Source organism: Pyxidicoccus xibeiensis (assembly GCF_024198175.1).
Lineage (GTDB): Bacteria > Myxococcota > Myxococcia > Myxococcales > Myxococcaceae > Myxococcus > Myxococcus xibeiensis.
The window spans coordinates 1-56,089 of record NZ_JAJVKV010000005.1 but is presented as its reverse complement, the minus strand read 5'-3'; the positions used below and the strand labels follow the sequence as shown (position 1 = coordinate 56,089).

The following is a 56,089-nucleotide window of genomic DNA, read 5'->3' as shown; positions in this document are numbered from 1 at the left end:
CGCCGCACGCCGAACACCCACGCGCAGACGCCGAGGAACACCACGATGAACAGGAACAGCGCGAAGAGGGGCAGCTCGGTGAGCGACATCCCCTGATAGAATTGCTTGTACATCAGCGGCTCCCTCCATGGCTGTCATTGGCGGACACGGTGGCCGGCCCGCCCGGCTCCGCGGGCACGTCCTGCGGGCCGCGCCCCAGGCGCTGCAGGTAGGCGATGAGGGCCACCAGCTCCGAGTCCCACGCCACGGTGACACCCTGCGTGGCCAGGTCCGCGGTGATGCCCTCCGCCTGGGTCTTCTGGCGGGCCTCTGCGCCGTCCACGTCCGCGTTGCTGTACGGCACGCCCAGCTTCTGCATCAGCGCCAGCTTCTTGGGCGCCTCCTTCGTCTTGAGGCGCCGCTCCGCCAGCCACGGGTACGCGGGCATGTTGGAGCCGGGGCTGGTGGCCCGCGGGTCCATCATGTGCGTGTAGTGCCAGAGGTTGGGGTACTTGCCGCCCAGCCGGTGCAGGTCCGGGCCGGTGCGCTTGCTGCCCCACTGGAACGGGTGGTCATAGAGGAACTCCTCCGCGCGGGACACGTCGCCATAGCGCTGCGTCTCCGCCAAGAAGGGGCGAATCATCTGCGAGTGGCAGGTGTAGCAGCCCTCGCGCACGTAGAGGTCTCTGCCCTGCAGCTCCAGCGGCGAGTACGGCAGCTGCGCCTGGCCATGCGCGGGCACGGCCTGCTTGATGAGGATGGTGGGCAGCAGCTCGGCGACCCCACCGATGAGGATGGCCACCAGCGTCAGCACGGTGAAGGCCAGGGGCCGCCCCTCGATGAGGCCGAACCAGGACGGCTTGCCGGCCTCGCGCTCGCGCCGGGTGACAATCCAGGCGAACTCGCCCAGGGCGATGATGCCGCCCATCAGCACCAGCGCGCGCACCGGCTTCGCCCAGCCGAGGAAGAGTGTCGCGGTGATGATGGCCAGGGCGAACACCAGGGGCCGGCCGGTGACGACCTGCACCCAGCCGGGCACCGGAGCGCCCGCCCCGGGCGCGGGGGCGGCGTCCTCCACCACCACGGTGACCTCGCCGTTGACGGGCTGGCCGGCGCGGGCCGTCTTCCACAGGTTCCACGCCATCATGATGAAGCCCACCAGGTACATGGAGCCGCCCGCGAAGCGGACGAAGTACATGGGCCGGATGGCGAGCAGCGTCTCCACGAAGTTCGGGTAGAGCAGCGTGCCGTCCGGGTTGAGGGCGCGCCACATGAGGCCCTGGGTGACGCCCGAAATCCACATGGAGACGGCGTAGAGGAGGATGCCCACCGTCCCCAGCCAGAAGTGCGCGTCGGCGGCCTTCGTCGAGTACAGCTTCGTGCCGTACAGCCTGGGCACCAGCCAGTAGAACATGCCGGCGGCCATGAAGCCGTTCCACCCCAGCGCGCCGCTGTGCACGTGGCCGACAATCCAGTCGGTGTAGTGCCCCAGCGCGCTCACCACCTTGATGGACAGCAGCGGCCCTTCGAACGTCGCCATGCCGTAGAAGGTGACGCCCGCGATGAGGAACTTGAGGACGGGGTCCTCGCGCAGCTTGTGCCAGGCGCCCTTGAGGGTGAGCAGGCCGTTGAGCATGCCGCCCCAGGAGGGGGCCCACAGCATGACGCTGAAAATCATGCCCAGCGACTGCGCCCAGTCGGGCAGCGCGGTGTAGAGCAGGTGGTGCGGGCCGGCCCAGATGTAGATGAAGACCAGGGCCCAGAAGTGGATGATGGACAGCCGGTAGGAATAGACGGGCCGCTCGGCTGCCTTGGGCAGGAAGTAATACATGATGCCCAGGATGGGCGTGGTGAGGAAGAAGGCGACGGCGTTGTGGCCGTACCACCACTGCACCAGGGCATCCTGCACGCCCGCGTAGACGGAGTAGCTCTTCAGCCCGTCGAGCGGCAGCGCCAGGCTGTTGACGATGTGCAGCACCGCCACGGTGACGATGGTGGCGATGTAGAACCAGATGGCGACGTAGAGGTTCTTCTCGTTGCGCTTCTTCAGCGTCCAGAAGAAGTTGATGGCGAAGACCACCCAGATGACGGTGATGGCCACGTCGATGGGCCACTCCAGCTCCGCGTACTCCTTGGACGTGGTGATGCCCAGGGGGAGCGTGATGGCGGCGGCGACGATGATGAGCTGCCAGCCCCAGAAGTGGATTTTGGAGAGCACGTCGGACGCCATGCGGGTCTTCAGCAGGCGCTGCGTGGAGTAGTAGATGCCGGCGAACATCATGTTGCCGACGAAGGCGAAGATGACCGCGTTGGTGTGCAGCGGGCGCAGGCGGGAGTACGTGGTGTAGGGCAGGTTCAGGTTGGCCTGCCACCACGCGAGCTGGCTGGCCACCAGCGCGCCCACGGCCATACCCACGATGCCGAACAGGACCGACGCCAGGATGAAGCGGCGGACGGTGGTGTCGTCGTAGATGATTCGTTGCTGTTGCACGGAATCACTCCTTGGAGGGCGGAGGCTCGGAGGGCGCCGGGCGGGCGCTGTCGTCCTCGAGCGGGAAGAGGGAGAGGCGGTCGGCGTGCTCGTGGTCCCTGTGGCGCACGCTGTAGGCGAACAGCAGGACGGAGCTGGCGACGAGCATCAGGCTGACGAAGACCTGGAGGACGAGGACATTCATGCGGGCACCTCGCGCAGCGGCGTGGTGGCCACGGCCGGGCGCTCGCGCGCGGCGGACAGGCTCCACAGGGTGAAGAGGACGGTGGCCAGGCTGGTGGCGGGCATGGCCACGGCGGCGCGCAGCGGCGTCATCCACCCGGCGAGGCACACGGTGACGGCCACGACGTTGTAGGCCACGGCCAGCACGAGCAGCCGGCGCACGATGACCTGCAGCCGCGGCGCCAGGCGCAGGGCCTCGCGGATGGGGAAGAGTCCCTCCCCCAGGAGGAAGAAGTCGCTCTTGCCGGGCAGCACCGGCCGGTCGATGGCGGGCGTGCCGGCGCACAGGGCGCGCTCGAAGGCGAGGCTGTCATTGACGCCATCGCCCAGGTAGAGCGTGTCCGCCGCGTCCAGCGCCGTCACGGTGGACGCCTTGTCCTCGGGGCGCTGGCCGCCCAGCGCGTGGGCGGTGGGAATGCCCAGCGAGTCGGCCAGGGCGTGGACGCGCGCCGGGGCATCCCCGGAGATGAGCCACACGCCGAGCCCCTCCGCCTGGAGCGCCTGGACCTCCCGGCGGGCGTCGGGCCGCACCGACTCGCGCAGCGCGAACGAGGCCACGAGCCCGCCGTCGCGAGACAACACCGGCCCCACCTTGTCGGCCGCGCTCCCATCCGCCAGGGCCCAGTCCGAGCGCCCCAGCCGCCAGCGGACCCCCTCGCGCATCAGCTCGACGCCCTGCCCCGGCAGCTCCGTCACGCGGGCCTCCGGAGAGAAACGCGCCCCCACGCGAGCGAGCGCGGAGGTGAGGCACCGGCTCGCGGGGTGGTTGCTGCGCGAGGCCAGGTCGAACGCCACGTCCCGCGCCTCCGGCGCCAGCAGCTCCAAGGAGGCGCGGTCCACCAGCTCCAGCCGGCCGAGCGTCAGCGTCCCGGTCTTGTCGAACAGGACCTTCCGCACGCGAGGCAGCCGGTCCAGCAGGTCGGTGCTGCGCACGAAGAACCCGGCGCCGCGCAGGCGCGCCTGCACCAGCTCGTACGCCAGCGGCGTGGCGATGCCGATGGCGCACGGGCAGGTGACGACCAGCAGCGCCACGGCGACCTCCAGCGCCTTGTCGGGACCGGCCGGCCACCAGAGCGCGAGGCCCAGCGCGGACACGAAGAGCACGGTGGCCACCCACCGGCGGGACACCTGCTCCCAGAAGCGCGAGTGCGAAGCCGTCCCGCCCGAGCTGGGAGGCGCCCGGCGCAGCAGGGCCACCAGGGGCGAGTCGGTGAAGGCCTGGGCCGCCCGGACCCGCACGGCCTCACGGCCCGCATTGAAGGCGCCGGCGGGAAGCTCACCGCCCCGGGCCACGGCGCGCTCACCGGGCTCGCCGGTAATCCAGTCGGTGGAGATGCGCGCGTCCGCGTCGAGCAGCACCGCGTCCACGGGGACGAGGTCGCCCGGAGCGATGACGAGCACCTCCCCCTCCCCCACCTCCGGCGCGCGAACGGTGACGAGGCGCTCCCCCTCCTCGCGGCGGACGAAGAGCCCCTCCGCGCCATCGTCCTCGAGGAGGAAGCGGCGGTTGCGCTCCAGCACGCGCTGCTGGAGCCAGCGGCCCACGAGCATCAGGGTGACGAAGGTGTTGAGGGTATCGAAGTAGGCCAGGTCGCCACGGCCGCCGCGGGCCTGCACGAGCGACGTGCCGAACACGAGGAGGATGCCCAGGGCGATGGGCAGGTCCAGGTGGGGCACGCCGCGCCGCAGGCCCTGGAGGGCGGAGCGGAAGAAGGGCCAGCCGCCCACGAGGACGACGGCGGTGGACAGGGCCACGCTGAGCCCGGTGAAGAGGCGAAAGACGTCGCCATCGGCGGGGGTGAGCCCCACATAGAAGCTGACGGAGAACAGCATCACGTTCATCGTCAGCGCGGCGCAGATGCCCAGGCGGATGGGCAGGTCCAGGCTGGCGGCCTCGGGGTGCTTGCGGCTGGGGCCGAAGAGGTAGCCGAAGTCCTCCACGGCGCCGAGGAAGCGGCGCACGTCGAAGGCGCCGCGCCGCCACTGCACGCGCACCTTGCCCAGGGCCGGGTCCACGGTGAGGCCGGCGCCGCCCGGCTGGCGGCGGAACAGCTCGTTCATCAGCCAGACGCAGGCGGCGCAGTGGATGCCCTGCACGTCCAGCTCCAGCGCGCACACGGGCCCGGCGGCGGCCTCGGCGCGAGTCACCAGGGGCTCCAGCCACGCGAAGCCCCGGTCCTTGCGAGGCTCGGGGGCGGGGGCGTCCCTGCCCTGGGTGAGCTGGTAGTAGCGGGTGAGCCCCTGCTCCCGCAGCAGGCCGTGCACGGCTTCGCACCCCGCGCAGCAGAAGCCGGGTGACGCGGCGCCCACGGGGATGGGGCTGCCGCAGTGGAGGCACGCGTCGGAGACGGACGGCCTGTGCGAGGTGGCGGGCATGCGAGGTGTCGCCTTGCGAACGGCATGCCTGTTGCGAAGCAGCGAGGGCATGACGCCCGAAACGAGTGTGCTTGCCGCCCTGCTGCCCTCCTCCGCCGTGGTGGCGGGCGCACTGGGTGCGCTGACGGTGGGGCTGACGGGAAGCGTGCACTGCCTCCTCATGTGCGGGCCGCTGGCGTGCGCGGGGCTGCCAGCGGTTCCCGGCCCGGAGCGGCGCCGGGCGGTGCTCGCCTATCAGGGAGCGCGGGTGGCGTCCTACGCGCTGCTGGGAGGGGCCCTGGGCGCGCTGGGAGGGGGCGTGGCGAGCGTCCTGGCGGTGTCGACGCGTCCCTACCTGCCGTGGCTGATGGCGCTGGCGCTGGTGGCCTCGGCGCTGGAGGTGGGCAAGCGCCTGCGGCCGCTGCCGGGCCTTTCCAAGGTGGCGGGGGTGGTGGCGCGCTGGGGCGCAAAGTTTTCGTGGACGGGCCGGGCGGGCGCAATGGGTGCGGTGACGCCGCTCCTGCCGTGTGGGTTGCTCTACGGCGTCTTCGGTGCCGCGCTGGCGAGCGGCTCGTTCGGCGGTGGGGCGCTGGTGCTGGGAGCCTTCGCGCTGGGAGGGCTGCCCGCGCTGCTGGGCGCACAGCTGCAGGCGGGGCTCTGGAAGCACCGGCCCCGGGTGGCCACCTTCGTGCTCCAGCGCGCGGTGCCGCTGGTGGCGGCGGCGGTGCTCATCTACCGCGCGGTGGGCGCGGGAGGCAACGCGCCGAGCTGCCACTGAGGCCTCGGGCCCAGCCGCCATACCTCTTAGAATGCCCCCGTGCGAGCTCCGGAGGGCACCTCGTGGCACTTCGTCTGACCATGGCGGTCCTGCTGCTGGCGCTGTTCACGGCGTGTGGCGCCTCGCGAAGGGTGCGCCTCGAAACAGGCCAGGGTGCTCCGATAGAGCACAACCCGTCAGGCGCGAACACGCCCATCACCGTGGATGCGGACGCCTTCGAAGAGGCCCTGACGCGCCTGGTGCTGGAGGCGCCCCTGACGCTCCGTGCAGCCCAGCAGGGCTGGCTGGTGCGGGCCTCCCATCCCGGCGGCGACGCGGACACCCGCTGGCAGCGCCTCATGACTCAGGGCTACGGCGGCGTGTGCCAGGCGGGGCAGCGGCGAAGAGACTGCCTGTCGCTGCTCGATGACGTGATGCGCCTGGGCGAGTGGGACAAGCTGGGGCTGGCCCTGGGCCTGTCGCTTGAGCCCATGAAGCAGAGCATCTCCAGGGCCGTGCAGGACACCCTCGCGCCCCAGCTCTTCTATGCGGTGATTTCGACGGGCCTGGTGACGTGGGCCGTGCTGGCGGCCAACCCCGAGCCGGTCTTCACGAAGTCCGCGGCCATCGTCTCGGCGCTGCTGCTGGTCTACCTGGGCGTAGACACCTTCCTGGAAGTAGTGGAAGCCAGCAGGGAGTTGAAGCGGGCCACCGATGTCGCCACCACGCCCGTGGAGCTTCAGCAGGCCGGCGAGCGCTTCGCGCACCGGGTGGGCCCGCAGGTCGCACGCGTCCTCGTGCTCGCCGTCACGGTGGTGATGAGCCACGGCATGGCCGGCGGTGCCGCGTGGCTGGCCTCCCGGCTGGCGATGTTGCCCAGCTTCACGGAGGCCGCGGCGGTGGGAGCCTCCCAGGTAGGCATCCACCTGGCGAACGTGGGCCAGGTGCACGCGGTGGCCATCCTCGGACGCACCGTCGTCATCTCCCTGCCCACCACGGCCATCGCCATGGTGGCCGGGGGCGCGGGAGCAGGCCAGGTGACGCCCGCTCCGAGCGGCCAGTTACACCACGTCATTTCCAAGCGGATCGCGACGAGGCTCAAACTGCATGCGACACTCCGAGGCCACTACACCGAAAGGGATCCACGCTTTGTCACGCGAGCCGCCAACAAGGCTGCCCACAATGGCTACCAGAGGTGGCACCGCGATGTAGATGAGGAAGTCGTCGACTGGCTTGGCACTCATGGCAACGCAACGCCCAAGCAGTTCGAGGCCTTCCTGCGAGAGATCTACAACCGGCCCGCGATGCGCGCGAGGTTCCCCAATGGCTTCTGAGACTCCATTGAACCCCATGCCTTTCTATGTCTTGAGAAAGCTGCGCGAAGGCGAGCACGACACCGAGTTCAACGGAGCAATCACGAATGTCGGCCCTGCGCTGTGCTGTCCTCAGTGTGGAGACACCATCGGAGCTCTCAGCTGGGAGCCTCCTCACGAGGGGGACCTGGAGCTCTACGGTAGGGACTTTGGGGATTTCTTGAATGAGCCCTGTGGCTTGCTGGTCACCGAGCGCTTCGCCGAGGACTTCAAGGCAGAGGGGCTGACCGGCCTCAGTGGCTTCCGCCCTGTCGAGGTGAAACGGGTACGCCGCAAGCGCCGTGGCCCCAAGCATGGCCCCCCCCCCACGTATCTCCTCGTCACCGCGGCCTACGGCAACCCCGCGCTGGACATGGAGCGCAGCCGAATCCTGAGCAAGACGCCCGTGGCGTGTTCCTGGTGTCGCTACGTCGGACCAGACGCCATCGATGGCCTCGCGCTGGAGGAAGGCACCTGGAAGGGCGAAGACATCTTCCGGGCCAGGGGAATGTGGGGAGAGCTCATCGTCTCCGAGCGCTTCAAGCGCTTCGCCGAGCGACATGCCATGAGCCACATGGCCCTGGTCCCCATCGAAAAGTACGTCTGGGACCCGCTGGGCCTCCTCCATCCTGAGCAGCCGCCCCCCTCGAGCAGCAACCAATAGACTCTCCCCCATGGAAGCTCCGGAGCGCAGCGCATGACACTTCGTTTGACGGTGGCGGTCCTGCTGCTGGCGCTGGCAGCGGCGTGTGGCGCCTCGCGGACGGTGCGCCTGGAAACCGGCCAGGGTGCGCCGCTGGAATACATCCCACCCGCGAGCAGGCCGGTGCGTGTGGATGCGGACGCCTTCGAAGAGGCCCTGACGCGCCTGGTGCTGGAGGCGCCCCTGACGCTCCGTGCAGCCCAGCAGGGCTGGCTGGTGCGGGCCTCCCATCCCGGCGGCGACGCGGACACCCGCTGGCAGCGCCTCATGACTCAGGGCTACGGCGGCGTGTGCCAGGCGGGGCAGCGGCGAAGAGACTGCCTGTCGCTGCTCGATGACGTGATGCGCCTGGGCGAGTGGGACAAGCTGGGGCTGGCCCTGGGCCTGTCGCTCGACCCCATGAAGCAGAGCATCTCCAGGGCCGTGCAGGACACCCTCGCGCCCCAGCTCTTCTATGCGGTGATTTCGACGGGCCTGGTGACGTGGGCCGTGCTGGCGGCCAACCCCGAGCCGGTCTTCACGAAGTCCGCGGCCATCGTCTCGGCGCTGCTGCTGGTCTACCTGGGCGTAGACACCTTCCTGGAAGTAGTGGAAGCCAGCAGGGAGCTGAAGCGGGCCACCGATGTCGCCACCACGCCCGTGGAGCTTCAGCAGGCCGGCGAGCGCTTCGCGCACCGGGTGGGCCCGCAGGTCGCACGCGTCCTCGTGCTCGCCGTCACGGTGGTGATGAGTCACGGCATGGCCGGCGGTGCCGCGTGGCTGGCCTCCCGGCTGGCGATGTTGCCCAGCTTCACGGAGGCCGCGGCGGTGGGAGCCTCCCAGGTGGGCATCCACCTGGCGAACGTGGGCCAGGTGCACGCGGTGGCCATCCTCGGACGCACCGTCGTCATCTCCCTGCCCACCACGGCCATCGCCATGGTGGCCGGGGGCGCGGGAGCAGGCCAGGTGACGCCCGCTCCGAGCGGGCAGTTACATCACGTCATTTCCAAGCGGATCGCGAAAAGGCTTGAAGAACATGGCACGCTCCGAGGCCACTACACCGAGAGGGATCCCCGCTTCGTCACGCGAGCCGCCAACAAGGCTGCCCACAACGGCTACCAGAAGTGGCACCGCGATGTAGATGAGGAAGTCGTCGACTGGCTTGGCACTCATGGCAACGCGACGCCCAAGCAGTTCGAGGCCTTCCTGCGAGAGCTCTACAGCCGCCCTGCGATGCGCGCGAGATTCCCCAATGGCTTCTGACATTTCTCCGTCCCCCACGCGCTTCTTCGTCCTGCGCAAGCTGCGCGAAGGCCAGCACGACACCGAGTTCAGCAGGACCAGCTCGAACCTCGGCCCCGCTCTGCGCTGCCCCCACTGTGGGGACAACATCGGGCTGCTGACCTGGCGACTGCCCTACCAGGGCGAACTGGAACTCTACGGTAAGGACTTTGGAGACCTCGTGGAGGGGCCTTGCGGTGGCGTGCTGCTGACCGAGCATTGCGCCGAGAGCTTCAAGGCAGAGGGGCTGACGGGGCTCAGCGACTTTGAGCCCGTCGAGGTGACTCGCGTACGCCGCAAGCGCCGTGGCCCCAAGCCCGGGCCCCCGCCCACCTATCTCTTCTCCACCCCGGCCTACGGCAACCCCGCGCTGGACATGGAGCGCAGCCGCATCCTGAGCAAGACGCCCGTGAAGTGCACCTGGTGTCGCTACGTCGGACCAGACGCCATCGATGGCCTCGCGCTGGAGGAAGGCACCTGGAAGGGCGAGGACATCTTCCGGGCCAGGGGAATGTGGGGAGAGCTCATCGTCTCCGAACGCTTCAAGCGCTTCGCCGAGCGACATGCCATGAGCCACATGGCCCTGGTCCCCATCGAAAAGTATGTCTGGGACCCGCTGGGCCTCCTCCATCCCGAGCAGCCGCCCCACTCGAGCACCGACTAGCCTCCCGCCACTGCCAGTCCGCTTGTAGCCCCCAGGAGCATCGGCGAGGCTCCCGGGCGCTCCACGCCCTCCTCCCCCGAGGCCCCATGTCCGCACTGCGTCCCACGAGCGTCCTCGCCGCGCTGCTGCTGCTCTCCCCCGGCTGCACCTCCTCGCGGCCCACCGCCCAGGCGGAGTCGCCCGCCACGCAGGCCACCGCCGCCCCGGCGCTGGCCCCGGCCCAGGTGGCGCTGCGCGCCTTCGTGGACGCGCACTTCGAGGAGCACTTCCGGCGCTCGCCCATGGCCGCCACCTCCGCGGGCGTGCACACGTATGACGCGGAGCTGCGCGGCTTCCGTCCCGAAGAGCGCGCCTCGCACCTGGCCTACCTGAAGGAGCGGCTGGAGGCGCTGCCGAAGGCAGTGGACCGCGCCACGCTGCCGCCGTTGGACAAGGCGGACTACGACATCCTGGAGAACCACTTCCGCGCCCGCATCCTGGACTACGAGACGGTGCGCGCGTGGGAGCGCAACCCGAACGTCTACCTGGGCGTCGCCTCCAACGCGGTGTTCCAGCTCATCAACCGCGACTTCGCGCCGCTGGAGCAGCGCATGGCCTCGGCGGTGAAGCGCATGGCGACGGTGCCGGAGGTCTTCACCGTGGCCCAGGCGACGCTGAAGAACCCGCCGAAGCTGTGGACGGAGATTGCCCTCCAGCAGGCGCAGGGGACGCGAGCGCTCTACGCCCAGACGCTGCCGGCGGCCTTCGGGCCGGTGAAGGACGCGGCGCTGCAGGAGGCCTTCAAGCAGGATCAGGCGAAGTGCCTCGCGGCCATCGACGGGTACCTCCGCTTCCTCAAGGACGACCTGCTGCCCCGCTCGAAGGGGGACTTCGCCATCGGCGAGGAGACGTACCGGAAGAAGCTCCAGTACGAGGAGGCGGTGACGGAGGACATCGACTCGCTGCTGGCCTGGGGCAAATCCGAGCTGAAGCGCACGCAGGACCAGTTCCGCGAGGTGGCGGGGCGAATCACCCCGGGCAAGGCGCCCATGGACGTGTACCGGGAGCTGGGCAAGGAGCACCCCGCCCCGGCGGAGCTCGTCCCCACCACGCTGGCGACGCTGGAGGAGATCCGCCAGTTCCTCATCGAGCGGCGCATCATCACCGTGCCCAGCGAGGTCCGCGCGCGGGTGGCGGAGACGCCGTCGTTCAACCGGGCGCTGTCCTTCGCGAGCATGAGCACACCGGGCCCGTTCGAGCAGAAGGCAACGGAGGCGTACTACTACGTGACGCCGCCGGACCCGGCGTGGAACGCCGAGCAGACGACGCAGCACATGAGCTTCTACAACCGGTATGCGCTGCCCATCGTCTCCATCCACGAGGCGTACCCGGGCCACTACGTGCAGTTCCTGTGGACGAACCGGGTGGAGTCGAAGGTGCGCAAGCTGCTGGGCTCGGGCTCGTTCGCCGAGGGCTGGGGCCTGTACACGGAGCAGATGATGCTGGACGAGGGCTACGGCGGCGGCACGGGGCCCCAGGCGGACCGGCTGCGGCTGAACCAGCTGGCGCTCTACCTCCAGCGGCTGGCGCGCTACGTGGCGGGCCTGTCCCTGCACACGCGGGGCATGACGTACGAGCAGGCCGTGCGCCTCTTCGAGGAGGAGGCGTACATGACGCGCATCAACGCGGAGCGCGAGGCGCGCCGGGGCACGTCGGACCCGACGTACCTCGTCTACGCGCTGGGCAAGAAGATGCTGATGGAGCTGCGTGAGGACGCGAAGGCGCAGTGGGGCAAGGACTTCAGCCTCCAGCGCTTCCACGACCAGGTGGTCTCCTACGGCTACCCGCCCGTGCCCATCGTCCGCCGGCTGATGCTCGGCGAGGCCCCGGCGCCCCACCCGGTGCGCTGAAGCAGCCAGCCCCTTGACTGGAATCAGATTCTAGAATCTGGTTCTAGTCATGAAGAAGGAGAGTCGAGGGGCCGTGGGAGAGCGGAGCCGGCGGGCCATCCTGGACGCCGCGCTGGACTGCTTCACGCGGCTGGGCTGGGCGGCGACGACCATCGAGGACATCCGCGAGGTCAGCGGCGCCAGCGTGGGCAGCGTGTACCACCACTTCGGCGCGAAGGAGGGCATCGCCGTGGCCCTCTACCTGGACTGCCTGCGCCAGCATCAGGACACGCTGAAGCTCCAGCTCGAGAAGGCCACCGACGCGGAGTCCTTCGTGCGCGCCGTGGTCATCCACACCATCACCTGGTCGCGGGCGAACCCGGACGCCGCGCGCTACCTCATCCGGATGCGCCGCGAGGACGCGGTGGCCGCCGCCGAGCCGGAGCTGCAGGAGGCGACGGGAGGCTTCCTGCTCGAAGGCATCAACCGGCTGAAGGCGTACGCCCGGGACGGCCAGCTGCTGAAGCTGCCCTCGTCCGCGTACCTGCCGCTGCTGCAGGGCCCGGCGCAGGAGCTGCTGCGCCACTGGGCGGGAGGCAGGATGGAGCTGAAGCCCGGCATCGAGAAGGTGCTGGCCGACGCGGCCTGGCGGTGCCTGCGTCCGGAGCCCACCGGCAGGAGGGAGCCATGATGCTGGAGACGCCCCTGGACGCCGGAGCGGTGCGGGCCGAGGACGTCCTCATCCCCGCGCGGGACGGCGTGAAGCTGGCGGCGACGCTGTACGAGGGCCCTCGGAGCAACGGGGTGGCCGTGCCACTCAACCCGGCGACGGCGGTGCCACGCCGGTACTACGACGCCTTCGCGCGCTTCCTGGCGGGCCGGGGCTTCACGGTGGTGACGTACGACTACCGGGGCATGGGGGAGTCGAAGCTGGAGCCCTCCGCGCTGCGGCGTGCGCGCTTCCAGGACTGGGGCGAGCTGGACGCGCCGGGCGTGCAGGACTGGCTGGTGGCGCACCGGCCCGCGCACCGGCTGGCGCTGGTGGGACACTCGGCGGGAGGGCAGATGCTGGGGCTCGCGGAGTCCGTGTCGCGCCTGCGCGCGGTGCTGCTGATTGCCCCGCCGCACGGCTGGTGGCGCAACTGGCGGGGCGCGGATGCCGCGAAGCTGGCGCTGCTCTGGTACGGGCTGATGCCGGTGACGACGCGGGTGCTGGGCTACTTCCCGTGCCGGCTCGCGGGCATGGGGAACCTGAACCTGCCCGGAGGCATTGCCCGTCAGTGGGCGCGGTGGGCGCGAAGCCGCCACTACGTGTCCGACGAGCACGGCGCCCCGCTGCGCCCCTACAACGACCGCCTGCGGGCGCCGCTGCGCGTCTACAGCTTCTCGGACGACTTCATCGCGCCGGAGCCCTCGGTGCGGGCGCTGCTCGACTACTACCCGCGGGCGAAGCGCGAGTACCTGTACCGCACGCCCGCGCAGCTGGGCGTGGAGCGCGTGGGCCACTTCGGCTGGTTCCGCCCCACCCTGCCCCAGGCTCTCTGGGCCGCAGAGGCGGACTGGCTGGAGCAGAACGCGCTGGCGGACGACGGAGCGGAGTAGCTCAGCGCTCCGCCAGGGCCCAGGCGATGGCGTCGTCCATGCGGTCCTGGCCGAAGAACAGCTCGCCCCGGGTGACGCAGTTGGGAGCGCCGAAGATGCCCAGCGCGGCGGCCTGCTCGGTGTTCGCCCGGAGCCGGGCCTTCACGTCGGCGCTGACGGCCTGGGCCAGCACGGGCTCCGGGTCGACGCCGAGGCCCTTCAGCACGTCCGCCAACACCGCTGCCTCGGCGATGTCGCGGTCCTCGGCGAAGTTGGCTCGGAACACGCCACGGATGAAGTCCCCGAGCCAGGGCTGTCCCTCACCCGCGCACGCCACGCGAAGCGGGAGCACGCTGGCCCGGGGAAACACCGCGGGCCGCCGCCATGGAAGGCCATGCTTCGCGCACAGCCGCTCCAGGTCGCGCCACATGTACTTCCCGCGCACGGGGTTCACGTTGAAGGGCGAGTCCTTGATGCCGAGCTGCGCGGTGAACAGGGGCCCCAGCAGGAACGGCTTCCACACGAGCGGGACGCCCGCGGCCCGGCATGCCTCCTCGACGCGCATCGCGCCCACGTACGAGTAGGTGCTCCCGAACTCGAACCAGAACTCCAGCGTCCTGTCTTGCTCCACGGTCTTCACCCCGGCGATGTGCGCTTCGACTCGAATCCTGGCCGGAAGGCACAGGAGCAGCCTGGAGACAACGCCGCCAGCGGGAAGCGGAAGGCCCGCTGGCGACCCACGTCCACGAAGCCACCGGGACGCGGCCTCCGTTCGCTACACGGTGGCGCCCGTGCCACCACTGCCAACGCCGCCATCGCCACCGTGAAGCGCGAGGATGACGGTACCGCCACAGCCGCGAGGACCGCCACGAAGCCGGGTCTTGATCCGCATGTGTGTTCTCCCTCTCTGGCGCGTGGCCCCTGCCACGCACGGTCTCGATAATACACATGCCTTGTCAGGGACATGGGGCTGCAACTGCAACTGATGACCGCCTCACGATGCGCGGTTGTGTCAGGTGCGGGCTTCCCGGGCTCAGGGCTGGTTCCGCGAGAATGGCTCCATCTGGGCCGCCAGCGCCCGCTGGAACGCCGGCCGCGCCTCGCAGCGTTCCTTGTAGGCCTTCAGCGCAGGCAGGGAGTCCAGCAGGTTCGTGTGGCGGAGGATGCGGAGCACCGACGTCATCATCAGGTCGCCGGCGCTGAAGCGGCCCTCCAGGTACTCGCGGTCGCCCAGCGAGGTGGCGAGCTCCGACAGCCGGAGCCTGACCATCTTCTCCACGTCCGGCCGGTGGAGCTTTGCCCACTCCTCGCCAGCGGCGAAGAGGTCCATCTCCGCGAGCTGCATGACGTGAATCTCGATGGAGTTGAGCGCCGCGAACACCCAGGTCATGGCGCGCGCCCTGCCAGCCGCATCGGCCGGGAGGAGCGCCTCGCCGCGGGTCGCGATGTGCAGCACGATGGCCCCCGACTCGAAGAGGACCAGCCCATCCTCCTCGAACACCGGCACCTGCCCGAACGGCTGGAGGGCGCGGTAGTCGGCGGACGCCTGGACCTCGGAGTCGATGAGCCTCGCCCGGTACGGCAGGCCCGCCTCCTCGAGTGCCCACCGTACGCGGAGGTCTCTCACCACGCCCTGCGCGAACGGGGGCACCCACTTGAATGCGCTGACGGTAATCATGTCCCGGTATCTCCTGGTCGGTGAGCGGTGTGTGGGCGGACTGTCGGCGCGGTGCAAAATATGCTCAAGAACATAGATTGAGCCCGCGCGAGGATGGTCCGCACGGAGGACAGCCATGCCGTACACCCCAGAACACAAGGCGCGCACGCGCGCGAGAATCGTCGAGAGCGCCAGGGTCATGTTCAACCGCCACGGCTTCGACCAGGTCTCCATCGACGACGTGATGAAGTGCGCGGGCTTGACGCGCGGCGGCTTCTACAACCACTTCGCCAGCAAGGACGAGCTGTACGCCGAGGCGGTGCGGAGCTTCACGACCTGCAACCCGTTCGTGAAGCTCCAGGAGGGCCGCACAGGGCCAGCCCCCTCGGCCCGCCAGCTCGCACGCGAGCTCATCGACCTGTACCTCTCGGATGAAATCCTGCGGGACGTCGACAAGCACTGCCCGCTCATCGCGCTCCCCTCGGACGTGGCACGCGCCGGCCTGGAGCCCCGCGCCGCGTACACCACCGTGGTGGAGAACCTGGCCCATGTCTTCCGGGCGGCCTTCCCGCCGGGCGACAGGGACGCCGAGCGCAAGGCGCACCTCATCGTCAGCCTCTGCGTCGGCGGCATGGTGCTCGCGCGGACGACGGATGACCCGCGCCTGCGGAAGCAGCTCCGCGCCACCGCCCGCGCGGAGTCACTCGCCGTCCTCGAACGCTGAGCGGCACGGACCCGCACCGACAGCGAAACCACTGTCCGCTGCCGGGCCTCGACCGGCACACGAACTGCGTGAACCACTGCGGCGACACCGCCGGGTAGCCCCCCTGGAGCCGGGCGCCATGTCCGACGAAGGCCGTGGCGACCTGACCCGGCAGTTCGAGCAGCTCAGGGTTGGCGCCGGCACCGCTCGCGCCCGTGGGCCGAGACACACATCTCCGGAGGCGCCCGCGAGCCGCGCTGGACGAACCGGCATCCCGGGTTCGCCTCCTCACCGCCGAAGTTCCAGGTGCAGCGCAGCAGGCCGCGCAACGTCGAGCCGTCCGAGCCCCGTGCGAACGCATCGAGCGTGCGCGGGCCACCGGCTTCCAGCGGCGCCTGCCACTCGCCCAGCTCGAGCGTCCAGGCATCGTCCCGCACCGCCTCCATGGGCAGCTTCAGCACGGCGTTCCGGTAGACGAGCTCCGGCCCCTGCCCCTCGGTGAGGACCTCGAAGAAGCTCCCGCCCTCACGGCTGCCGAAGCTCATGCGGCCCGCCATCCGCAGGATGCCCCGGCGGTCAATGACCTGGAGCCCGTCTCCACCGAGCTGCAGCGCGCCGGCGAACAGCAGGACGTCGGCCTCCAGGGCGCCCCCCGCGAAGTAGCGCCCCACGCCGGGCGGCGAGGGCTCGGCATACGGGTGCTCCACCCGGCGCAGCTCCAGGCGCGTGGGCTCGTGACAGGTGACGTCGAAGCGGTCCTCATAGCGGATGGCGCCGCCTGGCACCCGCACGCGGACCCGCACCTCATGGGGCACGTCCGGCTCCGCGGCGCAGAGCACGTTCAGCCTGTAGCGACTCGTCAGGCGGCCTTCCGGGTAGTCCTGCCGGGTGACCTCGAGGTCCATCCCCTGGGGAGCGTCCACCTCCAGCTCCGTCCCCGCGAAGTCCCACCGCTCGACGCGCTCCGCGCCTTCTGGGGCGGCGTCTTCCGGCCAGGTCCGCACGTCGTCGATGAGGAACAGCGTCCGCAGGCCCATGGCCACCGGCGCGAGCGGAGCCCGGACGTAGAGCTGGTGCTGCTTGCCCGTCCCCCGTGGCTCGTCGTCGTAGCGCCCGCCACACGCGGCCAGCAGACACAGCAACGCCACCCCGCGGACGCACCGCGCCCTCAATGCCTGCTCAATCATGAGCCATCATCCTCCAGGCGCCCGTGATGCCCGGCCCATGCAACGGGCAGCAGGGTTCTACACGGACCTCGCGGTGGATGAGCGGAGAAGAATGGCGAGACAGAAAGCAGCCGCCAGCCGGCAGTTCGTGCCCGCTGGCGGCCTTGCGGCGAGGACGCCGCTACTCGCGACTAGTTCGCCTGCTGGACCACATCAATCCCGCCGCCGCCGTAGATGGGGCCGGGGTAGGGAACGAGGACACCGCCACAGCCGCGAGGACCGCCACGAACCTTGGTCTTGATCTGCATGTGTTACTCCCCTTTTGAACAGCGTGAGAAATTCACGCTGGGGATTGATAACACGCACTCGCGGTGAATGCTACCCGAATACCAGTACAACTCAAGTTACAAGCGTTCCAGCACTGCGGCCACGGCCTGCCCGCCACTGGTGCACAGGGCGACGAGGGCGATGTTCCCCCCGCGCCGCTCCAGCTCATCCAGGGCGGTGCCCACCAGCATGCTGCCGGTGGCGCCCAGCGGGTGGCCCAGGGCGATGGCGCCGCCGTTGACATTGACGCGCTCCGGGTCCACCTCCAGCGCGCGCGTCGTCTGCAGCACCACGGCCGCGAAGGCCTCGTTGATTTCCCACAGGTCCACGTCTCGCGCCGTCAGGCCCGCGGCCTTGAGGGCCTTGGCGGCGGCGGGAGCCGGTCCGGTCAGCATCAGCACCGGGTCGCTGCCCACGGCCGACACGGCCCGCACGCGGGCGCGGGGCTTCAGCCCGTGCGCCCGCACGTAGTCGCGGGACGCCACGAGCACCGCCGCCGCGCCATCCACGATGCCGCTGGACGTCCCCGCCGTGTGGAGGTGACGCACCGCACCGGCCCTCGGGTACGCGCGCAGCGCCAGCGCGTCGAGCGTCTCGCCTCCGGGCTCCGCGGGCTGCGCGCCCACCGACGTGAAGGACGCGGAGAGCGCGGCCAGCTTCTCGCGGGTGGTGTCCGCGCGCGGAGCATCGTCCACCGAGAGGAGCACCTCACCGGTGTCCGGGTGCTTCACGTCGAAGAGGCTCCGCTTGAAGTGCCCCTCCGCCTGGGCCCGGGCCGCGAGCTGCTGTGAGCGCAGGCCGAACGCGTCCAGCTCCTCGCGGGTGAAGCCCTCCAGGGTGGCGATGAGGTCCGCGCAGATACCCTGGGGCACCTGGTGGAAGCGGCGCCGCAGGCGGGTGTTGCCACCATCCGTGCCGCCGCCGTCCGCGCCCAGCCCCAGCCGGCTCATCTGCTCGACGCCGCCGGACACGACGAGGTGCTGCGCACCGGACGCCACGCCCATGGCGGCCAGCGACAGCGCCTGCAGGCCGGAGCCACAGAAGCGGTTGAGGCTGAAGCCCGGTACGGTGATGGGCCAGCCCGCGGCGAGCAGCGCCTGGCGGGCGATGTTGGCCCCCTGCTCGTCAATCTGGGCCACGCAGCCCACCACCACGTCATCCACCTCCGACACGTCGACGCCCGTGCGGAGCGGGAGCTGATTCAGCGTCTGCGCCAGCAGCTCCTGCGGGTGCAGCCCGCTGAGCGCGCCCTTCCCCGGCTTCGCGCGGGCGCGCGGAGTCCGGACCGCATCCAAGATGAACGCTTCCATGGACAACCCCTCCCACTCCTCGCGTGGGGGGCCATCCCCCTTCGCGTCACGACAACCATATTATGGTCATAATCTGGTCGCAATGCGAAGTGCCCAGGCGTGGCCAGCGGTAACCATCCAACATCCGGATGATGTGTATAATGTGGTCCACGAGGTGAGCGAGGATGGGACATCCCCCGGAGCAGAAGCAGGCCACGCATGAGCGCATCCTGGAGGCGGCGGGCGCGCTGTTCCGCCGGCAGGGCTTCTCCGCGACGAGCGTGGAGCACGTGATGCGGGCGGCGGGGCTGACGGTGGGAGGCTTCTACGCGCACTTCAACTCGAAGCAGGCGCTGCTCGTCGAGTCGCTCGCGCGCATCATGGGGACGCGGCGTACCGAGTGGTTCCAGGGGCTGGAGGACCTGCGGGGCGCGGAGTGGCTGAGCCACGTGGTGCGGCGCTACGTCTCCCGGGCACACCGGGACGCCGAGGTGCCCGCGTGTCCCCTGCCCCAGGTGCTCGCGGACGTGATGCGGGCGGAGGAGCCCGTGAAGCAGACGCTCGCGGACGGGACGGAGGGGATGGTGAAAGACATCGCCGCCCACCTGTCCGGGGATGCCCGCGCGAGTGCCCGGGAGCGGGCGCTGGCCACGTACGCCCTGTGCATCGGCGCGCTGACCCTGGCGAAGGCCACCCGGGGGACGCCCCTCTCGGACGAAGTGCTCGTCGCGGCCCGCCGCGTCGCGGTGCTGATGGCGGAGACGGAGCCGCCCGGCGCCTGACACTCCTCCACGCACTTCGCGGGAGGCCCGCTGGACGAGCTCCAGCAGGGTCAGGAAGTCACCGTCGTCTACGACCCGGCGAACCCCGGCGAGCACATGCTCGACGTGGACCACATCCGGCGTGCGGATGCCGCGCTGCGCCGGCTCTGACGCCTCCGCTGGAGGAACTGGACGGGCCGCGGACCAGGCGGGCGGCGGAGCCCGGCTCCCCCGCTCGCGTCAGTCGGGCCGGCGCCGTTACAACGTCGCATCCGTCACTCACACCCTCTTGGAGCCGCTGACAAAAGAGGGCACGGATGGGCCAGGAGACGAGCTGTCGGACCCTTGACGGGACGTCGGACTTCAGCGACGCGCTGCTGCGGAGCCTCCTGGAAGCTTCCACGCCACTTCCCCTCCCCCGCCCGGGCGCCCTCCTGGGTGGACAGCAGGGGAGGCGCTTCGAGCTTCACGAGCAGCTGGGCCGGGGTGGCATGGGACAGGTCTTCCGCGCCTGGGACTCGGTGCTGCGGCGCCACGTCGCGCTCAAGTTCATGCAGCCCCTCGAGGAGGTCTCCGGCCCGCTGCTCAGCTCGCTCCTCGAGCAGGAGGCGCGAGCCATCGCCCGGCTCGACCACGACAACATCATCCGCATCTTCGATGTCTCGGAATGGCGGGCAGGTCCCTCCGCCGTCGTCCCCTTCCTCGTCATGGAGCTCCTGAAGGGGCAATCCCTCTCCACCTGCCTGCGGCGGGGTGCCCTGGAATGGCACGAGGCCGTGGCCCTCTTCCGGGACGTGCTCGCGGGGCTGGCCCACGCCCATGCGCACGAGGTCATCCACCGCGACCTCAAGCCGGGCAACGTCTTCGTCCTCGAAGGGGGGCGCGCCAAGCTCCTCGACTTCGGTCTGGCGCGGCTCGCGGCGGGCCCGGACAGCGCCGCCACCCGCGGCCTTCACCCCGTGGGCTCGCCCGCCTACATGGCCCCGGAGCAGTGGCGGGAGGCACCGCATGATGCCCGCACCGACCTGTGGGCCGCGGGGCTGCTGTTCTACCTGCTGCTGACGGGGCAGCACCCCTGTCCCGGCGGCTCGATGAGAGCCATGCGTGACTGGGCGCTCTCCCCCAGGCCGCTGCCCTCCGTTCGAGCCCGCCGCCCGGAGCTTCCCGCGGAGGTGGACCTCCTGCTCGGCAAGGCCACGGCCCCGGAGCCCGCGCACCGCTTCCAGTCCGTCCACGAGCTGGCGTGCCAGTTGGAGGCGCTGGAGCAGCGGCGCGAGGCCGCGCGCACCGCCCCGGCCGAGCCCCGGCGCGCCCAGGTCACCTTCGTCTGCTGTCTCATGGCACGCCCCGACGAGCCGCTCGATGAGGAGGCGCTCGGGGAGCTGCAGGCCGCCTTCCAGCAAGCGTGCTCGGAACACCTCCTGCGGCAGGACGGCACGGTGCTGCAGTGCATGGGAGACGAGGTGCTCGGATGCCTTGGCCACCCACGCTCCGATGAAGACGCGCTGCCGCGCGCCGTGCGGGCGGGGCTGGAGCTGGCCACGATGCCGCGCGCGCGCTTCTCCGTCCGGGTGGGGCTGCATACGGCCTCGGTCGTCCTGAGCCCCCTCGCGGCACGCCACAGCGGCGCCTCCGCGGCCATCCAGGGAGACGCGCACCTGCTGGCGGTCCGGGCGGCGCGCCAGGCGGAGGCCGGCGCGGTGCTGCTGAGCCAGAGCACGTTCCAGGGGCTTCGAGGCGCCTTCGTCACGGAGCCCCTTGCCTCGCAGCCGGGGCCCGTCGCCCTCCACCGCCTGCTGCGGGAGCGCCAGGAGCCGCTGCGCTTCGAGCGGATGTCTCCTCCAGGCCTGTCGCCGCTGGTGGGGAGGAGCGAGGAGCTGCGCCAGCTCCGGGAGCACTGGGCGCGGGCGCGCGAGGGACACGGCGCCCTCCTCCTGCTCCAGGGTGAAGCCGGCATTGGCAAGTCCCGGCTGCTGCGGGAGCTGCGCGCGCAGGTGGGCCCCGAGGCGGGGTGCCAGGTCGCGGCGCAGTGCTGGCAGGAGTCCAGCACCAGTCCCCTCTTCCCGTTCAGCCAGCTGCTGCGACAGCTCTTCGCCCTGCCCGCGGAGGCCTCACCGGAGCAGTGGCGGCGGCGCGTGCGCCAGACGCTGGAGGCGCTCGGCGGCTCGCGTGAGGAGCTCCTGCCGCTGCTCGAATCCCTGCTCTGTCTGCCCGGCGCCGAGGCCCCATGCCCTGAAGGCGCGCAGCGCCGGCAGGCCCAGTTCCTGGAGCTGCTCGTCAGCCTCCTCCTGGAGCTGACCGGAGCCAGGGACGCGGCGGCCCGCCCGGCGCTGCTCATCATCGAGGACCTCCACTGGGCGGACCCCTCCACCCTGGACCTGCTGAGGTACCTGCTCGCCCGGACGCGGTCGGCCCGGCTCTGCGTGCTGCTCACCGCCCGTCCCGAGCTCCAGCTGCCCCTCGCCACCGCGTCCGGGTTCCACAGGCTCGTCCTGCCGCGCCTGTCGGTGGAGCACACCACGGCCCTGGTGGCCGAGGTGACGCGCGGCCAGCACCTCTCCGAGGACAAGCTCCGGCACCTGCGCGAGAAGACCGACGGCAACCCGCTCTTCATCGAGGAGATGGCCCGCATGTTCCTGAGCGAGGCCGCGACTGCCCGAGGCCACGCGAACGCCCCGGCCATTCCCATTCCCCTGCAGGCCCTGCTGCAGGCCCGGCTGGACTCACTTCCCCGCGAGCAGCGGGACCTGGCCCGGCGCTGCGCCATCCTCGGCGGTGGCTTCTCCCCGTCCCTGCTCGCCGCCTGCGTGGAGGAGCCGGCCGAGGCGCTGCGTCCCGGACTCGAGGCGCTGGTGGCCGCCGGGCTCCTCCGGAGGAATGACGCGGCACGGGAGGCGCGGTACGAGTTCCGCCATGCCCTGTTGCAGGAGCAGGCGCGCGAGTCGCTGCCCCCTCCCGAGCGGCGCAGGGTCCACCAGCGCATCGCCTGGCACCTGGCCGAGCACGTCGCGGAGCCCTCCGGGTTCCCTCCGGAATGGGTGGCCCACCACTTCACCCAGGCGCGGGAGTGGGCCCAGGCCCATCACTGGTGGAAGGAGGCGGGGCGGCTGGCCATGGGGCACCGGGCCTACACGGAGGCCGTGCATCACTACCAGCAGGCCAGGAACGCGCTGGCCCAGCTCCCCTCGGGGACGGCCCGTGTGGCGGAGGAGCTGCGGCTGCTGCTGGAGATGGGCGTGCCGATGCTGCTCACCCGGAGCACCCAGGACGAGGTGAAGGACCTCTTCCTCCACGCCCGGGAGCTGTGTCACCAGACCGGGGAGGCCGACCTGCTCCCGCCAGCGCTCTCCGGCCTCTTCTTCTGGCATGTCCAGCGGGCCCACTACGCGGCCGCGCTCGACATGGCGAAGGCCCTGGTCGACGTGGGCGAGCGCACGGGCTCCCCGGAAGTGCAGGGCGTGGGGAGCCTGTGGCTGGGCGACTGCCTGTTCCTCCAGGGCCGGTTCCGGCCGGCGCTGGACCACTTCGAGCGGGCCCGCGAGCTGCTGGGCCCGGAGTTCGACCTCGAGCGGGAGCGGGCGCTGTCGAAGGTGTATTGCTATTCACCTCGCGTGCTGGCGTGTGTCATCCCGGCCCTGGCGCGGCTCCTGCTCGACGGCCCCTGTCCGGAAGCCGTGAGCAACTGTGAGCAGGCCTTGCGACACCTCGAGACGCTGCGCTGCCCCATGACGGAGTCCCTCGCGCTCGTCTATGCGAGCGTCTTCTTCCAGCAGTGTGGAGACCTGGAGCGCGCCCACGCCCTGTCCGCGAAGCTGACTCCGCTGACGGTGCACTACAACCTGTCGAGCTGCGTCGGAGTGGCGGAGGCCCTGCACGTGTGGGGCCTGGAGAAGCGGGGGAAGGCCGGAGGGCTGCGCGCGTGCATCCAGAAGTGGGCCGACGCGGGGATGCGCAAGGGAATGCCCTACTGCTTCGTCCTGCTGGCCGACCTGCACCTGGGGTGCGGGGAGCTCGAGTCCGGGCTGGAGGCCGTGGACGAGGCCCTGGGCTGGGTGGAGGCGCTCGACGAGCGCAGCGTCGAGGCCGAGCTCCACCACCTGAAGGGGCAGCTGCTCTGGCGGAGGGGTGACGAAGACGCGGCACGCGCCAGCCTCCACCGGGCGCTGGAGGTGGCCCGGCACCAGGAGAGCCGCTTCTTCGAACGCCGGGCCATGGAGACCCTGGAGCTGCTGCACCTGCCCCGCAACCATTCCGAATAGAGCGTGTTGGAGCCCGGAGCGCGCCGTGGAAGCGGCGGCCGCCAGCGGGAATGAGCCGGCTGGCCATGAGGAGGCGTCTGCTTTGAGCAAGCCGAGCATGTGGATGCGGTGGTGTGCCCCCGTTGCGCTGGGGCTGGGACTGGTCATGGGGTGCGGAGCGGGGCCGGAGCCCGCGACGGCTCCGCCGGCCGGGACGCTGGAGCAAGGCGTGAGCACCTGCACCGGGCCCACGGGAGCCATCTGCCGGCTCGTCACGCCCGCGGAGGCGGGGACACCCGGCTCGGGGAAGTACCCCGAGCCGCACGTCGTCATGCGTCCCCGGCAGCCGACGAAGGCGGAGCTCGTCGTCTTCCTGCCAGGCACGGGCGGCTGGCCCGAAGCCTATCTCGACGGGCAGCACCTGGACGCCGACCACAACCTGTATGCCAGCGCGACCTCCAAGGGCTACCGCGCCATCGGGCTCACGTACCAGAACCAGCCGTCCATCGGTCAGCTCTGCGGCGTGAATGATGCCTGCTTCCTCGCCACCCGCCGCACGCTCATCACCGGCGACGTTCAGCCCGGCAGCGCGGTGACCTCGCTGTCGCGGGAAGACGCCATCATCCCCCGGCTCACCCGGCTGCTCGTGTACCTGCGCGACACGGGGGACCCTTCCGGCAACTGGGGCAGCTTCCTCGTGAACCCCACCTGCACCGTGGCGTGCCGGCTCAACCCGGCGAAGCTCATCCTCTCCGGGCACTCGCAGGGCGGCGGCCACGCGGGCGTCATCGGCAGGGACTACGGCGTGCGCCGCGTCGTCATGCTCGCCTCGCCCTGCGACGCGCTCGGCGGCGTGGGGCCCATCGCAAGCTGGTCCCTGCCGCCGCTCACCACGGCGCCCGGCGCCGACACGTACCGCGGCCTCGTGGCCCGCGGCCGGAGCCCCAGCGGCTACACCGTTGACGCGTGCGACGCGGACGCCGTCAGACACTGGGCGCCCGAGCGGCTGAACGCGCAGTGGACCCGCTTCACCAGCACCACGGGGCTGTGCCCCACGGAGCCGCACGCCTGCGTGGCGCGGGACGCACAGCTCTTCCCCGAGTGGCAGAACCTGTGGCCGTAGGGCCGCCCGGTGACGCCTCCACCGGCGGCCGTCGTCCAGCATGCCGGCCTCAGGGCACGTACGCCGTCCAGTCCACGTAGGCATACCGCGTCGAGTTCGGCGGCTGGGTCGCCAGCGGGCGGCTGGGCGGCGTCCAGTCATTCGTATGCCAGGTGTTGGTCAGGAAGTGGGAGCTGTTGGCGGGGATGCGCGAGGCCGGCCCCTGGTAGTCCCACAGCGTGATTCGCTGGCCGCTGGTGGGGTGGACCACCCACCACGTCACGCGGCTCGCCGTCCAGGTGAAGCCATACTCGTAATACGCCGTGCTGGAGTTGTACCCCGGCAGTGCCGGAATCGTCGCGGGCAGGTTCTCGTTGCCCGCGAGCGGCTGGCAGGGCCCGCTGAAGCTCTCGTAGTAGCAGGTGGAGTGGAGGGTGCCGGTGGCCAGGTTGAGGATTCGCGAGACGCGCCGATGCGCGGTGGGCCCGAAGTCCGTGTACATCGTGAGGTAGATGACCTGGGGCTCGGCACACAGCCACTCGAAGTCAATCTCGCTGTTGTCCGGCAGGCCATTGCCGTTGTAGTCGCCGCCGTCATTGAAGTACGTGAAGAAGCCCGTGACGATGCCCGTGTTCGGCTGCGTCGAGCAGCTCGGGGTCTTCAGCCGGGTGGTGAACGTCCCGTACTTGTAGCGCGCCGAGCTCTCCTGGGTGATGCCTCCGCCGACCCCCGCCGCCGGGTAGGCCGACAGTCGCAGCCGCAGCGCGCGCCCATCCGTCGTGCCGGACTGCGAGACAGACGACGCCGAGTTCGCGGCTCCGCCGTAGCTGTAGAAATAGGGTGACGGATACGACGCCCAGTTCTCGGTGAAGGGTGCTGCCCCCGCCAGGCCCGGCACGCTCAGGAGCAGCGCGGAAATCGTTCCCAACGGAAAGCTCCAGCTTGGCTTCTTCATGTCGTGAACTCCCTTGGTGAAGCGTCCAGGCAACAGAGGAGAGGTCTGCTGTATTTTCCGGGTCATCGCAGCCTGTCGCTAAGTTGAGCCCATGCCGATACACGAGCGCTTCGAAGTCACGCAGGGGCAGTGGACTCTCACAGGCGAGCACGCGGGCCGGGGGCCGGCGCTGGTGTTCCTGCACGCGGGCGTGGCGGACCGGCGGATGTGGCGCACCGAGCTCGAGGCCTTCGCCTCCACCCACCACGCGCTTGCGTATGACCGGCGCGGCTTCGGAGAGAGTCGTGGAGTGCCCGGGCCCTTCAGCCACGTGGACGACCTGGCCGCCGTGCTCGACTCGCTCGGCGCGCGCCAGGCGGTCCTCGTGGGCTGCTCTCAGGGCGGACGGGTGGCCCTCGACTTCACGCTCGCGCATCCGGACCGGGTGCGAAGCCTCGTGCTCGTCGCCCCCGCGGTGAGCGGTGCTCCTGTCCCCGCCGAGCCCGCGCCCTCGGTGGCCCGCCTCTCGGCGCACCTCGAGGAGGCGGAGGCCCGGGGCGACGTGGAGCGCGTCAACGCCCTGGAGGCCCACCTGTGGCTGGACGGCCCGGACAGCCCCGAGGGCCGGGTGGGTGGCGCGGCGCGTGCGCTCTTCCTCGACATGAACGGCATCGCGCTGCGCGCACCGTCACCCGGCGTGGAGCGCGAGCCCCCACCGGCGCTGCCGAGGCTCGGCGAGCTGCGCGTGCCGACGCGGGTGGTGTGCGGAGACCTCGACGTGCCGCACCTCCAGGAGCGCTGCGCCCTGCTCGCGCGCGGCATCCCGGGCGCGGACCTGCGGGTGATGGCGGGCTGCGCGCACCTGCCCAACCTCGAGCAGCCCCGCGCCTTCGCGCTGCGGGTTCGCGAGCTGCTCGAGCGGCTGGGCGCCTGACGCGGCGCCGTCACTCAATCGTGGAGTTCGTCACCACGATGGGCGTATCCGCGTGATTCGAGATCTGGGGATACGTCGGGTACCACGAGCCGCCCGTGTTGTTCCGGATGACCGAGCGGTCGATGCGGATGTCGCCCGAGTGGTCGTTGCTGACGAAGAAGATGGCGCTGCCGTGGGCGTTGACCTCGTTGTGCTCGATGCGCGTGCCACAGAGGGACAGCGTCATCCTGTTGCCGTCGTTGTAGATGGCCGCGCCGCTGCCGCCGCCCGGAGTGCCCGCCCTGGCGGGATTCGCCCCATTCCCGATGGCCCGGTTGTAGGAGAAGAGGCTGTTGATGACGGTCCACGACACGCCGATGCTGCTGATGCCGCCGCCGTTGGAGCAGACGCCGCCGTAGCCCTGCTTGCCGCCGAACGTCGTGTTCACCACGTAGACGGGCCGCCCCTCGTACTGGCTGAACACGCGGATGGCGCCGCCGCCCACGTCGGGCCCGACATCGGCGCAGACGTTGTTGAAGAAGCGGGAGTTGATGACCTTCAAGCGCCCGCCGCGCACCCAGACTGCTCCGCCGCCGTCGAACTCGGTCTCCGTCTTGGAGCTGGCGTCCACGAACGTCAGGTTCTGGAGCGTCAGCCGGGGGTGGTCCTGGTTCTGGCAGTGCGAGGTCGTCCACTTCTGCGCCTCGTCGCAGGTGTTCATGTAGAGGATGCGGTGCCTGCCCGCTCCGCTGAGCGTCACCAGCCCCTTGCCGTCGATGACGATCTCCGGCCCCTTGTCGTTGAAGACCTTCGCCGTCTGCTCGAGGGTGATGGTGACCGGCTCCGGCCCGCAGTCGAACGTGATGACCCCGCCCCGGGCCACGGCGTCGACGAAGGCCGCACTGGTGCAGCTCCCCGGAGTCCCCGTACCGACGACGGTGGTGGGCCTGGAGACGTCGGCGAGGCCCGCCTCCGCCGGGATGCTGCACGTGGCCTCCGCATTCGGATTGCCGGCGGGCGGGCCGTCCTTGGGATTGGTCAGCGGGTTGGGCACTTCCACGCCCGGCGCGTCATCGCCCGAGCAGCCCGCCGTGCAGGCGAGCGCCACTCCCGCGGCCAGCGAGAGGACCGCGGGGAACCGACGAAGTCTCTTGGGGTACATGAAGTCTCCGGAAGGGAGACAGTGTAGAGGCAGCAAGCCGCGGCCCGGAAGGCCAGGAGGCGACGCGCGCCTCAGCGCTCACTGGCGGAGACCTCGGCGAGCACGAGGTGCTCGTACGGCGCGAGCGGCTCCTCGTCGAGGCCGATGGGCGAGAGGAAGCGCTCTCGCAGCCCCCGAGGGGTGGGCTGGTCCAGGACGCGATACCCGGCGCCGGAGAGGAACGCAGGGGCTGCCGCTGGAGCGATTCCCCACCGGAGGGGCTCCCCCGTGAGCCGGAGCGAGAAGCGAATCAGCCTCCCGAGCAGCCGCCCGGCGAAGACCACGCGCGGCTGCCCCTCCTCGTCCACCTCCATGGAGCTGAAGGCCAGCCGGCTTCCAGGGCCGGTGCACGCGCGCACCTGGGCGAGGAACGCTGTGACCTGCGCGGGCGCCAGGTACATGAGGAGCCCCTCGGCCACGACGACGCTCCGGACGTCGGCGCGCCAGCCCGTCGGCCGCAGGACTTCCTCGAGTGACTTCGATGCGAGGTCCGCGGCGAGGACGACGTGGTTGGGCCGCGCGAGCCCGGCCCCCTGGATGCCGGCGCGCTTGGGCTCCGCCGTGGCCGGTGCATCGACCTCGACGCACGTCACGTCCGGATGACGGCGGGCCACGCTCACCGCCAGCGGGTCGAACCCGGCGCCGACCACGAGCACCTGCCGCGCACCCTCGGCGAGGGCCTGCTCGACGGCCTCGTGCATCCAGCGCTTGCGCACCCCGAACCACAAGAGCTGGCCCCGCCCGAGGAGCCGCTCCGCGGTCTCATACAGCCGCGCCCCCGTGCGCCCGCGCATCATGTCGACCTCGCGCCGCCGCACCGCGCCGGATGCTCGCAGGAGGGCTTCGACCGTTTCCGCGGCCCCGGAGGGCAGCACCCGCTCGAGCCGGGGAGTCGAGTCGAGCAGCAGCATGAAGCGGGCAATCTTGGTCGCGGTGCCGCTGGGGCGGGCTCTCGTCACGGAGTGCATCTTCGGCTCCAGGGCCAGCGTGGTCGACCCGCTGGCTGGCAGGGCTGTGCGATGTCCGACGACAGAAGTCGAAGCAGCGCGGGAAGCGCCGGGCGCAGGCGCCCTCAGTACATCGAGCGGCGCGTGAAGCCGACGAGGGCGGCCAGTGGCAGCACCGAGCGCGGCAGGTAGGGCAGGCGCCACATGCCGCCGTGGTTGGCCCCCTGCATGATGAGCTCCAGCGGGTGCCGCAGCGGCACCCGGGGGTCGGACAGCGCCGCCGGGTTTCGCAGGTCATGCACCCAGAGCGCCGCCATCAACGCGTTGGTGGTCGCGGGCTCGAAGATCTCCACGCCGAAGGTGGAGGCACCCCGGAAGCCGGCGGCCAGCAGGGGGTTCTTCACCACCGAGTGCGTCGCGGTGGACGGCGCCACGTTGATGGACACGCGCTGCCCCGCCGCTCGCGAGACGAGGGCCCGCCACTGTTGCAGCCGCTTGGCCAGCGCGTAGTTGGGCCCCTGCTGCAGGATGATGCAGTCCACCGTGCCATAGCGCTGGCCGTTGCTGCTCTCGACGATGCGGCTGACATTCGGCTGGTAGAGGGCGCCACGGCTCACCCCGCGCAGCGTGGCCTGGGTGGCGCGCCCGAGCGCGGCCCGCTGTCCGTAACGTGCGGCCGCCGCGCGGGTGACGTCCTCGGGCACGGCGAACACGTCCGTCGGCGTCGCCATGTACGCGAGCGAGGTGGCCGGCCGGGCCTCGCAGAGCGCCGTGACGATGGCATCCATCGCCACCGACACGCGCACGTGCCGCTCACCGTCGAGATAGGCGAGCGAGGCCACGTCGAGGTCCCCGGGAAGGGAGCGCAGCCAGGCCGCCAGCTCCGGCGTCTGGGTGAGCAGGTCCGCGCCCGCGTGGGCGAGCACATGCTCGGCGCCCTCCCCTCCCGACGCTGTGGAGGCCACCGGGGCGAGGAGCCGGCCATTGCCCGAGGACGCGAGGTCGACGAGCCGCTGCCATACGCGGGGGCGCTGGAGGTCCACGGCGGCGACATTCGCGCGCCAGCGCATGAGCCACGGGAACGGCCCCGCCTCCGAGGCCGCGCCGAGCAGCACCAGCGTCCGGTCGGAGAGGTCCAGCCACGCCGGGTTGCGCTGCACCAGCCGGAGCGCCTCGGCATGCGAGGCCTCGATGACGCTCGCGCGCTCCCAGGCGTCCAGCTGCCGCAGGAGTGCGTCACCGGAGAGGCTCTGACCGCGGTAGGGCACCTCCCACGTCGTGGGGGCGGTGCGAGCCCGCCCTTCGAGCGTGGCCGTGCGGAAGCCCTCCGCCGCGGGCGAGGCCATCGCCGTATCGAGGGTGCGCGGCTGCCCGTCACGCCAGAACTGGAACGCCCGCCGCGTCGCCTCCAGGCCGGCGCGCGCGATGGCGATGGCATTCTCGGGGCGCTCCAGCGAGTGCTCCACCAGTTGCCGCAGATAGTGCGGATAGCGCTCGCGCCAGCGCCGCTCCGCGCGCAGTTCCCCCGAGGCCCCGGCGCCCATGGCGTCGAAGGCCGCCTCGAAGACGGCCCGTGCGGTCTCCGACGTGCTGCGCCGCCCGTCCGGGGTGGACGGGAACTGAATGCCGCTGTCACTGCCACTCGCGCTCGTCATCCTGCCCCCTGTTCGGGGCGGCAGCATGTACAGGCGGGGTTGCGCCATTCAATGACGGAATGGCCGTCCCCTCCTTCCACACGGCTCCGGAGCGCTTCGTCACAAACTCCCGCTCATCGTCGGGGCCGTGGCAGCTGGCCCTGGCGTGTCGCGGCCATGCTCGTCCTGCTCGCCCAGCCCGTGGGCGTGCTGCTGGCGGCGGTCGCGGCCCGCCGGGGAGAGCGGGCGAAGCCGCGCGCTTCGGATTCCAGCGACTTCGAATAGGTACAGCCATCGTCCAACACGTGAGCTCGGTGACCTCGCGAACCGGGCCTTCCAGCGTGGAAGAGCGAACGGAAAGACGGATGGCTGCTCGCGTGTTCACCCCGCGTGGTTGAGAAACGGCGGGTCATGTTCCTGACGATGGAGCGTGTATGGCGGACCACGTGAAGAAGAACGAAGTCCTCGTCCTCGGAGCCACCGGCACCACCGGCCGGCGGTTGACGGGGCTGCTGCGTACGGCCGGAGTCCGGGTCCGGGCCGCGTCCCGAAAAGGCGAGGTGCGCTTCGACTGGGCCGACCAGAAGACCTGGGAGCCCGCGGTGGCGGGAGCCTCGCGGATGTACCTCATGGCTCCGCACGAGCTGCCCGTGGCTCCAGCCTTCGTCCGGTGCGCGGTGGACGCGGGCGTGAAGCACCTCGTGCTGCTGTCCAGCAGGGCCATCGAGCCCATGGGTGACGAGCGCCTGATGGCGGCCGAGCGCACCGTGCGGGAGTCCGGGACGGACTGGACAATCCTGAGGCCGGACTGGTTCAACCAGAACTTCGACGAGGGCGTCTTCCGCGAGGCCGTCATGGCGGGGGAGGTCGCGGTACCACTGGGCAATGCACGCCAGGTGTTCGTGGACGCCGACGACATCGCGGCAGTCGCGGCGGCGGTGCTCACCGGGACGGGCCACGCCGGTCGAACCTACGAGCTGAGCGGGCCCCGGGCGCTGACCTTCGAGGAGGCCGTCGGAATCATCAGCCGCGCCTCGGGCCGGAAGGTCCAGTACCGAGGCACCGCGGAGGCCTACCTCGCCACCATGGGCGCGCTGGGCCTCCCGCGTGAGCAGACGGAGAAGGAGGTCGAGGCGTTCACCGCGCTGCGGGACCTCGGGGACTCGAAGCCCACCGACGTCGTGCAGCGACTCACGGGGCGAGCCCCCAAGGACTTCGAGGCCTACGCCGCCGCCGCGGCCGCTCGCGGTGCCTGGCGCGGCTGACGCGCTGGACGCGAGCACCACCGCGTCGTGTAACCTTCGGGGATGCCCCTCGCTCCCGCCCGTGCAGCTCCCAGGCGTCTCGCGCGGCTCCTGCTCTGTCTCGTGACGGCCACGACCGGCGCATGTCGCCGGGAGAGCGCAGAGGAGAAGCCTCGCGAGCCCGCCGCGGCGTCGGCGGCGCCTTCCGCGCCGAAGCAACCCTCCGACCTGCATGGCGTCGGAGGCGTCGAAGGCGCGCAGCTCGCGTACGACGAGTTCCGTCAGCCCGCCCGCTTCATCGCCGCGCTGGGGATTGCCCCGGGGCAGCGGATTGCCGATGTCGGGGCGGGCCTCGGGTACTTCACGCCGCGCCTCGCGGATGCCGTCGGGCCGGCGGGGCAGGTGGTGGCGACCGACATCAACGACGAAGCGCTCGAGCGACTTCGCGCACGGATGTCGGGGCGGAAGAACGTCGTGGTGCGGAAGGTGGCGCCGGACGAGCCGGGCCTCGAACCCGGCGCGTATGACCTGATTCTTCTTTCCGAGGTGGACCACTTCTTCGCGGACCGGGTGGCCTATCTGCGCAGGCTGCGGCCCGCCCTCACCCCGAATGGCCGTGTGGCGGTGAGCCACCTCCGGGCCATGCGTCCACCGCTCGTCGCCGCCGCCGAGCAGGCGGGCTATGCCGTCGTCTCCGAGTTCGACGGCCTTCCGAGCCACTACCTGCTCTTCCTGCAGCCCGCGTCCAGCCGGTGACGGCCGCGGGCCCGTGCGCGTGAGGGCCCGGCCTCAGGGCTCCGTCTCGGGCCGCAGCGTCACCGGGTGCTCGCGCAGCCACTCCTGGGCGCGCTCGATGCGCTTCGCGCTCTCCGGCAGGCCCATGCTCACGAGCAGCGCCCGGTAGGGCTCGAATGCCTCGGGCGTCCACGCGGTGAGCGCCTTGAGGTCGGCCAGCATCACCATCTCCTCCGCCGAGCGCCCCACGGCCTCCTGCCTCGCGGTGAGCAGCGCGGCCAGCGTCATGCGCGCGGGCTCGGCCTCGAAGGCAATCGCCGTGTCCATGAAGGCCGCCCGGGTGGCCTCGTCGGCGGACGCATCCTTCGCCTTCTCGCGCAGGCGGTTCAGCAGGCCCGAGAGGAACTCCGGCTCCAGCGAGCCCTTCACCGCGCGCATCAGCCCGGTCACCGCCTCGCGGCGCGCCGCCGGGTCGGCGTCGGAACCCAGGGACTTCAGCGCCTGCATCGGCTCCCACAGGGCGATGGTGAGCCACAGCTCCTCCTCCGGGGCGAAGACGGGCGGCGCGCCGGGCTCGCGCATCCGGGCCTCCACGCGGGCGGCGCGCTCGCGGGCCTCGCGGGCGATGCGCTCGGCCAGCCCCGGGTCCGACTGCACGTAGCGCAGCAGCGCCTCCACGTCGCCCTCGCGTGCCGCCTTCAGGGCGTCTCGCGCCTCGGGCGGGAGCGTCTCCTCGGCCAGCCCGGCCTCCAGCGCCTCGTACTTCTTCGCCAGCTCCTTGTGCTTCGCGCTCCACTCGCGGAACTGCACGTCGAACACCACGTCCAGCACCGGGATGTCCTCCGGGCGCGCGGCGCCGACCTTCTTCGCCGCCGAGGCGAGCAGCGCGCCCACGGCCAGCGCCTGCCGGTCCTCGGCCGAGCGCCCCGGCTGTCCGGCGCGCTCCAGCAGCGTGGCCCCCAGCTTCGCCAGGAACTCGGGCGTGCCCAGCTTGCGCACCGTCCCCACCAGCAGCTCGCGCCGGGCGCTGGCCGCGTCCTGCGCCTGGGCCTCGTCATCCGAGAGCTTCGCGAGCGCCGGGCCCACGTGCTCCACGAAGGCCTTCGCCTCGAAGCGCAGGCCCGGCGCGGGGCCCCACTCCGTCAGCAGCGCTCGCAGCCGCTCCAGGGCGCCGGACAGCCGGGACACGTCCGGGTCTCCCAGCACCTCCATGGAGCGCTTGAGGTCCTGGGTGAGCGGGTGGGCGGCGGGAGCGGCGGGCGGAGTGGCGCGCGCCCGGTCCTCGGCGGCGTGGCAGGCCTTGTACTTCTTGCCGCTGCCACAGGGGCACGGGTCATTGCGGCCGGGCTTCTTCTGGCTCAAGGCGTTCCTCGGGAGTCGCACGCGACGGGAGGCATCGCGGGGGCGCCACCGTATCAGCACGCCTCGCGGCGCAAGCAGGAAGCCTGCGCCCACTGTCCCCTGGAAAAAGAAGGTGACGCCGCCCGCCACCAGGCGCACGGACGGCGTCACCACCGGGGCCGCGCGGTCCAGACGCTCGAGGAGTACTTCAGCGCCCGGCGGTCCGCGGCCCGCGGACATCGTTCAGCAAGCCCTCATGTGTGGTGGTGCAGGCTCTCCACCAGGTACGGGTCCCCCACCGGAACCATGGGCGACGAGCGCACCGCGCGAGTCACCGCCAGCGTGAACAGCGCGCCCACGCCCAGCAGGCCCGCCAGCTCGTACACGCCCAGGCCCACGCCGTCCGGCAGGTTCGCCGGAGCCACCATCAGGTGCAGATCCAGCCAGCGGCCCACGAGCAGGAGGAACGCCACGCGCAGCAGGTGTCCCGGGTCCTTCTTCGCCGGCCGGGGCAGCAGCAGCAGGAAGGGCAGCGCCCAGTTCAGCCCCAGGTTGCAGTAGAAGGCCGTCGCCCACCCGCCGTGCATCCGCGCGATGAAGTAGACCGTCTCCTCGGGGATGTTCGCGTACCAGATGAGCAGGAACTGCGAGAACCAGAGGTAGGCCCACAGCGTGGCGAAGCCGAACATCAGCTTGCCCAGGTCGTGCAGGTGGCTGGAGTTGAGCTGGGGCAGCGCGCCCGCCCGGTGCAGCAGGATGGCCGCCACGGTGATGGCGCTCACGCTGGAGCTGAGCAGGCCCGCCACGTTGTAGAGGGCGTAGATGGTGCTGAACCAGTGCGGCTCCAGGCTCATCAGCCAGTCGAACGCGGCCAGGCAGAACGTCAGCCCGAAGAGGACGAGGAACACGGCGGACACCACCACGTTGCGCCGCGTCCCCTCCTCCGTCCGCTCCGTGTCCTGCCGCAGCGAGTTGCGCCGCAAGAGCCACGTGAAGCCCGTCCACAGCGCCAGCATCAGCACCATGCGAACCGCGAAGAACGGCACGTTAAGGAAGGCCGCCTTCTGGTGCAGCAGGTGGTCCGTCTCCATGACGCCCGGCCGCGCCCACAGGTACAGCTTCGGCGCGAAGGGCAGCAGCGCCAGCAGCGGCACCGCGCCCCACGGCACGTACGCGGCGAAGGCCTCCGGAATCCGCTTGAAGACGGTGAACCAGCCCGCGTTGGCCACGTACATCAGCGCCAGGAACAGCGCGCCGCCCAGGCCCAGGCACAGGAAGTAGAAGCCGCTGGTCAGCAGGCTCGACAGCGCGCGAGCGGGCTCGAGCGCCAGCCCCACGGCCAGCGTGCCCAGGCCCGCCACCGCGAAGCCCAGGGCCGCGCGGCGCACGCCCGGGCCCACCTCGAAGCCCCCGGTGGAAACCGGAGGCTGCACGTCATGCAGGGGGGAGCTCATGGCACGTCCTTCCGCGCCGTCCGCGCGGGGTCCTGCAGGGTGCGCAGGTAGTGGACGACCTTCCACCGGTCCTCCGGCGCCACCTGCGAGCCATGGGCCGGCATCAGCCCCTGGCCGTGGGTGATGATGTGGAACACCTGCCCGTCCGGCAGCGCCTTCGCCCGCGCGCCCAGCAGCGAGGGCGGCATGGGAAAGCGCGCCGTCACCAGGCCGTCGCCCAGCCCGCCGGCGCCGTGGCACGGCGAGCAGTAGCGCTGGAACGCCGTCTCTCCGCGCGCCAGCACCTCCGGCGAGGACGGATAGGGATTCTTCAGCTCCCGCCCCGCGCGCGCCGCCTCTTCCGGACCCGCGGCCAGGTGCAGCGGCAGGTGGCCCCGGGGCACCGTGCCCTTCGCCGGGCCCAGCAGCGTCTTCCCGTCCGGCGTGTTGGGGTTGGGCGCGAAGCTGTCGTACGGCACGGACGACACCATGTCCGGCGCGTACTCGAAGTTGGGCTGCGTCTCGTCCTGCTCGCAGCCGGCGGCGGCCAGCCCCAGCACCACCGCGCCCACCAGGGCCCGTCTCATGACGCCACCTCCATCCGGCTCGTGGCCACCGCGCCGTGGCGCACCAGCAGCTCCTCCGCGGCGGCCAGCTCCGGGCCCGCGTCGCGCGGGGCCACGGTGATGGCGAACCGGTCATCCGTCACGCGGGGCAGCGCCCGGCGCCGGCTGCCCGGGAAGAGCTTCGCGCGCACCAGGAAGGCCGCCACGGAGAACAGGCCCGCGAACAGCACCGTCAGCTCGAAGGTGACGGGGATGAACGCGGGGAACGAGTTGAAGGGCTTGCCGCCCACGTTGAGCGGCCAGCTCACCACGCTGGTGTAGAGCTGCAGCGACATGGCCAGCGTGCAGCCCAGCAGGCCCGCCCCGAAGCACACCCAGGTGAGGCGGCTGGGCTTCAGGCCCATGGCGTCATCCAGGCCGTGCACCGCGTAGGGCGTGTACACGTCATCCAGGGTGTAGCCGGCCTCGCGCACCGCGCGCGTGGCGTCGAGGACCTTCTCCTCGCTGTCGAAGTAGCCGACGAGGACGGGGGCACTCATACGGGCACATCCTTTCTGGAGGCGAGAGCCAGCCCCGGCACGGCCAGCGGCTCCGGGGCCGGCGACTCGGACGCCGGGTGCTCCGGCCTCCGGGGCAGGGCCGCGGGGGCCTCACCGGGCGGGCGGGCGAAGCCGAGCACGCTCTTCACCTCGCCGATGGAGATGATGGGCAGCACGCGCACGAAGAGCAGGAACAGGGTGAAGAACAGGCCGAAGGTGCCGATGAACGTCCCCACCTCCACCATCGTCGGCGTGTACATGGACCAGCTGCTGGGCAGGAAGTCGCGGTGCAGGCTGGTGACGATGATGACGAAGCGCTCGAACCACATGCCCACGTTGATGACGAGCGACAGGACGAAGATGGCGGCGGGCGACGTGCGCACCTTCTTGAACCAGAACAGGTGCGGCGACACCACGTTGCACGTCACCATCGTCCAGTAGGCCCACGCGTACGGGCCGAAGGCGCGGTTGAGGAAGGCGAAGCGCTCGTACGGGTTGCCCGAGTACCAGGCGATGAACACCTCCGTGCCGTACGCCAGCGAGACGATGCCGCCCGTGACGATGATGACCTTCGTCATGTTCTCGAGGTGGCGGATGGTAATCAGGTGCTCGTAGCCCAGCACCACGCGGGTGATGATCATCAGCGTCAGCACCATGGCGAAGCCGCTGAACACCGCGCCGGCCACGAAGTACGGCGGGAAGATGGTGGTGTGCCAGCCGGGGATGACGGACGTGGCGAAGTCCATGGAGACGATGGTGTGCACGCTGAGGACCAGCGGCGCGGCCAGGCCCGCCAGCAGCATGTACACCGTCTCGTAGCGGCTCCACGTCCGGTGCGAGCCCGTCCACCCCAGCGACAGCACGCGGAAGATGGCCTTGCGCAGGCCCGCCTTCGCCCTGTCCCGCACGGTGGCCAGGTCCGGGATGAGGCCCACGTACCAGAACACCGCGGAGATGGTGAAGTACGTGGAGATGGCGAACACGTCCCACAGGAGCGGCGAGCGGAAGTTCACCCACAGGCTGCCGCGCGAGTTGGGATACGGCAGCACCCAGAAGGCCAGCCAGGGCCGGCCCATGTGGATGACGGGGAAGAGCGCCGCGCACATGACGGCGAACAGCGTCATCGCCTCCGCCGCGCGGTTGATGCTGGTGCGCCACTTCTGCCGGAACAGGAACAGGATGGCCGAGATGAGCGTGCCCGCGTGGCCGATGCCCACCCAGAACACGAAGTTGGTGATGTCGAAGGCCCACCCCACCGTCTTGTTCAGGCCCCACACGCCGATGCCCGTCCCAATCTGGTAGGCGACGATGCCGGCGCCGGTGCCCAGAATCGACACCGCGATGGCGAAGGCCGCCCACCACTTCCACGTGGGCGCGCGCTCCATGGGGGCGCAGATCTCCTCGGTGAGCTGGCCCAGGGTGCGCGCCTCGGTGACGAGCGGCACGCGCAACGGGGACAGGTGCTGCTGGCTCATGTTCCGCCTCCCGACCCGGTGTTGCGGATCTTCGTGAGGTAGGTGATGGACGACCCGATGTTCAGCTCCTCCAGCAGCCGGAAGGCCCGCCCGTCCTTCGCGAGCTTCGCCACCGCGCTGCCGGAGTCGTTCAGGTCCCCGAAGTGGATGGCCTTCGCGGGGCAGCTCTGCTGGCAGGCCGTCTGGACGTCTCCGTCGCGCAGCGGGCGGCCCTCGCGGTTCGCGCTGGCCTTGGCCTCCTGCACGCGCTGCACGCACATGGAGCACTTCTCCATGACGCCGCGGCTGCGCACGACGACGTCCGGGTTGAGCACCATGCGCTCGAGCGGCTCGTCGTGCTTGTAGTCGAACCAGTTGAAGCGGCGGACCTTGGTGGGGCAGTTGTTGGCGCAGTACCGGGTGCCCACGCAGCGGTTGTAGACCTGCTGGTTGAGCCCCTCGCTGGAGTGCACCGTGGCCAGCACCGGACACACCGTCTCGCACGGCGCGTTCTCGCAGTGCTGGCACATCATCGGCTGGTGCACCACCTCCGGGTTGGCCTCGTCCCCCGCGTAGTACCGGTCCACGCGCATCCAGTGCATCTCGCGCGAGCGCAGCACCTCGTCGCGGCCCACGCTGGGGATGTTGTTCTCCGCCTGGCAGGACACCACGCACGCCGAGCAGCCCGTGCACGCGCTCAGGTCCACCGCCAGCGCCCAGCGGTGGCCCTTGTACTCGTGGCCGGACCAGATGGAGAGCGGATGCCCGCCGCCGTGGCCCCCATGCTCCTCGTTGCCGGCGCGGGGGTTGGCCAGGAAGGCGGCCAGCTCCGCCTCGCGCACATGCGGGCGGCCCTCCAGGCTGTTGTGCGTCTGGGTGAGGGCCAGCTTCTCCCGCGCCCCGGTGGCCTCCACCGTCACGCCCGGCACCGCGCGCCGCGCGCGGCCGTCCACCACCGCCGCCAGCGGGTAGCCGTTGCCGCCGATGCCATCCGCGATGCGGCCCGCGCGCGTGCGGCCCTGCCCCACCGCCACGGCGATGACGGCCGGGTGCGTGCCCGCCTGGACGAGCACCGGCAGCGACAGCTCCTGCCCGCCCGCGCGCACCCGCACCACGTCCCCGTCGCTCAGGCCCAGCGCCTTCGCGCGCGCCGGGGCGATGCAGGCCGGGTGGCCCCACGTCACCTTGGTGATGGGGTCCGGCACCTCCTGCAGCCAGGCGTTGTTCGCGGGGGCGCCGTCGCGCAGCGCCACCGTGGGGTACAGCACCAGCTCCCACTCCACGGACGGGCGGGCCACGCCGGCCAGCGCCTTCGCCAGCCCCTCCTCGCGGAAGGCCGGAGCCTCCGCCTGGGCGGGAGGCAGCGTCACCACGCCCCGGCGCAGGGCGTCGTCCCAGAAGGCGCCGAAGTCCTGCCCGGCCGCGCCGGCCCGGGGGAAGACCTCCGCCTCCCAGCGCTCGCGCAGCAGGTCATGGTGCGAGCGGGGAGCGCCCGCCCACAGCAGCAGCGACTCCACCCCGTCCCGGGTGTCGTGCAGCGGCGCCACCGCCGGCTGGCGCAGCGAGCGCACACCGCGCCGGGGCTCGGCATCCCCCCACGACTCCAGGGCGGTGGGCTCCGGCGCGTGGAAGCGCGCGAGGAAGGCCGTCTCGTCCAGCCTGTCGTTGGTGGCCACGGTGAGCGGCACGCCCTTCAGCAGCGCCGTCAGCTCCGCGCCGCGAGGGTCCGCGTAGGCGGGGTTGACGCCGACGAAGAGCACCGCGCCCACGCCGCCCTTGCGCAGCTCCGCCAGCAGCTCGCCGTAGGCCAGCGCGTCCCCATCCAGCGTCACGCCCTCCGCCGGGCACACCGTGGTGCCCTCGTTGCCCAGCAGCGCGTTGGCGGTGCTGGCCAGCACCTGCGCGGCCACGTCATCCCCGCCGCACACCACCAGCGAGGCGCCGCGCTGCGCCCACAGGGCCTCCGCCAGCTGCTCCAGCGCGGCCTCCTCCAGGGCCGGCGCGGGCAGCGAGTCCAGGGCCGGCATCGCCCGCCCCGCCCTCCGGGCCAGCCGCTTCACCAGGTCTCCCAGGGCGGGCGTCACGTCGGACGGGGCCACCGGGAAGCGGTGGTCCGCGGCGGCGCCGGTGAGCGTCAGCACCGGCTCCACCTGGTAGTGCCGCGCCATCGCCCGCTTGCCGGCCGCGTCGCGCGCCTCGGTGTACTGGCGGGTGAAGGCCACCGGCGACACCCAGGTGCCCAGGAAGTCCGCGCCGAAGCTGACGATGACCTTCGCCCGGTCGAAGCGGTAGTCCGGCACCACCCGCGCGCCGTGCGTGACACGGTACGCGTCGCCGATGGCGGTCAGCTCGCCCAGGGGCTCGTGCCGCACCGTGCGCGCCGTGGGGTACGCGGCGAGGAAGCGCTTCACCGCGGCCTCCACCGAAGGGCCCGTCACCGGGGGCAGCACCACGCGGATGCCCTGTCCCGCCTCGGCGGCCTTGCGCAGCCCCTCCGTCACCCCGGCGTCCAGCTTCGCCCAGGTGGTGCGCTCACAGGCCAGCGCGGGGAAGCGGGCGCGGCTGGCGTCATAGAGGGAGAGGACGGACGCCTGCCCCACGGCGCAGACACCGCCGCGAGACACCGGGTGCTCGTCGTTGCCCTCCACCTTGATGGGGCGGCCGTCGCGCGTCTTCAGCAGCAGGCCGCAGCGGGCGCTGCACCCGCCGCAGGTGGACGCGTACCAGAGCGAGAGCCCCGGGGTCACCTCGTCCGGCCGGGCCACGTACGGGATGACCTTCTGCACGGGGGCGCGCTGGCAGGCCACCATGGCCGCCGCGGCGCTCAGGCCCATCACCTTGAAGAAGTCGCGGCGGCTGCTCGGGTCCGGGGGCGCGGCGGCCACGCCCACCGGCAGCTCCTCGGCGAACTCGTTCCGTGCCTGCTCGAGCACGCCGAGGTCCCCCGCGCGCTCCGCCAGGCTCTGCCAGTACTTGGGAAGGGTGTCGGACATGGATGGGGTTCCTCAGCGGTGACAACTGGAGCAGTCCGTGGGGGGCTGCAGGATGCGGGGCACCTTCGGCGGCGCCGGCGTCGGAGGCTGGGTGGACATCGCGAGCAGCTCGCCCGAGCGGGGCGCGGAGGGCGGCGGCGCGGACACCTGCTCCGCCGCCGTCTTCCGGTGGCAGTCCAGGCACCAGCCCATCGTCATCGGCTCCACCTGCTCCAGGCGCACCATCTCCTGCACGGGGCCATGGCACGTCTGGCACTCCAGCCCGGAGGTGACGTGGCTGGCGTGGTTGAAGTACGCGTGGTCCGGCAGCCGGTGGATGCGCACCCACTCCAGCGGCCGGTTCTCCGCCACGGCGGCGGCCACCTTCTGGATTTCGGGCGAGTCCTTCTTCACCTGCGTGTGGCAGTTCATGCAGACGCTGGACGCGGGCACGCCGGCATGGCGGCTCTTCTCCGCGCCCGTGTGGCAGTACTGGCAGTCCAGCTCGTACTGGCCGGCGTGGACCGCGTGGGAGAAGGCCACCGGCTGCTCGGGCATGTAGCCCTGCTGGCTGTTCACCGGGCCGCTGCACCCGGCCAGCGCGAGTGAGAGCCCGCCCGCGAGGAGGAGGCGAATCAGGGCGTCGCTCACGGCGTCTCCTCCCGGGGCGTGGCGAGGAGCGGCGACTCCGGAGCCCGCGGCACCAGCGCCAGCCCCACCGCCCGCCGAGCGCGGACGAAGGGGGCCACCGCCAGCAGCACGAAGCCCGCCAGCAGGTGGACCTGGAAGATGCCGGGGGCCGCGGCCAGCCGCGTCGCGTCCGGCTGGAAGGCCAGCAGCGAGCGCAGGTACGGCACCGAGACGTGGAGGTACCAGGCGGAGGCCCAGCGCAGCGCCACCGCGATGTGCAGGCCGGTGAGCACCTGGGCCAGCAGCAGCCCCAGGAAGCCCGCCTGGGCCCACTGCCGCTCCTGCACGCGGCGCAGGGTGAGGCTCAGAAGCCCCCAGCCCAGCAGCATGCCGCCGATGAGGCTCACGGCCTCCAGCGTGAAGAGGCGCGCCGGGGACGCGTTGAAGACCTGCATCGCCCGGGGCGCGGCCAGCCCCAGCAGATGGGTGAGGGCCACGGTGGCGCCACCGGCCAGCACGGCCCGGCCCGCGGGCGTCCAGGGCTCGTCAGGAGCGGGAGCCCGTGCGGGCGCGCGTGACAGCTGGCGGCGCACCAGGCCCGCCACGGCCACGCCGGCCGCGGCATAGGGAAGGAACGAGAAGAGGAACGAGTCGCTCATGGCAGGTCTCGCGTCGAGCAGTGCCGTCAGTGGGCGCGCGGGTCCGTCCCGCGCGGCCCCCAGACGAGTCCGATGAATCCCAGCGCGGCGAGCAGCCCCACGACGCCGAGGAAGAAGAAGTCCCTGTCCTTGCGCGGCCTGCTGCCGTCGCGGGAGGCGTCCGCCAGGTACGCCTTGAGGGCGTACTGCTCCTCCTCCGTGAGCGGCGCCTTCGCGTACAGCTCGCGCATCAGCGGCGTGTCCAGCTTCGCCAGCAGCGGCGTCAGCCCCCTGTCCCCGTGGCGCGCGAAGGTGAAGGTGAGGTTGGGGCCCAGCGTGCCGCCACCGGCCACGCCGGTGCCGCGCACGTCATGGCAGCCCAGGCAGGAGGGGCCGCCCTGGGCCAGCGCCTCGGTGCCCTCGAAGAGGCGGCGGCCCAGGGCCACCTCCTCCGGCGTGGCGTCCGTCCCCGGCTTCTGCGTGGGAGACGGCTTGCAGCTGCCCTTCCCCTTCGCGGTGCACTCGCGGAAGAAGGTGTAGAGCCCGGCGCGCTCCTCTTCGGAGAGCGGCTGGTCGGGCATGCGGATTCCGTTGAACTGCTTCAGCAGCGCGGTGGCGACCGGGTCGCCCGCGTCGATGAGCGCGCCCGGGCTCTCCAGGAAGCGGGTGAGCCACGCCTCGTCGCGCCGCTCCAGCACGCCGTGCAGGTCCGGGCCCACGCGGTCACCCTCGCCCACCGAGTGGCAGGTGCCGCAGCGCTGCGCGAAGAGCCGGGCGCCCCGCGAGGCGCCTTGCGCCAGCGCGGCGGGCGAGACCAGCACTGCCAGCAACAGCATGAAGGGGACGCCCCCGCGCGGCTGGCGCGGCCGTCCACCCAGGGCTTGTGTCCGCATCGAGGCCTGCCCCTCCTCTCGAGGAGGCCGGGCTCCGTGCCCGGCACGCGGGGCACGACTGCAATGCGAAGGCCAGGATGTCGGGCAGCCAACCTCCGGGCGGACACCCGGGCCGGAGGTGGAAGCGAGCGCAGCATTTGCGCCGGACGCCGCGCCACGGCGCAGCATTTTCCCGGCGGCGCGTGCGCTCGCGCTACGCCCGCATCACATCGCGGTGGTGGTGAACACGCCGCGGCCGATGGCCATGATGCCGCCGACGATGAACACGAAGGCCACCAGCACGCCGACCAGGGGCAGCCCCCACGCCGGCTGGGGGCGGCGGCGGTTGAGGGACATGCCCAGCTGGGCGATGACGGCGGCGAGCACCATCATCACGATGTGGCCGATGAGCTGCGGGTAGTAGAAGCGCGTCGCCAGCACCAGGAGGCCGAGCAACACCTGAAGGTGCAGCAGCCCGGCGAAGGAAGCGCCGAGGATGCGCCCCACCTTGTCGAAGGGCCGCTTCGTGGCGAGCCCGAAGGCGAAGTACGCAATGGCCAGCACCCCGGCGAGCAGCACCAGGTAGCGCAGTCCGGAGTGGGCGTAGAAGATGGGTCGGTCCATGGGCCTCGCTGCTTACCAACGCGCGGGGCTCCGCGCACGTTTCACGACGGGTCTGGCTTCGGCGTCTTCTTCGTGCTGGCCGGCAGGGGCGGCTCGGAGATGAGCTCCGCGGGCGGCAGCTCGCCGGTGAGGCTCTTGAGGAAGGCGACCAGGTCGTCCACCTCCGCGTCCGTCAGCGTCCGCGCCAGCTGGTGCTTCGCCATCAGCCGCACCATGGTGGGCAGGTCCTGGACGCTGCCGTCGTGGAGGTACGGGCCCGTCTTCTCCACGTTGAGGAGCGTGGGCACGCGGAACTTGCCCCGGTCGTCCTCGTTCTTCGTCGCGTCGAAGCGGCCGGCGTCCTTGAGGCCCGGGTAGTCCTCAATCAGGCCGAGCTTCTGGAAGGACGTGCCGCCCACGGCCGGGCCGTTGTGGCAGGTGGTGCAGCCGGTGGCGGCGAAGAGCTGCAGGCCCCGCTGCTCCTGCTCGGAGAGCGCGTCGTGCCGGCCCGACAGGTACTGGTCGAAGCGGGACGGGGTGGTGAGCTTGCGCTCGAAGGCGGCGATGGCGCGCGCGGCGTTGGCCAGCGACACCGGCTTCTTCTCCCCGGGGAAGGCCTCGCGGAAGCGGGTGGTGTACTCGGGGATGGAGGAGAGCGTGGCCACCACGCGCTTCTCGTCCGGCATCGCCATCTCCACGGGGTTGAGGATGGGCCCCGAGGCCTGGGCCTCCAGCGTGTCCGCGCGGCCGTCCCAGAACTGCGCGATGTGCCCGGCGGCGTTGTAGACGGTGGGCGAGTTGCGCGTGCCCTTCTGGCCCTTGTGCCCGTCCGACAGCGGCTTGTTGTCGACGCCGAAGGTGCCCAGCCCGTGGCAGGTGTTGCACGACACGTCGTGGTTCTTCGACAGGCGGGGCTCGAAGTAGAGCATCCGCCCCAGGGCCACCTGGGCCCCGGTGTCCACGGGCGCGGGCTTCGCGCCCTTCGCCGGAGCGGGCGGGCGGAAGAAGTGGCCCAGCTGCTCGGGCGTCAGCACCTTCGGCCCGGCCGGCTTCACCTCGGCCACGGGAGCAGCCACCGCGGCCACGGCCACGGGCTCCGGCTTCGCGTCACAGGCCGGGAGCGCGCTGGCACCCAGGGTGGACAGCGTCAGGAGCGGGAGCAGCCGGTGGCGGCGCATGGCAGGGGCCCTCCAGGGGGGAGACGGAAAACAGAGCGGCAGGGTAACAGCAGCGGGATGGGAGGCGGTCCGCGTCGTGATGACGCACCCCCATGCCGGCTTTCCCCAGCCATCAGCACACCCCGTGCCACGAAGGCAGCCCTGCCCGCCCGGCGCACGGACGGGCCGGCGGGGCCTGCGAGGAGGCGTGGACGCGGCTACGTCCCACCCTGTCGCCACCGGGCGAGCACCGGTGCGTCGGCCTGGAACGAACCCCCAGCGGAGGATGGATGCAGGACGAGAACGGCGGAGGACGGGAGGAGACGCGGGAGGAGGTGGAGGTGCTGGTCTGCCGCAAGTGCCTGCTGCGGGGAGGGGCCAGGGGAGGAAGCCTGGACCTGCCTCGCTGGCTCCAGGGCGAGCTGGCCGGGCGGGGCCTCGCCGGGCAGGTCCGTGTGCTGCCCACCGGCTGCATGAACCAGTGCCCCCGGGGCCAGGTCACCGTGCTCGTCACCAGCGGCGACGGCCGGGGCGGCGCCATGGTGACGGTGGACCCGCGCCTGCACCGCGAGAAGCTGGTGCAGCTCGTCGAGCGGAAGGCCCGGGGCACCCCGCCCCCCACCTCCGGGGACGCGCGCGGCACCGACGTGTGAGGCCGGCTCCTCCGTCCCGAGGATGAAGCGGTCCACCAGGTAGGCCACCGCGAGCCCGGTGGCCGTCCCCGCCGCGTCCCACGCCAGGTCCTGGAAGGAGAAGCCGGTGCCGCCCCGGCGGGAGTCATACAGCTCCTTGCCCACCCCTACCCCCATGCCCAGCCCCGCCCCGGTGAGCCAGCGCGCTCCGGGCGAGTCGAAGAGCAGCGCGCCCCCGCCATAGCCGGCGCCCGCGAAGACGAGACACGCGGCGAAGTGCTTGGGCTTGTCGGGCCCCAGCCAGTCGTCTTCCGGGGCCGCGCGCGCGGTGGGGGCGGCCAGCAGGACGAGGCAGGGGGCGAGCAGACGGCGCCGGAGTGAGCACATATCCCAGACATGTAGCACCCCACGACCTGTCTGGGAGGCTTGGCTCCCGGTGAAGACAGCCTGCTCGTTTTGTGCGTTTTCGAGACGTGGCCCGCACTCCGTCCTATGCTCCGGGTCGCGTGAAACGACTCGCCCCCTCGTTCACCTTCGAGAAGCAGCCAGACCGGCACCCCGGACTCGACGGGGCGCGGGGTCTGGCCGTGTTGGCGATGGTGATGGGGCACACGCTGGACGCGCTGCTGGCGCCCGCCGCGCGCGCGCTGCCCTGGGTGCAGCACTACTGGGCCTTCCGCGGGGTGACAGCGCCGCTGTTCCTGCTGGTGAGCGGGTGGGCGGTGGTGGCGGCGCTCGGGACGAAGCCCACGGCGGCCCGGGACACGTATGGTCGCCGCGTGCGCCGGGCGTTGCTGCTGCTGTTCCTCGGCTACCTGCTGCACTGGCCGGGCTGGTGGGCGGTTCGGGACCTGGGGTGGACGGAGGCGATGCTGTCCAAGGTCCTCTCCTTCGACGCGCTCCAGTGCATCGGCTTCGCGCTGCTGCTCGGCGCCACCCTGCTGCGGCTGGCGCCGGCCCGGTGGTGGGGCCGCGCGGGCGTGCTGCTGGCACTGGCGGTGGGCGTCCCCCTGGTGAGCGCGGCGATGTGGCGCCTGGGCGTCGGGCTGCCCGGCCCGGTGCAGCAGCTCATCGGCAGCGCCGAGGGCGCCCGCTTCCCCTTCTTCCCGTGGGCGGGCTTCTTCTTCGCCGGGGCCTTCGCCGCGCACGCGCTGAACCTGCTGCGCCCGGGCTGGCCGCAGGGGCTGGCGCTGGTGGCGCTGGGCGCGGGGCTCTTCGGACTGACGCACCTGATGCCGTCCGACTGGAGTCCCACGAGCCCGTGGATGGTGGCGTACCGGGTGGGCCAGGGGCTCGTGGTGATGGGCGCGGTGAACCTGCTGCCCCGGCGGCTGAGCGGGCTGCTGGCGCCCTTCGGACGGCTGTCGCTGTGGATCTACGTGCTGCACCTGCCGGTGGTCTACGGCTGGGCGGACATCGCCGGCCTGGCCGGGCGCGTGGGCCAGACGCTGTCGCTGCCCGCGGCGGTGGGCGTGGGCGTGGCGCTGCTCCTGGTCTGCGCGCTGGTGGCGCGCGTGGGCCGCTGGGTGCGTGAGCAGGTGCGGCCCTGGCGGACGGGCTCCACCACGCTGGGCTCCACCGTCGGCGGCGCGCGCCTGGGCACGCGCGTCTAGGCCGGCCAGGGCCACGGCGGCGCCCGCCGGTCCACGACCCTGTCTTCAGTGCCGCGGCTTGTCCTCGGTGAACTCCGCGTCCACCTCGCCCTGCACCGGCCCCTCCTGCCGTGGGCGGGGCGCCGGCCCGGCGCCGTCCTGGAACACGCCGCCTGCGAACGGCCCGCCGCGCGTGTCCTGGAACCCACCGAACCCGCCGAAGCCCACGGTGGTGACGCGCACGGAGCCGTCTCGCACCTTGCGCTCCAGCATCCGCTTCAGCCGCGCGGCCACGAAGCGGCGCGTCGGAGGAATCAGCAGCAGCAGCCCCACCACGTCCGTGAAGACGCCGGGCGCGACGAGCAGCGCGCCGCCCACCAGCACCAGGGCGCCGCTGAGAATGCCCTCCTCGGGCACCTGGCCCCGGGCCATGGACTCGCGCCAGCTCTTCACCACGCGCCCGCCCTCCCGCCGGGCGAGCGAGGCTCCGACCAGGCCCGTCACCAGCACCATGGCGAGCGTGGGCACGAGCCCCACCTGCCGGCCGATGGCCAACAGCAGGTACAGCTCGATGAAGGGCACGACGGTGAAGGCCAGCAGGAGGTACTTGAACACGCCCCCACCCTAACGCGCCGGAGGAGGCCCTGCCGGAGAACCGGACTGGCGCTCAGCTCCCGTTGAGCTTCGACAGCAGCGAGTCCACCACCAGGTACAGGGCGAAGAAGACGCCGATGGCGATGAGGAAGAAGCGGCCCGACGGCTGGAAGCCCCGCGACTCCTGGGACGTCGCCGCGTAGCTCCCCGTCCCCATGGCCTCGGGCAGGCCGGCCACCTCGGCCGCGTAGCGCGCGGTGCGGCCGTACTGCTCCACCACCACGCCGTCATCCGTCGCGGCCAGGGAGCGGCCGAGCTGCGGGTCCACCAGCCGGGCCCCGGCCGCCGTCGCCAGGGCCGCGGCCTCGCCCAGCAGCTCGCGCATCAGGTCCGGCCGGTCGGAGAGCGGCACGCGCAGCTCGGTGGCCACCACCTGGCCGCCCTCGCGCAGCTCGCCCACTTCCACCTCACCGCTGCGCAGGCGCCACACGCGCACGCCGTCCGGGCGGGCGGACACCTGCCGCTCGGAGAGGAGGGCATCCACCCGCGCCGCCTCGTAGGGCGTGCCCGGAGTCATCGTCTGGAGGAGCAACTCGTATCTCACGCGGGTTGCGAGTATACGCCGCGAACGCCATGCCGACCTCCTCCAAGCCCCCGAATTCCCAGCGCGGTGGCCGTCCCCCTCCCGCCCAGGGCCGGGGCCGCCCCCACCACGCCCGTCCCGAGAAGCCCGCTCCGGACCGCACCACGCCCGACATCGCGCCCGACGGCCTGCCCCAGGTGTCGCTGGTGCGCCGGGGCGTGGAGCGCTGGCAGGCCGGCCACCCGTGGATATATCGCGCCGACCTCAACGGCGACCCGGCCCTCGCCGGCGGTGAGGTGGTGCGGGTGACGGACGGCCGCGGCTGGTTCCTCGGCAAGGCCTTCTATTCGAAGCAGTCGAAGATTTCGCTGCGCTGGCTCACGTTCGAGGACGTGGCGGTGGACGCGGACTTCTTCCGCCAGCGCCTCCTGTCCGCGGACGAACTGCGCCGCCGCGCGCTGCCGGGCGAGGCCACGTACCGCGTGGTGCACGGCGAGGCGGACGGGATTCCGGGCCTGGTGGTGGACCGGTACGGCGACTGGCTCAGCGTGCAGTTCCTGGTGCCCGCCACCGAGCAGCGCAAGGCGCTCCTCGTGGACCTGCTGCAGGAGCAGTTCCGCCCGCGCGGCATCATCAACCGCTCGGACGTGGGCGTGCGCAACCTGGAGGGGCTCACCCCGGAGAAGGGCGTCCTGCGCGGCGAGGCGCCCGGCCCGGTGTCCTTCGACGAGGGCCTGGTGCGCATGCGCGCGGACCTGCTCGAGGGCCAGAAGACGGGCGCGTTCCTGGACCAGCGGGAGAACCACGTCATGGCGGCGCACTACGCGCATGGCGAGGCGCTGGACTGCTTCTCGTACGTGGGCGGCTTCGCGCTCCAGCTCGCGACGCGGGCGAAGCACGTGACGGCGATTGAAATCTCGGAGTCGGCGGCGGCGCAGCTCAAGGAGAACGCGGCTTCCAACAAGCTCACCAACCTGGACGTGGTGGTGGCCAACGCGTTCGACTTCCTGCGCGACGCGGTGGACGACGGGAAGCACTTCGACACCATCGTCCTGGACCCGCCGTCCTTCGCGAAGAACAAGGACGCCATCGCCGCGGCGCTGCGCGGGTACAAGGAAATCAACCTGCGCGCCATGCAGCTGCTCAGGCCCGGCGGCATCCTCATCAGCGCCTCCTGCACGTACCACGTGGACGAGCAGGGCTTCGAGGACATGCTGGCCTCGGCCGCCGCGGACGCGCGCCGGCGGGTGCAAATCATCGAACGGCGCGGCGCGGGCCGGGACCACCCGGTGCTGCTCAACCTGCGCGAGACGCGCTACCTCAAGTGCTTCGTGCTCCGGGTGCTGTGAAGCCAGGGCGCGAGGGAGCACCGGTGACATGCGGACGCGGGACTGGGACGAGCAGGACGACGAGTCACCGACGGGCGGCACCCGGGAGCGGGAGCGCGCGCTGAAGGAGACGCGCACCGTCTACCGCCAGGCGGACGCGGCGTACGCGCCCTACTCGTGTCCGGCCAGTGGCGAGTGCTGCCAGCTGGCGCGCACGGGCCGTCAGCCGTGGCTGTGGCAGCCGGAGTGGGAGCTGCTGTCGCGGGGCCGTCCGCTGCCGCCGCCGCGCGGGGACGGGGGCTGTCCCTACCTGGACGCGGCGGGCCTGCGCTGCACGGTGTACGCGGACCGGCCCTTCGGCTGCCGCACCTTCTTCTGCGAGCGCATCCGCGGGCCGGCGCGCCAGCCGGCGGAGGCGGTGGGCTCGCTGCTGGAGCGGCTGGAGCGCATCTCCGAGCGCGTGGCCCCCGCGCTGAAGGCCCCGCGCCCCCTGCTCGAGTGGCACGCCGAGGCCCGGGCCGCGGGGACTCCGGAAGACACCTGACGGCGCCCGCAGGGCAGGTTGCGAAGGCGCGCGGGGTGCGCACCTCTCGAACGGCGCCACTGCCGCCGGCATGCACGCTGTGTCACTGCCGACCCCCTGATTTTCGCGTCCTGACTCGTGGCAGGGCGGGAATTCAGGAACAACAGAGCGCCTGGGTGCGGGAAGCGAAGCGAGGGCCATCGAAAGCGAGGATCAGAATCGCGGCGGGAGTGTTATGCCGGGCCGTGGGCCATGGCAGGAGAATTACGATGAGGGCGGCAGGGACGCGGCGGGGGCTCATCGTGGCGGCATGGGTTCTGGCCGTCGCCGGAGGCTGCCGGGGGTCGGAGGGGGCTGTTGCGAGCGCGCTCATCAACACGGGCATCGCCATGGGCAGCGCGGCGGTGGAGCGCGCCGGGGGTGGCTGCTACGCGGCCTGTCCGTCGGGCACCACCTGTGACTCGGCCACCGGCTACTGCCTGGCCCTGCCCTGCCGTGGCCAGTGCCGCTCGGACGAGCGCTGCGTGGAGAGTGGCGTGAGCGAGCGGTGCGAGGCACTGGCCCTGCCGGAGGGCGGGCTGGACGTGCGGCCGGCGGTGTCGACGTCGGACGTGCCCCGGAAGGCGCCGGAGCCTTCACCGTGATTTCTCCCCGCTGGCTCGTCGCGCCGCAGGAGTTCAAGGGAACGCTCACCGCCGCGGAAGCCGCGGAGGCGATGGCGAAGGGCATCCGCGAGTCCTCGCCGGAGGTGGTGCTGGACGTCGCGCCGCTGGCGGACGGCGGCCCCGGCACGGTGGACGCGCTGCTGGCGGGCACGCGCGGCGAGCGTCGCCGGCAGGTGGTGCGCGGGCCGCTGGGCGAGCCGGTGGAGGCGTGCTGGGCGCTGGTGGAGGACGGGCGCACGGCCGTGGTGGAGATGGCGGCGGCGTCGGGCCTGTCGCTGCTGGCGCCGGAGGCGAGGGACGCGCGGCGTGCGTCCACGTACGGCACGGGCGAGCTGATGCGCGCGGCGCTGGACGCGGGCTGCGAGCGCCTCATCGTCGGGCTGGGAGGCAGCGCCACCACGGACGGCGGCACGGGCGCGCTGGCGGCGCTGGGCTACCGCTTCCTGGATGCGAAGGGGCAGCCGCTGGAGCCCGGAGGCGCCGCGCTGGCCGGGCTCGCCACGGTGGACGCGAGCGGCCGCCATCCCCGGCTGGGCGTGGTGGAGCTGCTGGGCGCCACGGACGTCACGGCGCCGCTGCTGGGGGCGGACGGGGCCGCGCGCCTCTTCGGGCCCCAGAAGGGGGCGGACGCGGCGGCGGTGGACGAGCTCGAGGCGGCGCTGGCGCACCTGTCGGCGGTGGTCGGCGCCATGGCGGTGGGCTGGCCCGGGACGGGCGCGGCGGGAGGCTTCGGCTTCGGGCTGGCGGCGCTGCTGGGGGCGAGGCTGGTGCCCGGCTACGAGCTGGTGTCGCGAGCGCTGGGCCTGGAGCGGCGGGTGCTGCTGGCGGACGTGGTGCTGACGGGCGAGGGGCGCTTCGACCGGCAGACGTCCATGGGCAAGGGCCCCGGAGGGCTGGCGCGGCTGGCCCGCGAGCACGGCACGCCGGTGGTGCTCTTCGCGGGCTGCGTGGACCGCTCGGACGGACTGGAGCTGGACCTCTTCCACGAGGTGGTGGACCTGACCTCCCAGGCCCAGCCGGGAGAGCCGGCCTCGAAGGTGCTCTGCGAGGCCGCCGCGCGCTGGTCCGCGGCGCGCCTCAAGGGCGGACGCTAGGGGCTCTTCCCCTTCGCGCCGGGAAGCTTCTCCAGGTTCCAGTGCAGGAGCGCCTCGGGCTCCTCGTCCACGGCGATGAGGGCCAGCGGCTCGCGCGCCCAGTCGATGAGCCTGGGCGACTCCACCGCGCCGAGCGCCACGGGCACCCCCGGCGTCCCCTCCACCTTCTGGACGAAGAGGCGCATGCGCGGCCCCAGGTCCGCCGCGTAGCAGACGTACTCCCCCGTCGGAGAGAAGGGCCCCACCGTCAGCGACTCCAGCGTGGGGAAGCGCGCGAGAGGGAGCACCAGCGGCTTGCCCTCCTCCATGGAGGCCCGCCACAGCAGGTGGTGCGAGCGGCCCGCGTCGTCCCGCTCCACCACGCCGAGCACGAGCAGCTCCTCACGCGGGTGCAGCCGCACGGAGACCACGCGGCGGGAGTCCTGGAGCATCGCGGTGATGGCGGCCACCAGCGGAGACGCCACGGGCTTGAGCGCGGCGTCGAAGAGGGCCAGCTGCCCGTCCTCCTTCACCAGCGCCACCCGCCCGTGCCCGGCGGACCAGGCGAACGTCGGCGCGGGCCGCGAGCCCAGCTCCACCACGCCCTGCCGCTTCACGCCATTGAGGCCCAGCTCGAAGGTGCGCAGCCGCCAGTCCAGCCGGCGCCCCTGGCCATACTTCGACGTGTCCTTGAGCAGCACCGCCACCTGCTGCGGCTTCGTCGTCAGCCACTGGGCCGCCATGGCCAGCTCGTTGAGGCCCGCCACGCGGTACTCGCGCACCATGCGGTTGGGCACCTGGTAGAGCACGATGCGGCGGCTCTGGAGGTAGGCCGTCTCTCCCGGCAGCAGCGCCGGGCCGAAGGCCTGGAAGAGGCCGCCGGCCACCTGCTCCACGTACTCGCGGTCCACCTCGGTGGCGCGCACCTCGCCCGCGGCGAACTCCCACCGGTAGAGCTTCTCGTCCAGCCCCACCGCGGCCACGGAGTTGGGCACCGCCGCCGGGGTGATGATGCGCAGCTCCTCCAGCGGCACCGGGAGGGCGTAGCGGCTCGGAGCCAGCGGCTCCGGCCAGTCGCTCGACAGCAGGGGGATTTCACTCATGGGTGGGCCTGGGTCCGCGCTCGCGCCGCGTCAGATGAACCGGAAGCCCGTCTCGGGCGCGTGTTCGTCCTTCTTCAGCTCCGCCAGGGGCTCCTGGGCGCGCATGAGGATGGCGTAGTTGCGGTTGAGCTGCTCCTTCAGCTTGTCCTGCTTCTTCTTGCGCGTCTCCCGCTTGGGAATCTCCTCTTCCAGCGCCGCCTTCACCTGCGGCGCCACCTCCGTCATCCGGTAGAACCGCAGCGGATTCACGATGGCGAACTGGTGGAAGAGGTTGATGCCCTTGCCCTGCTTCTTCAGGTACTTCGACACCTCTTCCAGGCCGGTGACGGAGTCCTCGATCCACTTGTCGTACTTCACCGAGTCCCCGAGCACCATGTACCAGTCGGTGCCGAACATCACCCGGTCCAACATCTTCGGGTTCGACTCCAGCACCTCGGCCAGCTTCTTCCAGTAGGGGTACTTGCGCCCCAGCGGGAAGCGGCTGACGAGCGGCAGGTACGAGATGTCCGTGTAGACGTTCTCGTAGTCGGCGCAGAGCTTCACGATGGAGTCGATCCAGTCCTTCTCGTAGACGAGCCCGTCCCCGTCGAGGAAGTGGTCCAGGGAGAGGCCCTTGTCCTTCTGCTCCTTCTCCCATTCGGAGATGAGGCGCTCCTCGGCCTTGCGGTCCTTGGGGTCCTCCTCCTGGAGCCCCGGCTTGTCCTTGAGGGCCTTGCGCAGCCCGCGCATCCAGATGGCCTCGTCCGACGCGAAGTGGGCCAGGCAGACCTTCAGGGAGGGCACCTCCGCGAGCAGCGAGCGCCACGCCTCCGGGTGGATGTAGTGGTCCTTGAAGTAGCGCAGCCGCTCCTGCTGGACCTGCTTGCGATAGGACTTGAGCAGCTCCTTCGCGCTGAGCCGGGCCTCCTCCATCTTCCGCGAGTCCTTGAGGTCCTTCTTGAAGCGGGTCCGCTCCTTGCGGAACGTGGCGAGCGCCTCGAGCACCGGCCCGGAGTCCGGCGTGTACTTCTTGCGCTTCGCCGCGTCCGGCTCCAGGTCGAGGAAGAAGCGCCGCTGGTGCGTGTAGAAGCCCGACGGCGTGCAGTGGGTCATCACCGGGATGCCCTCGCTGGCGCACCGGGAGAAGAAGTCCTTCAGGTGCGGCAGCCGCTGCGTGCCGTCCGGCAGCGTGTTCTTGAAGTCCGACGGCATGTACCCCTGCGACGAGTACATCTTGAAGCCCACGTAGAGCCCGGGCTTGGACGGCGTGGCCACCTGGGCGAAGGGCTCGTCCCAGGGCTCCGCCTTCAGGTAGCGCCGGGGCTCGTAGTGATACATGGGCAGCATGCGGAAGGGGTGCGTGACGGCGACCTCCTCCGTGAGCTCGCGCTGCTGCTCCCACGTCTCGTGGAGCACCCACTCGCTGTCGGGGATCTCCACCGCCTTGCCCTTGTACTCCGGCACCCCGCTGCGCCGCTCGTAGTGGAAGACGGCGCCCGTCTCCGGGTCCTCCTGGTAGATGGGCACGCCCCAGTAGCCATCCATGTGGCAGTAGTCCATGTCCATGGTGAGGACGATGGACATGCCCAGGTAGTTGTCCTCGGCGTCGGTGGCCAGCCGCATCGCGCTGTCGAAGCGGGGGTACGTGCTCTTGATGAGCTTGTCGTTGTGCTTGACGGTGCGGTGGCCGATGTCGTTGGTGGGCAGGCAGGACCACTCGCCGATGAGCGGCATCATCCGGGAGATGGGCGCAATGGGGATGCGGTGGATCCACGCCGCCGCGCGCCCGAAGGCATTCACCACGCCGCGAGACGCGTGCAGCTTGCCGAACACGGCCAGGGCGCCCACGCGCTCGCCGAGCAGGCCGTAGATGGGCGGCAGCGGCGTGCAGTTGCCGCTCTGGATGTGCATGTGCGCGTCGAAGACGACGGGCGGCCACTTCTTCGCGCCCGGGTCGGCGACGAAGCTGCTGGGGGCGCCGCCGTTGAGCGTCACCTTCTCCGGCAGGACGGGAATCATCACCTCGTCGCCGGGCTTGATTTCATTGGGGCCGCGCAGCTTGCGCAGCGGCGCGTTCTCCTTGTGGTCGTAGACCACCTTCCAGCTCTCGAAGCCGAAACGCTGGGCGATGCTGTCGGGGGTGTCGCCCTCGTTCACGCTGTAAGACTTCATGCTGCGTCCCTCTGTGTGCGTCGCACGGAACGTCGGGTGGGGGCGGGGCTCAGGCGTCGGACTTCTGGCGGGTGAGGCTGCTCTCCAGCTCGGGGAAGGTGAGCTGGAACTGGCCGGCGGGCATGTCCTCCAGCTTCGCCTTGCCGCTGCCGTCGAGCGTGCCCTTCTTCACGGTGCCGTCGGGCAGCGTGAGCTCGAACTTCTGGTTGGCCAGGGGCTTGCCCTTGGGGTCCTTGAGGGAGAACTCGACGGGGCCGGGCTTGGGCTCCACCAGGCTCTCCACCTCCTGCTTCTCGAGCGTCAGCCCCTTGAGCGAGCCGGCGGCTTCCTTCTTTATCTTCGCGCCCTTCATCTTTATCTCGGAGCCCTCGAGCGTGAGCGTGTTGGCGGACAGCGTCACGTTCCCGGACTTCTCGATGCGCAGGAACTCCTTCTCGTTGACGGCGAGCGAGAAGGTGTCCGCCTTGAGCTCGAACTTCTTCGCCAGCACGGAGATGGGGCCCTCCACGAACAGGCTGCTGGTCTTCTTCACCTGCTCGGTCAGGTCCTTGCCGATGGTGATGGTCAGCATGCCCCGGGTCTGCGCGCCCTGGTCACCCATCACCTTGGACTGCTTGTCCTTGGAGACGGTCTCCTGCTTGCTGCCGACGATGTACTCGGTGTGCGCGGCGCCAATCTGCAGCAGCCGCGCTCCGCCAGTGGCTTCGTTGTAGACCAGGGCCACGTTGACGCTGTAGCCGCCGCCGATGGTGGTCGCCTTCGCCGCGCCCACGCTCTCCATGGTCCCCTGCGCCACCAGCACGGTGATGTTCTTGCCCACCGTCATCGCCTGGTTGCCCTCCACCGCCTCGTCGTGACTGCCCGTGGTGGTGGTGTCGCGATTCTTCTGCACCAGCAGCGTCTGGTTCCCCTCCACCACCCCCACGTCGTCCTTCTCCACGTGCAGCTTCTGGTTCCCCTCCACCGTCCGCTTGCGGTCCTTCTTCACCAGCAGGTCCTCGTACCCCTGCACCAGCTGCTCCTTGTTGTCCTCGGTGAGCAGGTCCTCGTCCTTCTGCGCGTGCGTGAAGACTTCCTCCTCCCCCGCCGCGTCCTCCACCCGCACCTCGTTGAAGCCGTCGCTGCCCAGGCTCGACGCACTCTTGCGCGTCGACTTCGTCTTCTCGTCCGGCAGCGCGTACGGCACCGTATTGGCCCCGTTGTACACCGCCCCCGCCACCAACGGCCGGTCCGGGTCTCCCTCCAGGAAGCGCACAATCACCTCCTGCCCAATGCGCGGCAGCCACACGTCGCCCCATGCCGGCCCGCCCCACGGCTGCCCCACCCGCACCCAGCACGACGACTTCTCGTCCCTCTTGCCCTCCCGGTCCCAGTGGAACTGCACCTTCACGCGCCCGTGCGCGTCGGTGTGGATTTCCTCTCCCGCCGGGCCCGTCACCGTCGCCGTCTGCGGCCCCGCTATCTGCGGCAGCGCCGTCAGCCGCCTCGGACGGAACGGCACCGCCTTGGGCAGCAGCTGGAACTGGTTGCGGTACAGCCCCTGCAAACTCTCGCTTC

At 71.4% G+C, this 56,089-nt stretch carries 49 protein-coding genes and 1 pseudogene (1 of these 50 cut by a window edge); 22 read left to right on the top strand and 28 right to left on the bottom strand.

What is annotated here, in order from left to right:
- The 4 genes in view from LXT23_RS22955 to LXT23_RS22940 are tightly spaced (at most 4 nt apart) and all read right to left on the bottom strand, a layout consistent with a single transcriptional unit that may run on beyond the window.
- Positions 1–113 carry the 5' portion of a cbb3-type cytochrome oxidase subunit 3 gene (locus LXT23_RS22955; protein ID WP_253982409.1) on the bottom strand. The gene continues 67 nt to the left of window position 1, outside the view, so 113 of the gene's 180 nt are visible here — the first part of the coding sequence; the start codon lies at positions 111–113; its stop codon lies off the left edge, out of view.
- On the bottom strand, positions 113–2,470 hold the full coding sequence (gene ccoN, locus LXT23_RS22950) for a cytochrome-c oxidase, cbb3-type subunit I (protein ID WP_253982408.1): 2,358 nt from the start codon (positions 2,468–2,470) through the stop codon (positions 113–115). The genes LXT23_RS22955 and ccoN overlap by 1 nt, the downstream gene beginning before the upstream one ends.
- A 4-nt stretch (positions 2,471–2,474) precedes the next feature.
- Positions 2,475–2,654, bottom strand: coding sequence for a cytochrome oxidase (locus LXT23_RS22945; RefSeq protein ID WP_253982407.1), 180 nt, complete (start codon positions 2,652–2,654; stop codon positions 2,475–2,477).
- Positions 2,651–5,068, bottom strand: coding sequence for a heavy metal translocating P-type ATPase (locus LXT23_RS22940; RefSeq protein WP_253982406.1), 2,418 nt, complete (start codon positions 5,066–5,068; stop codon positions 2,651–2,653). Before LXT23_RS22940 ends, LXT23_RS22945 begins: the two co-directional genes overlap by 4 nt.
- A gap of 49 nt (positions 5,069–5,117) precedes the next feature.
- On the opposite strand from LXT23_RS22940, the gene LXT23_RS22935 reads away from it, so the two are divergent.
- The 8 genes from LXT23_RS22935 to LXT23_RS22900 all read left to right on the top strand — a co-directional run bounded on the left by LXT23_RS22935 (position 5,118) and on the right by LXT23_RS22900 (position 13,253).
- Complete coding sequence (locus tag LXT23_RS22935) at positions 5,118–5,825, top strand: sulfite exporter TauE/SafE family protein (RefSeq protein ID WP_253982405.1); 708 nt, start codon at positions 5,118–5,120, stop codon at positions 5,823–5,825.
- A gap of 62 nt (positions 5,826–5,887) precedes the next feature.
- The gene (gene sitA5, locus LXT23_RS22930) at positions 5,888–7,138 is read left to right on the top strand and encodes a SitA5 family polymorphic toxin (protein WP_253982404.1); all 1,251 of its coding nucleotides are present in this window, start codon (positions 5,888–5,890) and stop codon (positions 7,136–7,138) included.
- A 217-nt stretch (positions 7,139–7,355) separates the two neighbouring features.
- Positions 7,356–7,820 carry a hypothetical protein gene (locus LXT23_RS22925; RefSeq protein WP_253982403.1) on the top strand — a complete coding sequence of 155 codons (465 nt, stop codon included), beginning with the start codon at positions 7,356–7,358 and terminating at the stop codon, positions 7,818–7,820.
- 33 nt (positions 7,821–7,853) lie between these two features.
- The gene (gene sitA5 / locus LXT23_RS22920; RefSeq protein WP_253982402.1) at positions 7,854–9,101 is read left to right on the top strand and encodes a SitA5 family polymorphic toxin; all 1,248 of its coding nucleotides are present in this window, start codon (positions 7,854–7,856) and stop codon (positions 9,099–9,101) included.
- On the top strand, positions 9,091–9,783 hold the full coding sequence (locus LXT23_RS22915) for a hypothetical protein (protein WP_253982401.1): 693 nt from the start codon (positions 9,091–9,093) through the stop codon (positions 9,781–9,783). Before sitA5 (LXT23_RS22920) ends, LXT23_RS22915 begins: the two co-directional genes overlap by 11 nt.
- 86 nt (positions 9,784–9,869) lie before the next feature.
- Positions 9,870–11,672, top strand: a complete 1,803-nt coding sequence (locus tag LXT23_RS22910; RefSeq protein ID WP_253982400.1) for a DUF885 domain-containing protein — start codon at positions 9,870–9,872, stop codon at positions 11,670–11,672.
- A gap of 49 nt (positions 11,673–11,721) precedes the next feature.
- A complete protein-coding gene (locus LXT23_RS22905; protein ID WP_253982399.1) occupies positions 11,722–12,342 on the top strand; it encodes a TetR/AcrR family transcriptional regulator in 621 nt (206 codons plus the stop codon).
- Positions 12,339–13,253: an alpha/beta hydrolase family protein gene (locus LXT23_RS22900; RefSeq protein ID WP_253982398.1), complete on the top strand. Its 915-nt coding sequence runs from the start codon at positions 12,339–12,341 to the stop codon at positions 13,251–13,253. The genes LXT23_RS22905 and LXT23_RS22900 overlap by 4 nt, the downstream gene beginning before the upstream one ends.
- 1 nt (position 13,254) lies before the next feature.
- Here the strand turns inward: LXT23_RS22900 and LXT23_RS22895 are convergent, their stop codons facing one another.
- Together LXT23_RS22895 and LXT23_RS22890 are read right to left on the bottom strand one after the other, a co-directional pair.
- Complete coding sequence (locus tag LXT23_RS22895; protein WP_253982397.1) at positions 13,255–13,863, bottom strand: 2-hydroxychromene-2-carboxylate isomerase; 609 nt, start codon at positions 13,861–13,863, stop codon at positions 13,255–13,257.
- 402 nt (positions 13,864–14,265) lie between these two features.
- Positions 14,266–14,910, bottom strand: coding sequence for a glutathione S-transferase family protein (locus tag LXT23_RS22890; protein WP_253982396.1), 645 nt, complete (start codon positions 14,908–14,910; stop codon positions 14,266–14,268).
- A gap of 115 nt (positions 14,911–15,025) precedes the next feature.
- On the opposite strand from LXT23_RS22890, the gene LXT23_RS22885 reads away from it, so the two are divergent.
- Positions 15,026–15,613 carry a TetR/AcrR family transcriptional regulator gene (locus tag LXT23_RS22885; protein WP_253982395.1) on the top strand — a complete coding sequence of 196 codons (588 nt, stop codon included), beginning with the start codon at positions 15,026–15,028 and terminating at the stop codon, positions 15,611–15,613.
- Positions 15,614–15,777: 164 nt separating this feature from the next.
- Here the strand turns inward: LXT23_RS22885 and LXT23_RS22880 are convergent, their stop codons facing one another.
- Both LXT23_RS22880 and LXT23_RS22875 read right to left on the bottom strand, forming a co-directional pair.
- Positions 15,778–16,779, bottom strand: a complete 1,002-nt coding sequence (locus LXT23_RS22880; RefSeq protein WP_253982394.1) for a hypothetical protein — start codon at positions 16,777–16,779, stop codon at positions 15,778–15,780.
- 383 nt (positions 16,780–17,162) lie between these two features.
- Positions 17,163–18,395, bottom strand: a complete 1,233-nt coding sequence (locus tag LXT23_RS22875) for an acetyl-CoA C-acyltransferase (RefSeq protein WP_253982393.1) — start codon at positions 18,393–18,395, stop codon at positions 17,163–17,165.
- A gap of 164 nt (positions 18,396–18,559) precedes the next feature.
- Here LXT23_RS22875 and LXT23_RS22870 point away from each other — a divergent pair, with 164 nt between their 5' ends.
- The 4 genes and pseudogenes from LXT23_RS22870 (at position 18,560) to LXT23_RS22860 (ending at position 24,496) form a co-directional block, all read left to right on the top strand.
- On the top strand, positions 18,560–19,156 hold the full coding sequence (locus LXT23_RS22870) for a TetR/AcrR family transcriptional regulator (RefSeq protein WP_253982392.1): 597 nt from the start codon (positions 18,560–18,562) through the stop codon (positions 19,154–19,156).
- A 21-nt stretch (positions 19,157–19,177) separates the two neighbouring features.
- Positions 19,178–19,306: pseudogene (locus LXT23_RS50685) on the top strand (DUF3592 domain-containing protein); the annotation flags it as partial.
- Between the two features lie 146 nt (positions 19,307–19,452).
- Positions 19,453–23,394: a protein kinase domain-containing protein gene (locus LXT23_RS22865; RefSeq protein ID WP_253982391.1), complete on the top strand. Its 3,942-nt coding sequence runs from the start codon at positions 19,453–19,455 to the stop codon at positions 23,392–23,394.
- A gap of 82 nt (positions 23,395–23,476) precedes the next feature.
- A complete protein-coding gene (locus tag LXT23_RS22860) occupies positions 23,477–24,496 on the top strand; it encodes a hypothetical protein (RefSeq protein WP_253982390.1) in 1,020 nt (339 codons plus the stop codon).
- Positions 24,497–24,545: 49 nt separating this feature from the next.
- On the opposite strand, the gene LXT23_RS22855 is transcribed toward LXT23_RS22860, so the two are convergent.
- The gene (locus tag LXT23_RS22855; protein WP_253982389.1) at positions 24,546–25,430 is read right to left on the bottom strand and encodes a glycoside hydrolase family 16 protein; all 885 of its coding nucleotides are present in this window, start codon (positions 25,428–25,430) and stop codon (positions 24,546–24,548) included.
- A 91-nt stretch (positions 25,431–25,521) separates the two neighbouring features.
- On the opposite strand from LXT23_RS22855, the gene LXT23_RS22850 reads away from it, so the two are divergent.
- Positions 25,522–26,343 carry an alpha/beta fold hydrolase gene (locus LXT23_RS22850; protein ID WP_253982388.1) on the top strand — a complete coding sequence of 274 codons (822 nt, stop codon included), beginning with the start codon at positions 25,522–25,524 and terminating at the stop codon, positions 26,341–26,343.
- Positions 26,344–26,353: 10 nt separating this feature from the next.
- Here the strand turns inward: LXT23_RS22850 and LXT23_RS22845 are convergent, their stop codons facing one another.
- From LXT23_RS22845 to LXT23_RS22835, 3 genes are all read right to left on the bottom strand, one after another.
- Positions 26,354–27,484: a hypothetical protein gene (locus LXT23_RS22845; protein WP_253982387.1), complete on the bottom strand. Its 1,131-nt coding sequence runs from the start codon at positions 27,482–27,484 to the stop codon at positions 26,354–26,356.
- Positions 27,485–27,555: 71 nt separating this feature from the next.
- On the bottom strand, positions 27,556–28,482 hold the full coding sequence (locus tag LXT23_RS22840; protein ID WP_253982386.1) for a class I SAM-dependent methyltransferase: 927 nt from the start codon (positions 28,480–28,482) through the stop codon (positions 27,556–27,558).
- A 113-nt stretch (positions 28,483–28,595) separates the two neighbouring features.
- A complete protein-coding gene (locus tag LXT23_RS22835) occupies positions 28,596–30,125 on the bottom strand; it encodes a serine/threonine-protein kinase (protein WP_253982385.1) in 1,530 nt (509 codons plus the stop codon).
- Positions 30,126–30,538: 413 nt separating this feature from the next.
- Between LXT23_RS22835 and LXT23_RS22830 the strand changes: the two genes are divergently transcribed.
- Positions 30,539–31,369, top strand: a complete 831-nt coding sequence (locus tag LXT23_RS22830; protein ID WP_253982384.1) for an NmrA family NAD(P)-binding protein — start codon at positions 30,539–30,541, stop codon at positions 31,367–31,369.
- Positions 31,370–31,471: 102 nt separating this feature from the next.
- Positions 31,472–32,104, top strand: coding sequence for a class I SAM-dependent methyltransferase (locus tag LXT23_RS22825; RefSeq protein WP_253982383.1), 633 nt, complete (start codon positions 31,472–31,474; stop codon positions 32,102–32,104).
- Between the two features lie 33 nt (positions 32,105–32,137).
- On the opposite strand, the gene LXT23_RS22820 is transcribed toward LXT23_RS22825, so the two are convergent.
- The 11 genes from LXT23_RS22820 to LXT23_RS22770 form a co-directional block, all read right to left on the bottom strand.
- Positions 32,138–33,445, bottom strand: coding sequence for an SEC-C metal-binding domain-containing protein (locus LXT23_RS22820; protein ID WP_253982382.1), 1,308 nt, complete (start codon positions 33,443–33,445; stop codon positions 32,138–32,140).
- A gap of 233 nt (positions 33,446–33,678) precedes the next feature.
- Positions 33,679–34,878 carry a hypothetical protein gene (locus tag LXT23_RS22815; RefSeq protein WP_253982381.1) on the bottom strand — a complete coding sequence of 400 codons (1,200 nt, stop codon included), beginning with the start codon at positions 34,876–34,878 and terminating at the stop codon, positions 33,679–33,681.
- Positions 34,875–35,444 (bottom strand): c-type cytochrome, encoded by a 570-nt coding sequence (locus tag LXT23_RS22810; RefSeq protein ID WP_253982380.1) that lies wholly within the window; start codon positions 35,442–35,444, stop codon positions 34,875–34,877. The genes LXT23_RS22815 and LXT23_RS22810 overlap by 4 nt, the downstream gene beginning before the upstream one ends.
- Positions 35,441–35,962, bottom strand: coding sequence for a DUF3341 domain-containing protein (locus LXT23_RS22805; protein ID WP_253982379.1), 522 nt, complete (start codon positions 35,960–35,962; stop codon positions 35,441–35,443). Before LXT23_RS22805 ends, LXT23_RS22810 begins: the two co-directional genes overlap by 4 nt.
- Positions 35,959–37,437 carry an NrfD/PsrC family molybdoenzyme membrane anchor subunit gene (gene nrfD, locus LXT23_RS22800; protein WP_253982378.1) on the bottom strand — a complete coding sequence of 493 codons (1,479 nt, stop codon included), beginning with the start codon at positions 37,435–37,437 and terminating at the stop codon, positions 35,959–35,961. The genes LXT23_RS22805 and nrfD overlap by 4 nt, the downstream gene beginning before the upstream one ends.
- Positions 37,434–40,409: a TAT-variant-translocated molybdopterin oxidoreductase gene (locus tag LXT23_RS22795; RefSeq protein ID WP_253982377.1), complete on the bottom strand. Its 2,976-nt coding sequence runs from the start codon at positions 40,407–40,409 to the stop codon at positions 37,434–37,436. Before LXT23_RS22795 ends, nrfD begins: the two co-directional genes overlap by 4 nt.
- A gap of 12 nt (positions 40,410–40,421) precedes the next feature.
- Complete coding sequence (locus LXT23_RS22790) at positions 40,422–41,039, bottom strand: cytochrome c3 family protein (protein ID WP_253982376.1); 618 nt, start codon at positions 41,037–41,039, stop codon at positions 40,422–40,424.
- Positions 41,036–41,677, bottom strand: coding sequence for a respiratory nitrate reductase subunit gamma (locus LXT23_RS22785; RefSeq protein WP_253982375.1), 642 nt, complete (start codon positions 41,675–41,677; stop codon positions 41,036–41,038). Before LXT23_RS22785 ends, LXT23_RS22790 begins: the two co-directional genes overlap by 4 nt.
- 26 nt (positions 41,678–41,703) lie before the next feature.
- On the bottom strand, positions 41,704–42,549 hold the full coding sequence (locus LXT23_RS22780) for a c-type cytochrome (RefSeq protein WP_253982374.1): 846 nt from the start codon (positions 42,547–42,549) through the stop codon (positions 41,704–41,706).
- A 204-nt stretch (positions 42,550–42,753) separates the two neighbouring features.
- Positions 42,754–43,152 carry a hypothetical protein gene (locus tag LXT23_RS22775; RefSeq protein WP_253982373.1) on the bottom strand — a complete coding sequence of 133 codons (399 nt, stop codon included), beginning with the start codon at positions 43,150–43,152 and terminating at the stop codon, positions 42,754–42,756.
- A 41-nt stretch (positions 43,153–43,193) separates the two neighbouring features.
- Complete coding sequence (locus tag LXT23_RS22770) at positions 43,194–44,309, bottom strand: cytochrome-c peroxidase (RefSeq protein ID WP_253982372.1); 1,116 nt, start codon at positions 44,307–44,309, stop codon at positions 43,194–43,196.
- A gap of 269 nt (positions 44,310–44,578) precedes the next feature.
- Between LXT23_RS22770 and LXT23_RS22765 the strand changes: the two genes are divergently transcribed.
- Together LXT23_RS22765 and LXT23_RS22760 are read left to right on the top strand one after the other, a co-directional pair.
- Entirely contained in the window at positions 44,579–44,941 is a 363-nt protein-coding gene (locus tag LXT23_RS22765; RefSeq protein ID WP_253982371.1) for a hypothetical protein, read from the top strand.
- 485 nt (positions 44,942–45,426) lie between these two features.
- Positions 45,427–46,533: an acyltransferase family protein gene (locus LXT23_RS22760; protein ID WP_323379071.1), complete on the top strand. Its 1,107-nt coding sequence runs from the start codon at positions 45,427–45,429 to the stop codon at positions 46,531–46,533.
- 45 nt (positions 46,534–46,578) lie between these two features.
- Here LXT23_RS22760 and LXT23_RS22755 read toward each other — a convergent pair whose 3' ends face one another.
- A complete protein-coding gene (locus LXT23_RS22755) occupies positions 46,579–47,127 on the bottom strand; it encodes an FxsA family protein (protein ID WP_253982369.1) in 549 nt (182 codons plus the stop codon).
- A 52-nt stretch (positions 47,128–47,179) separates the two neighbouring features.
- On the bottom strand, positions 47,180–47,710 hold the full coding sequence (locus LXT23_RS22750; RefSeq protein WP_253982368.1) for a hypothetical protein: 531 nt from the start codon (positions 47,708–47,710) through the stop codon (positions 47,180–47,182).
- A gap of 29 nt (positions 47,711–47,739) precedes the next feature.
- Here LXT23_RS22750 and LXT23_RS22745 point away from each other — a divergent pair, with 29 nt between their 5' ends.
- The 4 genes from LXT23_RS22745 (at position 47,740) to LXT23_RS22730 (ending at position 51,299) form a co-directional block, all read left to right on the top strand.
- Positions 47,740–49,038, top strand: coding sequence for a class I SAM-dependent rRNA methyltransferase (locus LXT23_RS22745; RefSeq protein WP_253982367.1), 1,299 nt, complete (start codon positions 47,740–47,742; stop codon positions 49,036–49,038).
- Positions 49,039–49,066: 28 nt separating this feature from the next.
- On the top strand, positions 49,067–49,561 hold the full coding sequence (locus LXT23_RS22740) for a YkgJ family cysteine cluster protein (RefSeq protein ID WP_253982366.1): 495 nt from the start codon (positions 49,067–49,069) through the stop codon (positions 49,559–49,561).
- A 248-nt stretch (positions 49,562–49,809) separates the two neighbouring features.
- Positions 49,810–50,184: a hypothetical protein gene (locus LXT23_RS22735; protein WP_253982365.1), complete on the top strand. Its 375-nt coding sequence runs from the start codon at positions 49,810–49,812 to the stop codon at positions 50,182–50,184.
- Positions 50,181–51,299 carry a glycerate kinase gene (locus LXT23_RS22730; RefSeq protein ID WP_253982364.1) on the top strand — a complete coding sequence of 373 codons (1,119 nt, stop codon included), beginning with the start codon at positions 50,181–50,183 and terminating at the stop codon, positions 51,297–51,299. Before LXT23_RS22735 ends, LXT23_RS22730 begins: the two co-directional genes overlap by 4 nt.
- Here the strand turns inward: LXT23_RS22730 and LXT23_RS22725 are convergent.
- The 3 genes from LXT23_RS22725 to LXT23_RS50150 form a co-directional block, all read right to left on the bottom strand.
- Positions 51,296–52,381 (bottom strand): hypothetical protein, encoded by a 1,086-nt coding sequence (locus LXT23_RS22725; RefSeq protein ID WP_253982363.1) that lies wholly within the window; start codon positions 52,379–52,381, stop codon positions 51,296–51,298. The two genes, LXT23_RS22730 and LXT23_RS22725, sit on opposite strands and share 4 nt — an antisense overlap.
- Before the next feature lie 30 nt (positions 52,382–52,411).
- Entirely contained in the window at positions 52,412–54,532 is a 2,121-nt protein-coding gene (locus LXT23_RS22720) for an amidohydrolase family protein (protein ID WP_253982362.1), read from the bottom strand.
- Between the two features lie 49 nt (positions 54,533–54,581).
- The coding region (locus LXT23_RS50150; protein ID WP_267146708.1) for a type VI secretion system Vgr family protein at positions 54,582–56,089 on the bottom strand (1,508 nt) is incomplete at its 5' end.

What these genes read in the sequence shown, in the direction of transcription:
- LXT23_RS22915 (WP_253982401.1), top strand. Translation starts at nt 9,091, where the DNA reads ATGGCTTCTGACATTTCTCCGTCCCCCACGCGCTTCTTCGTCCTGCGC.
- LXT23_RS22935 (WP_253982405.1), top strand. Translation starts at nt 5,118, where the DNA reads ATGACGCCCGAAACGAGTGTGCTTGCCGCCCTGCTGCCCTCCTCCGCC.
- LXT23_RS22890 (WP_253982396.1), bottom strand. Translation starts at nt 14,910, where the DNA reads ATGATTACCGTCAGCGCATTCAAGTGGGTGCCCCCGTTCGCGCAGGGC.
- LXT23_RS22830 (WP_253982384.1), top strand. Translation starts at nt 30,539, where the DNA reads ATGGCGGACCACGTGAAGAAGAACGAAGTCCTCGTCCTCGGAGCCACC.
- LXT23_RS22855 (WP_253982389.1), bottom strand. Translation starts at nt 25,430, where the DNA reads ATGAAGAAGCCAAGCTGGAGCTTTCCGTTGGGAACGATTTCCGCGCTG.
- sitA5 (WP_253982402.1), top strand. Translation starts at nt 7,854, where the DNA reads ATGACACTTCGTTTGACGGTGGCGGTCCTGCTGCTGGCGCTGGCAGCG.
- LXT23_RS22775 (WP_253982373.1), bottom strand. Translation starts at nt 43,152, where the DNA reads ATGGACCGACCCATCTTCTACGCCCACTCCGGACTGCGCTACCTGGTG.
- LXT23_RS22795 (WP_253982377.1), bottom strand. Translation starts at nt 40,409, where the DNA reads ATGTCCGACACCCTTCCCAAGTACTGGCAGAGCCTGGCGGAGCGCGCG.
- LXT23_RS22880 (WP_253982394.1), bottom strand. Translation starts at nt 16,779, where the DNA reads ATGATTGAGCAGGCATTGAGGGCGCGGTGCGTCCGCGGGGTGGCGTTG.
- LXT23_RS22900 (WP_253982398.1), top strand. Translation starts at nt 12,339, where the DNA reads ATGATGCTGGAGACGCCCCTGGACGCCGGAGCGGTGCGGGCCGAGGAC.
- LXT23_RS22735 (WP_253982365.1), top strand. Translation starts at nt 49,810, where the DNA reads ATGAGGGCGGCAGGGACGCGGCGGGGGCTCATCGTGGCGGCATGGGTT.
- LXT23_RS22910 (WP_253982400.1), top strand. Translation starts at nt 9,870, where the DNA reads ATGTCCGCACTGCGTCCCACGAGCGTCCTCGCCGCGCTGCTGCTGCTC.
- LXT23_RS22725 (WP_253982363.1), bottom strand. Translation starts at nt 52,381, where the DNA reads ATGAGTGAAATCCCCCTGCTGTCGAGCGACTGGCCGGAGCCGCTGGCT.
- LXT23_RS22835 (WP_253982385.1), bottom strand. Translation starts at nt 30,125, where the DNA reads ATGACGAGCGCGAGTGGCAGTGACAGCGGCATTCAGTTCCCGTCCACC.
- LXT23_RS22810 (WP_253982380.1), bottom strand. Translation starts at nt 35,444, where the DNA reads ATGAGACGGGCCCTGGTGGGCGCGGTGGTGCTGGGGCTGGCCGCCGCC.
- LXT23_RS22745 (WP_253982367.1), top strand. Translation starts at nt 47,740, where the DNA reads ATGCCGACCTCCTCCAAGCCCCCGAATTCCCAGCGCGGTGGCCGTCCC.
- LXT23_RS22720 (WP_253982362.1), bottom strand. Translation starts at nt 54,532, where the DNA reads ATGAAGTCTTACAGCGTGAACGAGGGCGACACCCCCGACAGCATCGCC.
- LXT23_RS22875 (WP_253982393.1), bottom strand. Translation starts at nt 18,395, where the DNA reads ATGGAAGCGTTCATCTTGGATGCGGTCCGGACTCCGCGCGCCCGCGCG.
- LXT23_RS22815 (WP_253982381.1), bottom strand. Translation starts at nt 34,878, where the DNA reads ATGAGCTCCCCCCTGCATGACGTGCAGCCTCCGGTTTCCACCGGGGGC.
- nrfD (WP_253982378.1), bottom strand. Translation starts at nt 37,437, where the DNA reads ATGAGCCAGCAGCACCTGTCCCCGTTGCGCGTGCCGCTCGTCACCGAG.
- LXT23_RS22870 (WP_253982392.1), top strand. Translation starts at nt 18,560, where the DNA reads ATGGGACATCCCCCGGAGCAGAAGCAGGCCACGCATGAGCGCATCCTG.
- LXT23_RS22805 (WP_253982379.1), bottom strand. Translation starts at nt 35,962, where the DNA reads ATGAGTGCCCCCGTCCTCGTCGGCTACTTCGACAGCGAGGAGAAGGTC.
- LXT23_RS22885 (WP_253982395.1), top strand. Translation starts at nt 15,026, where the DNA reads ATGCCGTACACCCCAGAACACAAGGCGCGCACGCGCGCGAGAATCGTC.
- LXT23_RS22940 (WP_253982406.1), bottom strand. Translation starts at nt 5,068, where the DNA reads ATGCCCGCCACCTCGCACAGGCCGTCCGTCTCCGACGCGTGCCTCCAC.
- LXT23_RS22780 (WP_253982374.1), bottom strand. Translation starts at nt 42,549, where the DNA reads ATGCGGACACAAGCCCTGGGTGGACGGCCGCGCCAGCCGCGCGGGGGC.
- LXT23_RS22905 (WP_253982399.1), top strand. Translation starts at nt 11,722, where the DNA reads ATGAAGAAGGAGAGTCGAGGGGCCGTGGGAGAGCGGAGCCGGCGGGCC.
- LXT23_RS22765 (WP_253982371.1), top strand. Translation starts at nt 44,579, where the DNA reads ATGCAGGACGAGAACGGCGGAGGACGGGAGGAGACGCGGGAGGAGGTG.
- LXT23_RS22865 (WP_253982391.1), top strand. Translation starts at nt 19,453, where the DNA reads ATGGGCCAGGAGACGAGCTGTCGGACCCTTGACGGGACGTCGGACTTC.
- LXT23_RS22785 (WP_253982375.1), bottom strand. Translation starts at nt 41,677, where the DNA reads ATGAGCGACTCGTTCCTCTTCTCGTTCCTTCCCTATGCCGCGGCCGGC.
- LXT23_RS22740 (WP_253982366.1), top strand. Translation starts at nt 49,067, where the DNA reads ATGCGGACGCGGGACTGGGACGAGCAGGACGACGAGTCACCGACGGGC.
- LXT23_RS22850 (WP_253982388.1), top strand. Translation starts at nt 25,522, where the DNA reads ATGCCGATACACGAGCGCTTCGAAGTCACGCAGGGGCAGTGGACTCTC.
- LXT23_RS22945 (WP_253982407.1), bottom strand. Translation starts at nt 2,654, where the DNA reads ATGAATGTCCTCGTCCTCCAGGTCTTCGTCAGCCTGATGCTCGTCGCC.
- LXT23_RS22845 (WP_253982387.1), bottom strand. Translation starts at nt 27,484, where the DNA reads ATGTACCCCAAGAGACTTCGTCGGTTCCCCGCGGTCCTCTCGCTGGCC.
- LXT23_RS22770 (WP_253982372.1), bottom strand. Translation starts at nt 44,309, where the DNA reads ATGCGCCGCCACCGGCTGCTCCCGCTCCTGACGCTGTCCACCCTGGGT.